A 54474-nucleotide genomic window follows, 5' to 3' on the forward strand; every position below is an offset into this window, starting at 1 on the left:
TTGCTGCTGGCTATACTGGATACCCGGGAGGGCATCCCGTTCCCGGCGTTCATCGAGGCTTTTGTCATGGAGTTTTTCTTCGAGCTGCTGCGCGAAGCGGGGATTCGTCTTCCCAAGCCGGTGGGCTCGGCGGTCAGTATCGTGGGAGCGCTCGTCATAGGGCAAGCGGCTATTCAGGCGCGGATAGCCTCTCCAATCATGGTTATTGTCGTAGCGGCGACCGGAATAGCTTCTTTCGCGATTCCGCAATACAATCTGGCTATCACTCTTCGTATCTTGCGGTTTCCGCTCATGATATGCGCAGCTACCTTGGGCGGGTTCGGTTTGATGATCGGCTTTTTGCTGACGCTGCTGCATCTGACTTGCCTGAGATCGCTTGGACAGCCCTATTTATCGGCGCTGGCGCCGATGGATATCTGGCAGCTGCGCGACGTATTCATCCGGTTCCCGCTTAAGTTTCTGTTCCGTTCGCCGCGCAACCGGCACGCTCATCAACGAGTTTCGAAATGGAAGCAAAGGAGTGACGCCCCATGAATGTTCCCCTGTCCAGGTCTATACGATTGCTGGCGGCGCTGCTGCCCGCCCTGGCGCTGTCCGGCTGCTGGAGCAAGCTTGAGCTGCCCGAGAGAGGTTTTGTCCAGGCGATTGCCATAGATCTGAGCGACACCGGAAGGATCGATTTAGTCACGCATTTATACAAGCCTGCCGGCGCCAATACGCTGGATCAGGCCGCTTCCAAATCGTCGTTCGTCAACATCCGGACCCAGGGCGCATCTGTATTTGACGCTGTTCGCGACATTACGATCCATCTGGGGCGCAAAGCGCAGTGGAGTCACATGAGGGCGATTGTGGTCGGCGAAGCCGCCGCGCAGAAAGCAGGCATGAGGACGCTCCTAGATTATTTCACGCGCGATCATGAGCCGAGAGGGACGATTACAGTACTGATTGCCAAAGGCTTGGCGCGCGATCTGCTTGACATCAAGCCTCTAATTGAAAACACTATGGGCCAGCAGCTCAGGGAGGTGGAGCGGACCGCTTTCGAATACACGGGGAAAACGGTCACCTCCAGGCTGCTGGACTTGAATATTCAGTTGAAAAGTGAAACGGGCATAGGGATGCTGCCCTATGTCTCGATCTCAGAGGAAAAGCCGAAAACGACGACGGTAGCCGGCCTTGCTTTGATTAAGGGAGACAGGCTGGAGCTGCCCGTCCTGTCGCCCTCCGAAACGGAGGGTTTGCTTCTGCTGAACAATAAGTACAGAAACGGCATCATAGACACGCCGTGTTCGGCCCGCCAGGAAGCCGCAGATGACCGGCTTGTGAAGGAAGCTTTTGAGATACGCCATGCCTTCTCTAAGATGGACATGGATATTCAGGGAGAAGAGATTAAGGTGAGCTACAAGATTAAACTGGAAGGCTCTGTCGGAGAGCTGCATTGTCAGCGGGTATCAAACATGGAGGAAGAAAGCGATTTTGAGCGGCGTGCAGCCAAATATACGCGGGATAGTCTGGCCAAGACCGTCGCTCAGCTGCAAAAGCGCAAAATTGACGCATTAGGGATAGGAACGGCGATTTCCAGAAAAAATCCGGCTTTGTGGAATCGATTGAAGGAGAACTGGGACCATCGATTTGCGGATATTCCGATTCAGATTGAGGTGCAGGTGAACGTGATTTCTACGGGTATGAATGCTTTCGCCCCGATGCCGGGATTAACGGCCGGTTCACGGCTAAGCCAAGCAGGGACTGCGGATGGCTGAGCGGATCATTGTCCTGCTGATCTGTGTGGCGATGCTGGCCTATTGCGATGTTCCCCAGCTCAAAAGAAGCGGGCTTCGGGAGAAGCTGCTGTACGGCGCTTGTTTCGTTTTCTTCGGCTACATGATGACAAGCTTTATCGCGGATGCGGGGTGGCCGACTCTCAATGAAGTGCTGAATTTACTTCTTAGAGAGCCCTCCAAGCAGATCGTGGCCTGGCTCCAATCCTAAACAGGACCCTAGTTTAAGCGGAAAGGCGGGAAATACGGTGAAGCACAATGAAGTCGTCAGCTCCGGGCAAGTTGCCTCCCTGTTTCTGGCTTTTATGACGGGCTCGTCCATTATTAACATTCCCGGCACGGTCGTTGGTCTCGCCCGGCAGGGGGCATGGATTTCCCTCCTGCTATCCAGCGCTTGCGGCGGACTTCTGCTCGCGTTTGTGCTGTTTCTTCACCGTCGACATCCCGCCAGAACCTGGATTGAAATGAGCCGGGAATCGCTTGGGGCGGTGGTGACGTTTATCGTGTGCCTGCCTTTTTTAGTCTATCTGTTTCTGATGATGACCTGGATAATTATCGATATCGGGGGCTTTTTTACCCTAACCATGATGCCGGAGACACCCGTGTATATATTCAATCTGCCGATTATCATCATAAGCGCCTTGACGGTGCGGGCCGGGATTGAGGTGATGTGCCGCATGTTCAAGCTGCTGCTTTATATCATGATTTTTTTTGCCGTCGCGGTATTGATCATGTCGCTCCCCAATTATCATCCCGAGTACCTGCTCCCCATTATACATACAGGCTGGAAGCCCATTTTGCATGGGGCGTATTATACCTTCGGCTTTCCTTATGCAGAGGTCGTTATTTTTTCCATGCTGCTGGTCTATCGGAGGAGGGGGGACAAGTCCAGGCTCGGCCTGCATATGGCGAGAGCTTATTTGATCAATGTGCTGCTGCTCATGACGGCGATCGTTTGCACCATTATGGCGTTCGGACCGGTTGCCGTCGATTTGAAATATTCCTTGTTTCAGATAGCGCGTCTTATCAGCATCGGGGACTTTATCGAAAGAGTCGAGTCCGTCATCGGCATCTCGCTGATTCTCGGTTCTTACATGAAAGCGACCATTGCGTTGTTTGTGCTGAATTTGGCGCTCAGCCAGATCGCTCGGCTGCGCAACGGCCGCATCCTGATCATGGTGATTGCGATGGCGAGCTTCGCCCTTACCTTGATCATGTTCAAGCATCAGGCCGATTTTGCGGAAAAGGTTTCGGAAGTATGGCCGCTGATCAACCTGTTCGGAGGTATCGCCCCGCTGTTCCTGCTTGTGGGCGCCGTGTATGTCAAGCGAATGATCACCAAGTGAGCAGCGTCTCTCCCGGGCACACTCCATCCTCTATGAGGAATCGGCTGAGAGGGGCTTAAGCGTATTTTCCAACCGCGTGCCGTGACGGACAAACCAAGCGAGGCTTGCGCCCGCGGAGCGGATCTGACGGATGACGGTATCGGCGCCGTCTATGCCGTCCCAATACCGGTACAGGAAATGCAGGAATACATCGACTCTCCGCAATTGAATTAGAAGAGGAAGCGCCTCCGCTTCGGCCCGAGAAAGCTTGGACACGCCGGCATAACCTCGGACGAAGGACTCCACCGCCGGCCATAGCGCATCGTCCTTTGGCTCGCCGTTAATCAGATCCGACAAGGCGACCGCCGCCTCCATCGCGCGCAGGTCTACCGTGACGAATTCAAAGTCTAGCACCGCAGTAATCGTCCCGTCCGCCCGCCCGAGCATATTCGTATGGTTCAAGTCGCCGTGAATCAGCTGATGGGGCAGCGTTTTCAACTGAGGAAGCTGTCTGCGGTAATTTGCAAGCCACGCTCCGATGCTTTGCAGCGCTTCCGTTTCTGTCGTGAACAGCTCCGGAGGCTCAGCGCAAAATCGCAGCGCCTCGCCGAGCGAATAAGCGGAGGAGGCCTGATCCAGCTCATAGTAGGGCGGGTAAGCGGGCGGCGCAGCCGCAACCGTCTTCTCCAGGGCTTGGGTCAGCCAAGCCGTCGTCTGTCCGAAGGAAAAAGGGCCTGATCGGGAGCGCAGGGAGGGCCGTTCTCCTTCGATATAGCGGAAGAGGACGGCGATTTTGCCGTCGCCGGTCAGTGCCCATGGCTCGCCGCTTCGGGCCGCGACGGGCACCGGAGTATGAAAGGGCAGCGCGAGCCCGCTAAGGCTCTTCAGCACGTCCAGCTCGAACTCGACTCTGGATGCGTCCCTATGGGTTTCGTACACGCGCAGCACATACCGCTCGCCGTCCGCTTCGGCCAGCCGTGTCGTATTATTCATCCCGCTTGGTCCGGCGTGCAGCGTATATGACGCGGCCGCGGGTAAAAAGGCCCGCAATGCTTCGGCAAGCTGATTATCATTTGTATGCATAAAATCTCCTTAAGGCTGGTATGGATTCCATCGTACCATAGAAGCATGGCAGATTTGAACTTTTCCCGGAAAAGCGATACATTGAAAACTGGGGTTTCCAAACAGCCGCAAAGGAGCGAATGAGATGCGTGATCCAAGACTTAAGCAGTTTGCTAAAAATTTGGTGAGATATTCCATTGATCTTCAACCCGGAGAAAATGTGCTGATCGAGATGATCGGACTGCGCGATCAGGAGTTGACCAGATGTCTGATCGAAGAGGTGTACGCCGCCGGGGGGCATCCGTTTCTCGAATTCCGTCATCCTGAAGTGACGCGCAGCCTCATGCTGGGAGGCACCCAAGAACTGTATACCCAGCTGGCTGAGCTCGAGCTGAACCGGATGAAGAAAATGCACGCGTATCTGGCAGTTCGCAGCGGCGACAACATTACGGAGACGTCCGATGTGCCGGCTGAGAAAATGAGCTTGTATACGAAGCTGTTCCAGCGCCCGGTAACGGACTGGCGGGTCAATCATACGAAATGGTGCATTATGCGTTATCCGAACCCGTCGATGGCCCAACTGGCCAATACGAGCACGGAGGCGTTTGAAGATTTTTATTTCCAGGTGTGCAATCTGGATTACAGCAAGATGTCGGCGGCGATGGACGCTCTCGTGGCCAGGATGGAGCGCACCAAGGAAGTTCGTCTGCTCGGTCCGGGGGCTACCGATCTGACTTTCTCCATCGAAGGCATACCGGCCATCAAGTGCGCCGGCAAAAACAACATCCCGGACGGAGAAGTATTCACGGCTCCGGTGAAGGATTCCGTGAACGGCATTATCGCTTATAACGCGCCGACGATTTATCAGGGCACGTCGTTCGAGAATATCACGCTCCGCTTCGAGAACGGCAAAATTGTGGAGGCGACAGGCAGCGACAGCGCTAAGCTGAACGACATTCTCGATACCGACGAAGGCGCCCGTTACATCGGGGAGTTCGCCATCGGCGTCAACCCGTATATTCAGAAGCCGATGAAAGATATTTTGTTCGACGAGAAAATTGACGGCAGCATCCACTTCACGCCCGGCAATGCGTATGAGGATGCGGATAACGGCAACCGCTCTTCGGTTCATTGGGACATGGTGCTGATCCAGCGGCCGGAATACGGCGGCGGCGAGATTTACTTCGACGGAGAATTGGTGCGCAAGGACGGGAGGTTCGTCGCAGCGGATCTGGAGCCGCTCAATCCCGAAAATTTGAAGTAGATGCGGGGCGCGTACAACGAGACGGGTTTCGTGCGTCAGGCAGCAGACCGACCGGCTGCAGAACCGGGGCAACCAGCATGCGGAGGCTGATGGAAACGGCGGCGGTTACTTGGGCAGGGGGAGCTTTATTTACGCTGCTGCATGTGCCGCTGGCCTGGATGCTCGGCCCGTTGACGGCGATTATGCTGTGGCAGGGAGTGGTCAAGCGGCCTGCGGCTTGGCCGGTCTCGCTGCGCAACGGAGGGCTGCTTATCCTCGGCTACGGCATGGGGTTATCCGTGACGGCGGAGAGCGCGCGCCAAATCGGCAGCCAGCTGCCGTCGATGCTGATCGCCACCGTGCTGACGGTGGCCTTCAGTCTGCTGACCGCGGTATGGATAGCGAAGGCGACGGGGATCAGCTATGCCAGCAGTCTGGTTGGCAGCATACCGGGCGGACTCTCGCAGATGGTCGTGCTTTGCGAGGAAATTCCCGGCGCCGACAAGACGGTGGTGACCTTCATGCAGACGATTCGGCTGCTGACCGTTATTTTTGTCGTGCCGTTTCTGGCCGTGCATGGGCTTGGAGAGCAGGGAGGGGCGCTCGATACGGCGACTGCGGCTGGTCAGACGGCATCGGCGGCTGCGTCAGCGGGCTGGGGAGACATCCCCTGGCTGAAGGCGCTGCTTGCGTTGGCTGCCGCTTCGGCGGCTGCCTGGGGCGCCTCCTTGCTGCGCATGCCGACGCCATGGTTTCTGGGCCCGATCCTGCTGATCGCGCTGCTGACGGTCAGCGGCTGGAATCCTCCGCAGCTGCCGCATATGGTCGGCCTTGCCGCCCAGTGGAGCCTTGGCGTATTTCTCGGGACGGGCATCCGTCTCCAGTCGCTTACCTCTTGGAAACGTCTGCTGCCATTTTCATTAGGCGGCGGCCTTGCCGTCGTCGCCTTCTGTTTGCTGCTCGCTTTCGGCTTCAGCCTGTTCCATCCGATCGGTCTGGGAACGGCCTTCCTGGCCGCCGCTCCCGGCGGGATGACGGAGATGGGGGTAACGGCGACTTTGATTCAGGCGGATGTATCGATGGTGGTGGCGTATCAGATGTTTCGGATCTTATTTGTGCTTTTCCTTGTTCCCTATCTGATCAGGTGGATATTCCACAGCCGCGGGGGCAATCGGGTGAGAAAGCCGAATTAACCCCATTGCATGCCAAAGCGAAAGCCCCATGACCGGGAGTGCATGACCGGTTACGGGGCTTTCGCTTGTTCAGACGTTGAGCAGCAGCAAGATGATCGAGGTCAGACTGAAGCAGGCATTGATCAAACAGAGGAATAACACGACCTGCTTGGGGTTCAGCCCGCTGCGCAGCAGCCGGTAATGGGCCTGCGTGGCATCGGCCTGATAGATCGGCGTCCCGTTGCGCAGCCGCCTCAGGACGACGAAAATATTATCGAAGATCGGCACGCCCAGCGCGAGGATCGGGATTGCGAGCGACAGCACGGTTGCTCCCTTGAAGGCGCCGTCCAAGGCGATGACAGCCAGCAGGAAGCCGAACAGGGTGGCCCCCGAATCGCCCATAAACACTTTGGCCGGCGGTTTGTTGTACCGGAGATAGGCGACGGCCGCTCCGACGAGAATGATAGCCATCATCGCCGAGTCGGATTGCCCCTTGGCCAGCGCGACGACAAACAAGGTAATGGCGGAGATGGCCGATAGTCCGCCCGCAAGGCCATCCATCCCGTCCATAAAATTAATGACGGTCGTAACTCCGAAAATCCAGGTGACGGTAAGCGCAAACTGAAGCCATACCGGCAGCAGCACATCCTGCCCCGTGAACGGGTTGTTGAAGCCGTAGAACACGATGCCGGACTTGTAGACGATGACCGCCGCGGAGAGCTGAACGATCAGCTTGGGCCAGGCCGCAAGCTCTTTGCCGCGGGTTTTGTACCAGTCATCGACAAGTCCCACGCCGAGAATGAGCAGCGAAGCGAACAGCAGCGAAGCGGAGCCGCTGCCCCGCCAAGCGATGAAACCGGCATACGCGACGGCGAATCCGGCAAAAATAGCGAGTCCGGCAGTAAGCGGTATAGGCTCCCGGTGTATTTTGCGTTCAATGTCGGGCTTGGGCTTGTCCACAAAATCGATACGGAAGGCCAGCTTGCGAAGCGGGGGAATCAACAGCAGCACAACGAGAAATGAAACCATAAAGGCGGCCAAATACAGAATAAGTATCCCCTCCAAATGCTGGGAGTTCAGTGACATTCTTCAGCAAGTATAGCATAATCGCGCGAAAAGGTTCCATGATATGACAGCATTATCAGGGTTGCGTCAGCGAGCGGGCGGTGGCGGACGCTTCTCCAACTTGGCGGTATCCGCAGGCTGTTACTTGGGGCGGGAGGAGTTGGAGATTTTTTTCAGGAGAAAGGAGCCGATCTCCGAGGCCAAAATAATGAGCGAAAGAGCGGCAAGCGCATAAGGCAATATAAGCGGAATCGCCCGGATGTCCCAGATATGGGTCAGGCGGAGAAATAAAGGGTATAAAAGCATCAGGATAAGAAACGCAGCAAGTTTCATAGGAACCTCCGCAAAGAATGACAGGCTGGGAGAGGCCGCAAGGCCGGCTCTAGTGGTCATTGTACCATGATTGGACAGGCTGGAGAAGCGGGGATGTCGGAAGGGTGAATGCTGGGAATAATATGGATAAATATAACAATAAACAATTAATTCCGATGGATTTTAAAAGGTTTTTCTGAAGGGAAATGAAATAATTTATTTGAACAAGAGTTTATTATTTATTGACGAATAGGGGCGTCCATACTATTATTACAGTATTGCTTTAAAGCAGCTTTACGTCACAACTGTATGGGGGGTCAGCAACAATGAAGAAATCATCGACGCTTTTATCTCTGCTTATTGCCGTCCCGCTCGTGCTTGCCGCCTGCGGTACGAAGCCGACGGAGTCAACGGGAGGCTCTACGGGTGGAAGCGCTCCCGCTGGAGACAAAAAGGTCGTCAAGGTCGGCATCTCGCAGATCGTGGAGCATCCGTCCCTTAACGCTACGCGCGAAGGCTTCCTGGCTGCATTGAAGGATGGGGGCTACATCGACAAGGACACGATGCAGCTCGATTATCAGAATGCCCAAGGCGACTCTACGACTAACCTGACGATCGGTCAGAAGTTTGCCGCCGATAAGAAGGATCTGGTGTTCGCGATTGCGACGCCTTCCGCACAAGCCGTTGTGCAGAACGTGAAGGACACGCCCGTTCTGTTCGGCGCCGTAACCGATCCGGTCAGCGCCAAGCTGGTAGCGCAGCTGGACAAGCCGGGCGGCAACGTTACCGGAGCCGCGGACACGCATCCGGACGCCACTCCGAAGCTGATGGATTTCATCGCATCCGAGTTTCCGAAGGTGAAGACCGTAGGGGTGGTCGTGAACGAAGGCGAGCCGAATGCCGCTTTCATGGTGAAGACGGCTGAGACAGCGCTTGCCAAGCACAATATCAAGGTCGTGAAAGCTTCCGTATCGAACGCATCCGAAGTGAAGCAGGCGGCGGAATCGCTTGTCGGCCGGGCTGACGCGATTTTCATCACGCTTGACAATACGGTAGTGAGCGCGGTCGAATCGATTATCAAGGTAGCCAACGATAAGAAAATTCCGTTTTTCTCCAGTGACCGGGATACCGTCGAGAAGGGCGCTGTCGCTACCTTCGGCTTCAAATACTATGACCATGGTTATCAAGCCGGCAAGATGGCCGTTGAGATTCTCAAAGGCGCCAAGCCGGGCGATATGAAGGTTACGTATCCGGACAAGCTCGACCTGATCATGAATGCCGACGCCGCCAAGGCGCAAGGCGTGGAGATCACGGAGTCGATGAAGAGCAAAATGCAAGATAAGAACAACCTGCTGAACGGCGCTAAATAAGCTTACATTTACCTCTGCAGCCGAGGTAATCATCGAAGCGGGGGTGGCCTCTCTTGTATGCAAAGAGATGCTGCTCCCGCTTCTTTTACGATAGGGGGATAACATAATGGGTTCCGCTTTATTGGGTTCCGTGGAACTGGGCTTGCTGTATGCGATTATGGCGCTGGGCGTTTATTTGACGTTCCGGATTCTTGATTTTCCGGATTTGACGGTTGACGGCAGCTTCACTACCGGAGCCGCGATCGCCGCTGTGATGATTGCGGCCGGACAATCGCCGCTGCTGGCCAGCTTGGCCGCTTTTGCCGGCGGACTTGTCGCAGGGGCCTGCACCGGTCTGCTGCACACGAAGGGCAAGATCAATGCCCTGCTGTCGGGCATTCTGATGATGATCGCGCTGTACACGATTAACCTGCGGATTATGGGCAAGTCCAACATCCCGCTGCTTGGCGTCGACACGCTGCTGACGGATGTCAATGTCCTGCTGGTTATGCCGGTCGTCGTCGCCTTGATCAAAATTGCGCTCGACTGGTTCCTTCGCACGGACCTCGGTCTGGCGCTCCGGGCGACGGGCGACAATCCGCGCATGATCCGCAGCTTCGGCGTCAATACGGACAATACGATCATCGTCGGCGTCAGCTTGTCCAACGGGCTGGTCGCTTTGTCGGGCGCGCTCGTCGCTCAATATTCGGCTTTTACCGATATTACGATGGGGATCGGGATGATCGTTATCGGGTTGGCTTCGGTCATTATCGGTGAGGCGCTGTTCGGCGCGCGCACGGTAGTCCGCGCTACGCTGGCCGTCGTGCTGGGAGCGATCGTCTATCGCTTGATCGTTGCCATAGCGCTGCGGGTCGGACTGGAGCCGACGGATATGAAGCTGATGACGGCATTGATCGTGATCATTGCATTAACGCTGCCGCTCGTTCGCAAGTCGCTGCGGCAGAAGGCGCTAATGCGCCGGAGAGCTGAAGAGCTGCGGGCACGCGGTTCCCGGCCGCCACAGGAGGTGAAACGCTGATGCTGCGGATCGAGCAAGTTACCAAGCTGTTTAATCCGGGCACGCCTGATGAGAAGGTCGCGTTGTCCGGCATCAATCTTCATCTGAAGGATGGCGATTTTGTCACCGTCATCGGCAGCAACGGGGCAGGCAAATCGACGCTGATGAATATCGTCTCGGGCGTCATGCCGCCTGATCTGGGCCGTGTCTGGATCGACGGCAAGCAGGTGGACGGGCTGGCGGAGTTCCGCCGCAGCGCATGGATCGGACGCGTCTTCCAGGACCCGATGGCCGGTACAGCGCCGACGATGACGATTCAGGAAAATCTGGCGATGGCCTACAAGCGCGGGCAGCGCAGAGGGCTGTCGATCGGGGTTACCGTCGCCAAGCGCAAATGGTACCGCGAGCAGCTGAGCCGCCTCGGCATCGGCCTGGAGGATCGGCTGAACGCCAAGGTCGGCCTGCTGTCCGGCGGGGAGCGCCAGGCGCTGAGCCTGCTGATGGCGACCTTCACCCAGCCGCGGATTTTGCTGCTGGACGAGCATACGGCCGCGCTTGACCCGTCTCGTGCTGAGCTGATTACGAAGCTGACCGAGAAGATCGTCTCCGAGCTGAAGCTGACGACGCTGATGGTCACACATAATATGGAGCAGGCGATCCGGCTGGGCAACCGGCTGATCATGATGGACAAGGGCGGCATTATCCTGGAGGTTTCGGAGCAGGACAAGAAGGGGCTGACGGTGGAAGGACTGCTCCAGCAGTTCGAGCAGATTCGCGGCTCGAAATTCGCCGACGACCGGGTTGTGCTAGGGTAATCGAGCCGGAAAACCGGCTGTGAAGAAAAACCGATAAGGACCTGACAGGCAGCATGACGATAAGCTGCTTGTCAGGTCCTTATTTGATATGCTGCGGACTGCGAGAAGCAAGCGCACGCGCAGCTCCCGCATTTACAAAATGACTTCGCGGCCCGTTTCCGCCGATTTGTAGATGGCCGACAAAATTTTGATCATATCGACGCCATGCTCAGGCAAAATAATCGGCTCCGCCCGTTTCTGGACCACATCGATAAAATGCTTCAAATGCTCGCCGTGAGCGGAAGGCGGGGTTCCCTTGAACACCGGAGCCATATTTGTCAGCTGTCCGGCCGACTCCGAGAAGATCTGCAGCTCTCCCTTCTTCAGGCTGAAGCCGGCTTTCGTTCCCCGGATCTCGATGAAGGTCATTTCTTCGCCGACATTGGAAGCCCAGCTGAATTCAATCTGCAGCGTAGCGCCATTCTCGAAGCGGATAAAGCCTGTCGCCAGATCCTCTACGTCGAAGGTGCCGTCGGCTTTTTTCTCCCCGAAGCTGCTGTGTACGGAATCGGCAATTTCATTGTTGGCAAATTTGGTGTAGGTGGCTCCGGATACGGACACCGGCTTCGGATTGCCCATCAGCCACATCGTCAGGTCAATATAATGGACCCCCAGATCGATCAATGGGCCGCCGCCCGACAGCTCCTTCGTCGTGAACCAGCCTCCCTTGCCCGGAATTCCCCGGCGGCGCAGCCAGCCGCAGCGTCCCGTGTACATCTCGCCCATATGGCCTTCCTCGATAAAGCGCTTCAGATATTGGGACGAAGGGTTGAACCGGTTGTTGCGCATCGTCATCAGCACTTTGCCGCTTGCCTTCGCTGCGTCGGCCATTTTCTGCGCTTCCTCGGGATTAACCGCGTCGGGCTTCTCGCAGAAAACATGCTTGCCGGCCTGCAGAGCGGCGATGGAGATTTCGGAATGGAACAGGTTGGAGGTGCAAATATCGACTGCGTCGATGTCATCCCGCTTCAACAGCTCGCGGTAATCCGTATAGAAGGAAGAAATGCCGTATTCGGCGGCTACAGCCTCCGCGCGTTCCGGATTGATGTCGCAGACGGCGACCAGCTCTACCTCCGGATGCTCCAGCAAAGTTTTCACATGTGCGGCACGGAATATATTCCCGGCGCCGACGATTCCCATTCTTATCACTTGACTCATTCGTACACCTCTCCAATCGTAAGTATGAATGGCAGTTCTGCCGCTTGCGCAGCTTAAACTTGGGCAATCAGCCGGGTCAAATTCGCCAAGCTGGTCTGTACGCTCTCCAGCGGATCGCCGTCGCATTGATCCTGCTCCACGACATACCACTCCACGCCGCTTTGCTCGCCCCACCGGAGGATGGGAAGAAAGTCGATGCTTCCGGTCCCGATCTCGGCAAACGTTTCCCGCTCATCCTTCGTCATATCTTTAAGATGCACGATCGGCATCCGGTTTTCGTAAGGTTCAATAAAGCTCATAATATCGCGCCCGCCTCTTTTCAGCCAATACACATCCAGCTCGGCCAGCACCAGACTGCCGGCCTGCGGCTCGAGTATGTATTCAAGCGCGCTGCGGTCATCCACTTGAACGTCGAATTCGAACGCATGATTGTGGTAGCTGATGCGCAAGCCGCGTTCCTTCACGGCTTCCGCCGCGCGTTGAAGCGTCTCCCGGACCTCGCGGTAGCCTTCCTCCGTACGCAGCTCAACCGGAATCGAAGGACATATAAGGTCCTTAGTCCGGAACCATTCCGCTTCCTGCGCCAGCAGCTCCAGCTCGTCGACGATCCGCGCATAGCTTACATGCAATCCGGCTGTCTGCAGTCCCAGCTCCCGGATGAGCCGGGCAAGCTCCTGCGGATCATGATCATGATAACCGGCCATCTGCACGCCGGCCCAGCCCATTTCTTTGAGACGCCGCAGCGTCGCGGGAAAATCCTGCTTGCAGGCTTCGCGCAACGTATACAACTGTACGGCCAATTTGCTTTGCAAGTTGTTCCACTCCCGGCATAATCGATTTTTGGCAGGCCCGCCGCTTTTCATTATACATCTGCGCCCCCGGGAAGTCCTTTACGTCTCTTCCGATTCTCTTATCCTATCTTATTGCGGAAGCGCTTGCCGATCATGCCGATGCCGGGGAAATCCCTTTACACAATAGCCGTATTCCCCTACAATGAGCATTAATCCATCCCATTTCAGGTGATTGTTCATGCAGGTTATAACTGCGGGCTTTTCCAAACATACCAGGCCCTTTTATTCTCCCAAAAGAATGCTGCGGCAGTATTATTTGCTGCGTTTGCAGACGGAAGGATTTTGCCAAACCCGGATCAACGGAACGGTGTATGACGTCGCCCCCGGCGATCTTCTGCTCTGTAAGCCTCAGGACAGCTATGAGCTGATGATCAAGCTGGAGGAGGATCATGCGCATCCGAGCGCCGATTACTACCTCAGTCTGGAACAGGGAGAGGATTGGCTTCAGCAGTGGTGGGAGGAGTACGAGTCGATCGTGAAGCTGAACGTAGGCATCGACGAGATGCTGATCTCCATCTGGAAGCTGCTCGTCCAAGAAAAAAGGCGGGTCAAGGACTCGGATGCGGAAGTTCTGAACTATATGGCCCGTTCTCTGTTGCTGCATATGAAGCGTTTGATCGCCGGCGGGGACAGCGCAAACGTATATGAGCGGTCCATCTCCAACCGGATCAAGACGTTCATTGAGAAAAATGCGACCGAACCGATCACGCTGCGCGATGCTGCGGCATCCGTCGGGCTGAGCGTGTCGCGGGCGTCCCAATTGTTCAAAGAAACCTTCGACCAGTCCATCATGGACTACGCGATTGAGGTGCGGCTGTCGCTGGCCAAGGAGCGGATGCTGATCGGCGGCTCGACCTTGCAGGAGATCGCTTATTTTTGTGGATTTGCCAACTACACTCATTTCAACCGGCTGTTTCACTCCCGCTACCGGATGTCGCCCAGCGACTACAGGAAGCAGCTGCGGCCTCTCGATTAGCTTGCTTCGGCTATACTGATTAGGACTTCTCAAGAGGGGCATAAATGGTAACCGGAAAAACGTACAAATGTGTCTGGCTGGTGATCGTAAGCAGGAGAGATGGACGGAAAAACGTATAAATGTGCCTGGCTCGCGGCCAACAGTAGCGGGAATGAACGGAAAATCGTACAAATGTGCCTGACTGGCGGTCAACAGTAGCGGGAATGTATGGAAAATCGCACAAATGTGCCTGGCTCGCGGCCAATAGTAGCGGGAATGTATGGAAAAACGTACAAATGTGCCTGACTGGCGGTCAAAAGCAGGGGAGATGTACGGAAAATCGTGTAAACGCACCCGACTGACAAGCAATGGAATAGCGTTTGCGCGAAAAATCGTTAATGCTCAGCTCTCTCCCCAAAGGGGCGCTTAAGCAGCAGCTGTCCGACAAACAAACAGCACTCCGAAACCACAGCGCGCCTCGCTGCCAGTTCCGGAGTTTTTGCCGCTTCGGGAGTCCGATGATCAAAAGGCCGGACAGCCGAACGGGGAGTTGAAACAGCGAGTGGAAGCCCCGACCGGCCGCAGACCGCGCGTTACCGGACCTCTAGCGCGACGCCACGCAGGCAAAAGCCGCCCGGCGGACCGGACGGCTTGCGAATAAAGGCTATACGACGCTTGGGATGACCTTGATCTCCCGGTCAATTCGAGATAGGAAAGTATAGTTGGGATTGAAGGTAAAAATCCGCTTCATCCGATAATGAAGCAGCACGACCGCAGTCAAAGCCTCATTCAAGGAAAACTTGTAGTCGGGATAATCCAGCAGCAAGCGCTTGGATTCGTACTCCAGCTCCGACCCTCCGGGGATGATCGTCAGGATGCCCTGCTGCATGGCCTTGTCGACCGTGTTCAGGAAGGTTTGGGCATCGGTATAATCAAAATGATTGCGCAGCCACTGATGTGTCTCGAATACGACGTAATTGGTCGTGGCGAGCGGCCGGTCCAGATCGTTCAGGTCGTAGAACAAGGACCGGGCCTTCAAATAGTAAGGGTCCTCGGGATTCATAAACGCCATCCAGGCGGACTGCTCCAGGAAGACGGCCTGGCCCAGAAAATCATGCTCATGCGAATTCATCTTCTTCCACCTCCGTCTTGCGTTCCTCGCGTGCATGCCAGCTGTCGGAGCGGTCGCGAGTATCCCGCTGTTCGAACTTCTCTCTCCGTCCGGTCAGCCCGTCCAGGGCGAGCAGCGGATTTTTCTCGAGCTGCATGGCGCTGGCTTGATGGAGGCGCTCGCCGGCTCTGACGGCGAACTGCTGTTCCAGGATGTAATGGACGACGGAAGCGATCGTCGTGTTTTGCGCTTCGGCAAGCTGGCGGCATTTTTCGTAATATTCCGGCTCCAGCTCGACCATGGTGTGCTCCGTGCCTCCTTCTTCATTCAAGATCAGCGAAGAGGCGGCGCTTTTCCATTTTTTAAATTGGGATTGGACAAAATCTTTGGAATTATTCATGGTTTGGTTCACCTTCCACCGCTTGGATTTGAGGCTGTCATTCGGTTAGGACCTTATAGGGATTCGTCGGGAAACGTCGATTTCGGTCGCGTTGCGACGGCAAACTTCCACTATAATGTGCAACCATTCGCCGCGATTCGGTATATGTCGACGCTTACCCTGTTACCCCATTAATTAAACAACGAAACGGCTGTCAAATTCAAGCTTGCCGCTTGCCACCCGCCCGATTCGGGAAGGAAGTCCTAAAGTTGACAGAGCCTGCCGGATCGGTCAAGATAAAATGACAAGCTAAAATGTTAAGATGAAGCAAGACTCTCCGGCCGGCAAGGCGGCAGAGTCCGTATGCGAGCGACAAGGGGAGCGGATCATGAGACAAGTGCTGCGTGGCGGGGTTGTCTTCTACAGAAAATTCATATCGCCGCTGAAGCCGCCGACCTGCCGCTTCTATCCGACCTGCTCCGACTATGCGCTGCAAGCGCTCGATAAATATGGAGCCGGCAAGGGATCCTGGCTGGCTGTCAAGCGGATCTGCAAATGTCATCCCTTCCATCCGGGGGGAATTGACCATGTTCCTTGACATTCTTGACAGGCGGGAAGAATTTCGCTATATTTGGCTTAATGTCCCATGAACGGATAAGTACTTCGAGGGAAGCCATACAGAGAGCCGGGGTAGCTGCGAACCGGCGGGCGGAAATCGGATGAAGATGGTCCCGGAGGATATGAGGGTGAGCTGCGCGCGGAGCGGGTAAGCCTTCATCGCATTCCAGCGTTACGGGAAGGTCATGATGACCGCTGAGCCTTGTCGGGCTGCGGCGCGCCGGATAGTAGTCAGCGCGTGCCCGGACAGGGGAAGTTGGGTGGTACCACGCGAGCGATGCTCCCGTCCCAAGAGGACAGGGGCTTTTTTGTGTTTTCCAAGCCAGGCCGATCGAGCCGACTCCGAGGAGGTTGTTATTTTATGTCCGCCAATGAGCTAACCAAACCGAGCTTTTACATCACAACTCCGATCTATTACCCGAGCGACAAGCTGCATATCGGCCACGCCTATTCGACCGTAGCGGGCGACGTGCTGGCCCGCTACAAGCGGCTTCGCGGCTTCGACGTCCGCTACTTGACGGGGACGGACGAGCACGGCCAGAAAATCGAACGCAAGGCACAGGAGGCCGGACAAACGCCGCAGCAATTCGTCGACGGCATCGTGGCCGGAATCAAGGAGCTGTGGAGCAAGCTGGACATCTCGTACGATGATTTCATCCGTACGACAGAGCCGCGCCATAAGCAGGCGGTAGAGAAAATATTCGCGCAGCTGCTGGAGCAGGACGATATTTATCTCGGGCATTACGAGGGTTGGTACTGTACGCCGTGCGAGTCCTTCTTCCTGGAGAACAAGCTCGTAGACGGCAATTGTCCGGACTGCGGCCGCCCCGTGGAGTGGGTGAAGGAAGAAAGCTACTTCTTCCGGCTGAGCAAATATGCGGACCGCCTCGTCGAGTTCTACGAGCAGCAGCCGGACTTCATCCAGCCGGAATCGCGCCGCAACGAGATGATCAACAACTTCATCAAGCCGGGGCTGGAGGACTTGGCCGTGTCGCGGACGACGTTTGACTGGGGAATTCGCGTGCCGGGCAATCCGAAGCATGTGATCTACGTCTGGATCGACGCGCTGTCCAATTATATTACCGCGCTCGGCTACGGCAGCGACGACGATACGGCCTTCCGGAAGTATTGGCCGGCGGACGTCCATCTGATGAGCAAAGAAATTGTCCGCTTCCATACGATCATCTGGCCTTGCATGCTGATGGCGCTTGACCTTCCTTTGCCGAAGAAGGTGTTCAGCCACGGCTGGCTGCTGATGAAGGATGGGAAAATGTCCAAGTCCAAGGGCAATGTCGTAGATCCGGTCACGCTGATCGACCGTTACGGCCTGGACGCGCTGCGCTATTATCTGATGCGCGAGGTGCCTTTCGGCTCGGACGGAACGTTTACGCCGGAAAGCTTTGTCGAGCGGGTTAACTTTGACCTGGCCAACGATCTGGGCAATCTGCTGAGCCGCACCGTCGTGATGATCGACAAATATTTCGGCGGGGTCGTGCAGCCGTATGCGGCCGGCGCAACCGAATTCGACGCAAGTCTGCTGGAGACGCTGGAAAGCTCGGTGGCCAAAGTCGAGGAGTCGATGGAGAAGCTGGAGTTTTCCGTGGCGCTGGCGTCGATCTGGCAGCTGGTGAGCCGGACGAATAAGTACATCGACGAAACTCAGCCATGGTCGCTTGTGAAGGACGAAGAGAAGCGGCCTGTGCTTGGGTCCGTCCTGTATATGCTCGCCGAGTCGCTGCGCATCACCTCCGTACTGCTGCAGCCGTTCATGACAGGCACGCCTCGCGCGATGTGGGCACAGCTCGGCATCGAGGAGGGAGAGCTTACGGCCTGGGACACGGTCCGCAGCTTCGGCACGCTGCCTGCGGGTACGCGCGTTGTCAAGGGCGAGGTGATGTTCCCGCGGCTGGAGGCGGAGAAGGAGATTGCTTATATCGCCGCCTCTATGGGAGGCTCGGCGCAGGGAGCGGATACCGCCGCCGCAGCTTCGGCGGGAACAAGCGCTGCTGAGGCTGCAGGCCAGTCCTCCGCGGCTGATTCCTCCGCAGCCTCCGAGGAGCATGCGCCGGAAATTTCTATCGACGACTTCTTCAAGGTCGAGCTCCGCGTTGCCCAAGTGATCGCAGCCGAGCCGGTGAAAAAAGCCGACAAGCTGCTGAAGCTGCAGCTAGATCTGGGCTTCGAGCAGCGCCAGGTTGTTTCCGGCATTGCCAAGTTTTATACGCCTGAGCAGATGGTCGGACGCAAGGTGATCTGCGTAACCAATCTGAAGCCTGTCAAGCTGCGGGGCGAGCTGTCCCAAGGCATGATCTTGGCGGCTTCCCAGGGAGATCAGCTGACGCTGGCTACGGTGGCCGAGGATCTGCCCAACGGCTCTATCGTCAAATAGGCTCGCAACTCGCAAGCCGAGCCGAGCTGAGCTGGAGCCTGTCAAGCAGGCGGTTTTGCCTTTATACACTCGCAAGCTGCGCACGTCATTCGATATGAGCCGCAGCATGCGGGTGTATTTTCTTTTTCGTAAAACCTACTTTTAACATTGACAAGGCGCAGCCAGGGATATATAATCAGCGTTGTTAATGAAAATGATTACGATTTACATGGTGGAGGGAATACCGGATGCTGCGATTTTTTTCTAAAGGACGATTTTTATTAAGTGCTATATCGATAGCGGCGCTGGTGATGGCGCTGTCGGCTTGCGGTCAATCGAAGGCTACGCTGGCCGAAGGGAAAGTAAATGTGGTGACGAGCTTTTATCCCTTGTACGATTTCGCCTCCGCGATCGGCGGAGAGCATGTGAATGTGATCAATCTCGTTCCTACCGGCGTCGAGCCGCATGACTGGTCGCCCAAGAGCCGCGATATTCAGAACATAACGAATGCCGAGCTGTTTGTATACTTGGGCGCAGGCTTCGAGGGCTGGGTGCATGATACGCTGGACAGCATGAAGAGCGACGCCAAGGTTCAAGTCGTGGAAGCAAGCCGGGGCATAACGCTGATCGAAGCCGGCGAGGACGATCATGAGCACGAGGAACACGGGGAAGAAAAGAAGGATGGGCACGGCGATGAGAAGGAAGCCAAGGAAGGGCATGATCATGACCATGATCACGGGTCGCATGATCCGCATGTATGGCTGTCTCCGCTGAACGCCAAGCAGATGGCGCTGACGATCAAGGACGCTCTTGTCCAGGCGGATGCCGCGCACAAAGCCGAGTTCGAGGCCAACTACGCCAAGCTGGCAGGCAAGCTGGATGCGCTGCACAACCGATATAAAACCGAGCTGGCCGCCACGTCGAAAAAAGAAATCGTCGTCACGCATCAGTCGTTCGGATATTTGGCCAAGGAATACGGCTTGACGCAGAAGGCGATTATGGGCATGTCGCCGGACGCCGAACCGACGTCCAAGGAGATGAAAAGCATCCTTCAATTCATCAAGGATAATCAAGTCAACTATATTTTCTTCGAAGAGCTGGTCTCCGATAAGCTGGCCGCCACGATCGCCAAGGATGCCGGCGCGCAGACGCTGGTGCTTAGTCCGATCGAAGGGTTGACGGAGGAGCAGTTGGCCAAAGGCGACAATTATGTGTCTTTGATGGAGAACAATTTGAATAATTTATTAAAAGCGTTAAAATAGATAGGACACCTTATATATGAGGAGCCTTGCTAATGGAATTGAACGCTCATTCCGGATGTCATCAGCAGATCGTTACGATCGATGACGTCTTTTTTTCTTATGAGAACAAAACAGTCATCAACGGCTTAAGCTTCTCTGTGCTGGAGCGGGATTTCGTCGGCATCGTCGGCTCCAACGGAGCGGGCAAAACGACGCTGCTCAAGATGATCGTCGGCTTGCTCAAGCCGACCCGCGGCGAGATCCGCATGTTCGGACAGCCGCTCTCATCGTTCCGCGACTGGGAGCGGATCGGCTACGTGCCCCAGAAAAATGCGCTTAATCCGCTGTTTCCCGCGACGGTGCGGGAGGTGGTGACCTCCGGGCTCTACAACAAAAAGACGCTGCTTCGCCGGTTGACCGCCGCGCAGCGGAGCAAGGCGGACGATGCGCTGTACGCGATGCGCATCGAGGATTTGGCCGACCGCCGGATCGGGCAGCTGTCGGGCGGCCAGCAGCAGCGCGTATTTCTGGCGCGCGCGCTCGTGAACAATCCGGAGCTGCTCATTCTGGACGAGCCCACGGTCGGGATCGACAGCGAGACGCAGGCGGGATTTTTCCGGATGATCCGGCATATGCATGAACATCATCATATCGCGTTTATGATGGTATCGCATGACCTGGACATGGTGCGTTCGTACCTGGGACCCGAGCCTGAGCAGCGCAGCGGCGGACTTGGCTTCTACGTCAAGCACACCCATGCCCCGGAAAATTGCCGGGAGACGGATTTGTCGCACTCCATGCGGCAGCTGCGGGAGACGGCCGAGGTTATGCTGTAACGGCGTGCTGTAAAAGGGCAGCTGCAGATGCCGATGCGGCAGGAAGCCGTAAGTTTGGGCTAGGGTTAGCGGACAGGCTTGCCGTGCAAGACGACAGTTTGAGTTTTAGTTTGGGAGAGAAACGACTTGGATATTGTACATGAATATTTTTTTCAGCGGGCTTTGATCGGAGGGCTGCTGATCGGCTTGACGGCGCCGCTGATGGGCGTATTTCTGGTGCTCCGTCGTCTGTCGATGATCGGAGACACGCTGGCCCATGTATCGATTGCAGGGGTGGCGCTCGGCTTCCTGATCAATGTGTATCCGATCGGAGTCGGACTGCTGTTCGCGCTGATCGCTTCCTTCGCCATCGAACGGCTGCGCAAGGCGTACAAAACATATGCCGAGCTGTCGATCGCCATTATTATGTCCGGGGGCGTAGCGCTGGCGACGCTGCTGTTTACACTGGGCAGAGGGTTCAATATCAATGTGATGAGTTATTTTTTCGGCAGCATCTATACGCTGGACAGCATGGACCTGTGGGTCGTAGGCGTTGTAGCCGTAATCGTCGCGGCTTTCGTTGCGGTCAACTACAAGGAGATGTTTCTGCTGTTCTTCGACGAGGATGCAGCCGGCGTAAGCGGTCTGCCGCTGCGTTTCTACAATATTATGATTACAATGCTGACCGCGCTAGTAATCAGCGTCTCGATCAAGATTGTCGGAGCGCTGCTCGTCTCGTCGCTGCTGACGATTCCCGTAGCCTGCAGCTTATTGATTGCGCGCAGCTTCAAGCGCTCGATCTTCTGGTCCATCCTGTTCTCGGAGCTGGCCGTGGTGCTTGGCTTGTTTTCGGCAGGCATATGGGATTTGGCTCCGGGAGCTACCGTCGTGCTGGTGCTGATCGCCATGCTCATCGTGATTATGTTCGCCAAGAGAGGGCTCCGTTCCTGATGGGGGCGGAGCACAGAGAGAGGGAGGGGAAAGCATGGAGCTGAACATATGGATCGCGCTGTGGGCGGGATTGATATCCTTTATCTCCCCATGCGTGCTTCCGCTGTATCCATCGTTTTTGTCCTACATAACCGGAGTTTCCGTAGGCAAGCTGAAGGACGGGCAGAACTCCAAGGAAATCCGCTTCAAGCTGGTTACGCATACGCTCTGCTTTATTCTCGGATTCAGCATTATTTTCTACAGCCTGGGGCTCGGTGCGAATGCGCTCGCCTCCGTTTTCTTCGATAACCGGGAGCTGCTGCGCCAGCTGTCCGCCATCTTTATCTTCGTCATGGGCTTGTTCCTGCTGGGCATCTTCCGTCCGCAGTGGCTGATGAGGGAGCATAAGCTGCAGATCAAAGCCCGGCCTGCCGGTTATCTCGGTTCTTTGCTGATTGGCATCGGCTTTGCCGCGGGCTGGTCTCCGTGCATCGGACCTATCCTGTCTGCGATGCTGGTGCTGGCTGCCAGCGAACCGAATTCCTGGCTTCCGCTCATTACGGCGTATTCGTTTGGCTTCGCCATTCCGTTTTTCGTGCTCGCCTTTTTCATCGGATCGACGAAGTGGATCTTGAAGTATTCCTCTGCGATGATGAAGGTGGGCGGGGGCGTTATGCTCGTAATCGCCGTCTTGCTGTATACGGATCAGATGACCCGGATCACGATCTGGCTGCAGAGCATCACACCCGCCTGGATAGGCTAGCGGCTCGTATGGATGCGGAGCGATTAAACCATAGGAGGAGAGACGTGATCCATCCTGAAATAGCTAGTCGACGATTGCTTCATCAGCGTATTTCTTACGGGAGGTTTGACAAGCCCGAACAGGTGGTGCGCCATCTTGGCGCGATGCAGGCGCAGGACTATCATCAAGTGCTATGGGCTATTGGCGTTCGTATGCAGCACGCGGTTATTGGGGATATCGAGCAAAGTATAGCGCATCGGCAAATCGTGCTGACTTGGCCGATGCGCGGGACGATTCATTGCGTGCCCCCTGAGGACGTGAGGTGGATGCTGAAGCTGCTTTCTCCGCGAATTTTGGCAAAGGATAAGCGAAGGCTGGAGCAACTGGAATTGACCACCGATATGATTGAACGCTGCAAACAACTGGCAATCGACGCTTTGCAGGGGGGAAGGCGGATGACGCGCCCCGATCTTATGCAAGTATTCGAGGAAGCGGGGATCAGCACAACCGGTCAGCGAGGTTATCATCTGCTGTGGCATATCGCGCAAGCGGGCCTTATCTGTATGGGCCCAAGAGAAGGCAAACAGCAAACCTTCGTATTGCTGGACGAGTGGGTGCCGCTGGCCAAGGAAATACCGCCGGAAGAAGCGCTGGCGCTGCTCACGGAACGATATTTTCGCGGTCATGGCCCTGCCACGGTCCAAGACTTGGCGTGGTGGACCGGACTTACGCTCACGGATGCGAGAAAGGGCGTCGAAGCTGCCCGAAACCGATTGATATCGGAAACGATTGCCGGCCGCGTATATTGGCGGGCATCCGCTGAACAATCAGGAGATGCTGTCGTTCAATCAGGCGCCTATTTGCTCCCTGGTTTCGATGAGTATTTTCTCGGTTATCAGGACCGCACCGCTGTGGTAAGCGCCGAACATGCCCGATTCATCGTTCCCGGCAACAATGGGGTATTCATGCCCATTATCGTCGTAGACGGACAGGTGGCGGGTATCTGGAAGCGTAGCATTACTTCCAAAGGCATCGATATAATCATGCATTTATTTTATGCGAATCCAGGCCGAAGGGATGAGCTGATGAATGCTGCCGCGAAGTATGGCGAATTTATGGGGCTGCCGCTGACCTCGACGGATATTCAGGTAATGGACTTATAAAATCTCCCACCCGGTCTGACGACCGGAGACATGGAGCCGCTGCAAATGAGAGCCGGCCGGGAACGCCCGCGGCGCTCCACTGCCTTGGATCAAAGTGAAGCCGGCTCATTCCTCAAGTAAAATACTCGATCTTGGCCTGCGGAAAGCTGTCAAAGATGCGCTCGGTAATAAATTCCCGCAGCGCCTGGGCCTGCTCGTCGGGATATACATATTTGCCTTGCCCGTAGCGGCCCCATTTGTACTTCCGCTTGGCTTCATCCATCTCCAGCTTCGACTTGGGATAACGCTGCTCGATGATTCTTTTCGCCGTCTTGGTGAACCGGTGCTGGATCAGCTCGAAGGTCAGATCGGAGGTCGCTTCAGGAGGAAGCGCCTCTTTTAATTTGCTCAGCAGAGCCGCATACCCGTCTTCCCAGCCGTCATGCCAGATGATAGGGGCGATGATGAAGCCAAGCGGATAGCCGGCTTTCGCCACTTGGCCGGCCGCGGTGATCCTCTCCTGGAAGCTGGACGTCGCAGGCTCGAAATGCTTGATGACATAGTCGGCATTGACGCTGAACCTGAAGCGGGTATGACCGTTATGCTTCGCATCCAGCAGCGGCTCCACATGATGAAACTTCGTAACAAAGCGCAGACGGCCCAGCGGCTGCTTCCCCATGAACTCGATATATTCCTTTAATGATCCGGAAATATGCTCGAGACCGACCGGGTCCGACGTGCAGGCTGCCTCGAACCTGGTAATCTCGGGGGCCCGCTCGTCCAGATAGGCTTGCGCCTGCGCTAAAATATCATCGGTATTGACATACACGCGCACATAAGGCTTGGCCCCCAGCGTCGTTTGCAGGTAGCAATAATGGCAATGCGCCATGCAGCCGGTAGCGATCGGGATCGCATATTCCGCCGACGGCTTGGACGTGTCGAACTTCAACGTTTTGCGTATGCCGACGACCAATGTCCGCTTGGCGATGCGGTATTTCTCCAGGTCGGTTTCCCCGGGGAGATTCGTAATCCGGTTATGGGAGGAGGTCATGCGGATTGGCAAGCCTTCGCGCAGCGCCCATTCGTGGATTCGCTGTCCCTTGGGATACTCCAGCGCGCTTGGCTCAAAGTATACGAGCTCAGGCACGAACACTTGCGTTTGCCTTACGGGCGGCGGCAGCAATTCGGTTGTCATAATGAACCTCCCTTGGCTTCTCTATACGGTGGGCTTGCTTTACGCCGGAAGGCTGTGATATAGTTAGTAACGCTTATCCGGACCTCCTTAGCTTGCTGCGGCAGCGGGAATTCCACACATGGGAATTCGCTTAAGGCGTGACGGATCTGCACGAACCAGATTTCCGTTATTGGATTACAGGAGGATACTAGATGGCTACGCCGAGTATGGAAGATTATTTGGAGAAAATTTACAAATTGATCGACGAGAAAGGCTATGCGCGCGTATCCGACATTGCCGAAGGGCTGGAAGTGCATCCGTCATCGGTTACGAAGATGATCCAGAAGCTCGATAAGGACAATTATTTGATCTATGAGAAATACCGCGGGCTAATCTTGACGTCCAAAGGGCAGAAGGTCGGCAAACGGCTCGTTGACCGTCATCAGCTGCTGGAGCAATTTCTGACGACGATCGGCGTGGCGGAAGAAAATATTTACAAGGATGTTGAAGGCATCGAGCATCACCTCAGTACGGACTCGATCACCTGCATTGAAACGCTGGTCGAATATTTCAGGCGGGATCCTTCGCGCGGCGAAGATCTGTTGAAGCTGAAGACCGAGCTTGAAACCGAATAGATAATAGACTTAGAGCCTTGATCCGGCATGTTGCGGGTCAAGGCTTTTTTTGCTGCGGGCAGTCATTATGCTTCCGGCTTTGTCATAGGGACAACCCGATTCCTCATACATTACATCACGGTAAAGCAAAGCGTCGCTCGGCTAATGGGGAAGAGGGGATGCGGATGAAGATCAACGCCGTGTTTCAAGGCGGAGGGGTAAAGGGAATTGCGCTGGCCGGCGCCGTGTCGGCTGTGGAGAAGCTGGGCTATAAGTTCCATCAGGTGGCCGGCACGTCATCGGGAGCTATCGTCGCTTCGCTGGTGGCCGCCGGATACAAGGCCGATGAGCTGCGGGAGATTATTGAAGGAACACCGTTTAATTCCTTTCTGCAGCGGGCGCCGATCTTTAATACCAAAGTCGTCGGACCGCTCGCCCGGCTGTTTATCAAGAAGGGCTTGTATTCCGGCGAAGCGCTGGAGCATTGGGTGCACAAGCTGCTGCTGGCCAAAGGAATCAGGACCTTCGGCGACCTGAAGCCGGAACAGCTGCGGATTATCGCTTCGGATATATCGGGCAGAAAGCTTCTGGTGCTTCCCGACGATATCGAGCAGTACGGGATCGAGCCGAAGCGGCTGCTTGTCGCCAAAGCCGTGCGGATGAGCACGAGCATCCCGTATTTTTTCGATCCGGTTATTATCCGCAAGCGAAAGCCTGTCCGGACCAAAGGGGCCAGCTTCGCGGACCAATTCGTATATATTGTGGACGGGGGGCTGCTCAGCAACTTCCCGCTGTGGCTGTTCGACAATCCGGATCCCGGCAGTGTGGATTCGCTGCTCCCGACAATCGGCTTCCAATTGGTCGGAAGGGGCTCGGCTAAGCCGAATTCGGTGTACGGACCGCTTTCGATGTTCAAGGCCTTATTTTCTACGATGCTGGATGCCCACGACGATTATTACATTCAGGAGAATAACAGATTCCGTACGGTCAAGATTCCGACTCACGGGATCGGCATTACCGACTTTGACTTGACGGCGGAGCAGAGCGTTGAACTATTCGAGTCGGGCAAGCAGGCGGCCAATAAGTTTTTCAACAAATGGCAGATCGACGAATACAAGGAGCATTATTATACCCAAGTATGCCGTACGCCTCCTCCTGGAGCGGCCAAACGGATAAGTCAGGCCAATCCGTCCTTGAAAAAAACGACCTGAATCCAGAAGCGTCCGGCCACTCCTATGCAGGTTGCCGCTTCGCAAATGAAAAAGGACCTCATTCCTGCCGGGGATGAGGTCCTTTTGTCCGAGCCGCGGAAAGCCAGCTTCAGGAAAGTCTAATGGTACTTGGGCGGTTCGTCCTGCTTGTCCTTGCTGCCCGGAATGACCCGGAAGTTGGCGTTCTTGCGCTTGCCCTTGGCGAAGCGGCCGCTCGGAGGCTTGCGGCTCTGCCGGTTCCATGTGTTCGGCGGGAACTTGTACAGCAGGAATATGGCGCCGAAGACGAGCAGAGGCACGAGGAAGGCCCGCGGGCTCGTAAACAGGCTGGCAAGCACGCCGATGGCAATCAGACCGAAAATAATATAGGCTATCGTGTTGCTCCGGTTTCTCATATAGCAGCTCCTCCTTTGGCCTAATTTAAGCTTATCCCATCTGGCGGTCGATTTCACGCATCCGGTTGAAGGAAGCGATTGACACCTCAACTTGCGAATCATCCGGTTCCTTGGTCGTGAGCAGCTGCAGCCAGAGCCCCGGGTACCCCAGATAACGCAGAACCGGAACTTCCCGGAGCGAGTTGGTGAAGCGCAGAGCTTCATAGGAAACGCCGATGACGAGCGGAAGCAGCACGATCCGCTGCACGATGCGCTCGACAAACGAGTTATATTCGAAGAACGAATAAATCACGACGCCGATCAGGACAGTGAATACAATAAAGCTGCTGCCGCAGCGGTAATGGAGCGTATTGAACTTCTGCACGTTCTCGACCGTAAGCTCCACGCCGGCTTCATAAGCGCTGATGACTTTGTGCTCGGCGCCATGATACTGGAACAGGCGTTTGATCATCGGAGTAAGGGAAATAAAATAAATATAACCGACGAGCAGGATGATCTTGATCAAGCCTTCGATCAGATTATGACCGATCCGATTTTCGAACATGCGGCTAAAGAGCGCGTGCTCTATGGCGGTGGGAACAAGGGTAAAGACGAATTTGCCGAATAAAAAGGACAGCACCCCTATAAACGCTACGCCCAAAATCATCGATATCCGGCTGCCGGCCGATTCTTTTTTCTCTTCCTTGACCTCGCCTTCCTCTTCGGCGAAAACCTCGGCAGCGAAGTTCAGATGCTGCGCTCCCTTGGCGCTCGATTCCACGATGCCTACGATGCCGCGGACAAAGGGGATTTTCTTGAGCGTCTGGACCCAGGGAATCTCTTTCTTTGGCACTTCCAAATATTGAATCGTCTGGTCTTTGCGGCGCACAGCCGTCACATGAACCGTTTTTCCTGCGAACATAACCCCTTCGATAACGGCTTGCCCGCCATAAACCGCTTGCTGCTGACTATTTGACAACCGATACACCTTCTTTGACTTCATCTTAGGCCATACTTAATTATTGTAACGAATCGCAGCCTATATTGCCACTTGTTTATGGGATGAAGTTTTGCACATACTATGCAGGAATCGCAATCACATCCAAGATGAAGAAGGAGCTGTCTGAGCATGCGGCGGAGCTTGAATCGACCTGTGAGGACCGGGAAATGGTCATTTGCGTTCTACATCGGTTTTTTCGCAGGGCTCTTATGGGGCGGACTAAAAAGTGTCGAGTACTACTTTCACTTCACCTCGCTTACGCCCGGCTTTCTGCTGGAGCCGTTTTTCCTCCATGAGTTTCTCGTATCTCCCGCCGGCTTCTGGGTAGGATGGGGGGCGTTTACGCTGTTCTCAATCCTAGCTTCCCTGCTCTATGCGCTGCTCATGGCCAAGGCGAAGGGACCATGGTTCGGGCTCGGCTACGGAGTCGTTTGGTGGGGAGTTATCTTTTTGCTGATCGGACCGATCACGGGGATGACCAAGTGGATTGCCTATATGGATCTGAATACGATTGTGACGGAGCTTTGCTTATTTGTGCTGTGGGGACTGTTCATCGGCTATTCGATCAGCTTTGAATTCACCGACGAGCGCAGCCGAGAGCCGCAGGAGCGGAACAAGGACGGTTCGCCCGAACCTGCTTAGGGGCCGTCCAGCGGAGAGCGCCGGGCCAAAAAAAAGTTCTCAAACCGGGGAAACATATGGTAAAATGGCTAAGCGTATGCTTGGGTCACGGTTAGGAGGACATATCGAATGAAAGAAATATTGCTGCTGAACGGGCCGAACCTGAATATGCTGGGCGTTCGCGAACCCGGCGTGTATGGGACGCTTACGCTGCAGGCGATCGTGGACCGGCTCAACAGGCTGGCTGAAAGTCTCGGAGTCGGTCTGGAGAGCTTCCAGTCCAATCATGAAGGCGAGCTCATCGATAAAATTCATAGCGCCTATGGCTCCAAGCACGGCATACTGATCAACCCCGGGGCGTTCACTCATTACAGCTACGCGCTCCGCGATGCGATCAGCACGGTAGCTCTGCCTGCCGTAGAGGTACATATCTCGAATATTCACCAGCGGGAGGCATTCCGTCATGTATCGGTCATTGCGCCGGTTGCGATCGGGCAAATTGCCGGCTTCGGCGCTGACAGCTACGAGCTCGGCCTGCAAGCGTTAGTACACTATATAAACCGTTCGGAGGGATAACGATGCAAAGCGAGCGAATAAACCGGCTCCGTGCGCTGATGGAGCAGCAGGGACTCGAGGCGCTGCTGATCACGAATGCAACGAACAGGCTTTATATGACCGGATTCACCGGATCGGCGGGTTATGTCTTGTTTACGCCGAAACGGTCCATCCTGCTGACGGATTTCCGGTACATGACGCAAGCGCCTCAGCAGGCTTCCGGCTACGAGGTTATCGAGCATGGGGCAAGCCCGATGGAGACGGTTCGCGCGATAGCGGAGGCCGAGGGGGCCACCAGGCTCGGCTTCGAGCAGCAGGATGTATCCTACGGCGCATATCTGTCCTACGGGCAAACCTTGGGCGGTGGGATTCAGCTGGTTCCTGCGGATAAGCTGGTGGAGAACCTTCGCATGCTCAAGGATGAGTCCGAGATCGCGGTCATCCAGGAGGCTGCGGATCTGGCGGATCGCACGTTCCATCATATCGTCGGTCTGCTGAAGCCCGGGGCGGCCGAACGCGACATCGCGCTGGAGATCGAGCTGTATGTCCGCCGAAACGGCGCGGCTTCCACCTCGTTTGAAACGATCGTAGCTTCGGGGGAGCGTTCCGCTCTGCCTCACGGCAAGGCCAGCGACCGGATCATCGGCACGGATGAATTTGTCAAATTGGACTTCGGCGCGTATTATAAAGGATATTGCTCCGATATTACGCGTACGGTCGTATTAGGCAAGCCGACGGACAAGCATCGCGAGATTTACGCGATCGTGCTGGAGGCACAGCTCGAGGCGCTGGCGCGTATCCGGCCGGGCATGACCGGGAAGGAAGCGGATGCGGTCGCCCGCGACGTGATCAAACGCCACGGGTACGGCGATTATTTCGGCCACGGCTTGGGACACGGCCTCGGGATGGAAGTGCATGAAGCGCCGCGGCTGTCCGTCACCGGAGATATAGTGCTGGAGCCCGGCATGGTCGTTACCGTAGAGCCCGGCATTTATTTACCCGGCTTTGGCGGCGTACGGATTGAGGATGATATCGTCATCACGGAGAACGGCAATCGCAGGTTGACGCAATCAAGCAAAGACTTGATTGTGATTCCATAAGGGTTACATCTCAGGGAGGTTTTTTACAAGTGATCTCAGTTAACGATTTCAAGACAGGTTTGACCATTGAAGTAGAGCATGATTTGTTTACAGTTATTGACTTTCAGCACGTTAAGCCTGGCAAGGGCGCGGCTTTCGTCCGCTCCAAGCTGAAAAATCTGCGCAACGGCAACACGGTCGAGCGCACCTTCCGCGCCGGCGAGAACGTCAGCCGCGCCCATATCGAGAACCGTCAGATGCAATATCTGTATGCCAGCGGCAAAGAGCATACGTTCATGGATACCGAGACGTTCGATCAGATCACGCTGGATGAGAAGCAAATCGAGTGGGAGCTGAATTTCCTTAAGGAGAACATGAACATCAACATCATGAGCTACCAGGGAGAAATTCTCGGGATCAACCTGCCTAACAGCGTGGAGCTGAAGGTTGTGGAGACCGAGCCTGGCATCAAGGGCAATACGGCGCAAGGCGCGACGAAAAATGCCAAGGTCGAAACCGGTCTGAACGTACAAGTGCCACTGTTCATCAATGAAGGCGATGTACTGCTGATCGATACCCGCGAAGGCGACTATATCTCCCGGGCCTAGTGTAACCTACCTACAGAATGAGAGAACAAGCCGCATCCTACCGGGTGCGGCTTGTTGTCGTACGCAAGGAGAATCGTATGGAAAAACTACTGATAAAGGGCGCGGTCTACAGCTTTCTTCTCGCTCTGCTTGCCGGACTGGTCCTATTCCCGGACCCGGCGGCAGTGAAAAGCGGCTGGAGCGGAGCCCTACGGGTGTGGAGCTATTCGGAATATATTATGAGATTGATCAGGTTCGCGTCTCTCATTTGCCTGATTACCCTTGCGGTGCTATGGCTCAAGAACCGCTTCGTATGGACCGGGCAAAAAACAGGTTTCGGCGAATTCATGCGAGGCGTTGTCATCTCTTTTGTGATCGTCCTGCTCGCGATACTCGCGTTTTCCTTCATCATCTCAACGTTTTTATAAGTCAGGACCGCTCTTTGGCCTGCTCGGGCTTACGCTCTCCCCGCAGTCTTTTAAACAGCTTATAGATAGATTTCGACTCTTTGGTGAGCAGGGGACCGAGTACGGCCAGCAGAAGCACATAAAGCACGGCGAACGATTGCACGGAAGGCATCAGTCCGCCGGCCTTGCCGATATTGGCCATAATAATCGAAAATTCGCCGCGGCACACAAGCGTAAAGCCAACGTTCAGCGAAGCTTGCGGCGATACGCCGGCCAATCGCCCGGCCATGGCTCCGGACAAATAATTGCAGATCAAGGTAAGAATGACGGCAACGACCGCCATACCGACGGCTCCCCCTAGGGCGGAAGGATCGATCGTAAGCCCGAAGCCGAAGAAGAAGATCGCCCCGAAAAAATCACGGAAGGGCAGCACATAATGCTCAATCCGTTTCACATGACTCGACTCGCCAAGCACAAGGCCGATCATGAGCGCACCGATGGCTTCGGCCACATGGAGCTTCTCCGAGAAGCCCGCCACCAAAAACAACAGCGTCATCACGCTGAGCAAAAACAGCTCGGAGGATGGGACAAGCAAGGCTTTGTCGAAATACTTGACCAGCTTCCTCCCGATAACAAGGAACAGCAGAATAAACAATAAGGCGGATAAGGAAACAAGCAGCACTGCACCGACCGATGCCGCTCCGCTAAGCACAAGGCCGGAGAGGATCGAGATGTGTATGGCAATGAACAGATCGTCGAACATGATCATGCCCATAATGATTTCTGTCTCGGGATTGGCGGTCCGCTTCAGGTCCACCAGCACCTTCGCTACGATAGCAGTCGAAGAGCTCGTCATGATCCCGCAGACGACGAGCGTTTCCTTCAGGGGCAGCTCCATCATCCAACCGAGCAGCAGGCCCGAGATGAAATTTAAGGCGACATAGAAAAGACCGCCGATTACGATGGATTTGCCCGATTTCATCAGGCGCTTGACGGAAAATTCAAGTCCCAGATAAAACAGCAGAAATAAAATGCCGAGCCGTCCCATGAACTCGATGACGGACGAGCTTTCGATAAATCGCAGATCGATGATCCAGAAGTGCGGAGCATGCGGACCGACCGCCATCCCGATGAGGATATAGAACGGTATGACGGAGAAGCGCAGCTTGTTGGAAATAAAACCGACCGTCGTAATAAGCGCGAGCGCCAGCCCGACCTCGAATATGATCATATCCATAGGCTAACCGCTCCCGGAAGCCAGCAGTTGCTTCAGCGCCTTTAACTGAGTCCGGTCGCCGGCTACGACGGCAGTAGCGCGGGAGGTGAAGCTGTAGTCGGGACCGGGGTTGATGCAGGCCGGTCCTTTGTTCTCCATCATAGCGATAATCGTTGCTCCCGTCCGGCTGCGGATATCCAGTTCGCCGATAGGCAAGCCAATGCAGTGGAAGTGAGGCTCGATGCGAATCCATTCGATGACCAGATCGTCAAATGCCATCTCCAGATTCTCAAGCGCTTTAGGCTTGTAGGTGAGTCCGGCCAATATGCCTGACAGCAGCCGCGACTCCTCGTCATCGAGCGAGAGCGTTGAGTAAATTTCATCCGGATCATCCGGGTTCATATGGTACAGCTCGCGCCTGCCGTCATTGTGGACAACGACGACCAGCTTATCGCCGCCTCCGGTTTCGAGACTGTATTTCCTGCCGATGCCCGGCAGATCCGTTTCTCTAAGATCCAAGAAGCTCATCCCCTTTCCATACGATTGCGGGTTCGTCGGCAGGATGGATCAGGTCGATGCGGACGTGAAACGTTTCAAGATTGGTTTCTACAGGGAGGATGTCTCCCGCCTTCCCGAGCAGAAGCTTTTCGACAACAGGGGACAGGAAAGAGATCTGGTATTGTTCCGGATCGGATTCATCCGGGAAAACGATAGTGAAGGTATCGGAGATGCCGTCCTCCAGATAGGTGACGGTCACGCGGCTCCCTATGAGCACGATAGCCGGCCAAGCTTCGTCGGGCGATGCCAGCAGCCGTTCCAAGGTATGCGTGTAGGAGGAAAGAAGCTTGCCCATCTGGGTTCGCTTGTTTCCAAAGTCGGGGAAATAAGCGTCGAGAAAGCGATTCCTCTCGTCGCCAAGCAAAATAACCTGCCGCACGTACTGCTCCCGCAATGAGCGAAACGATGGACTAAGGCTCATAGTAGATATCACCTCCTATGTGCCGCACCCGCACTGTGATCAAGCTAAGCCTGCATGTTTTCATGACAGCTTCCTCCTTTTGAAATAGGTTCAAGCCTGCGTTTGAACGAACAGACCTCTGCGGAACAGAGGTCTTGTGTCTATTGTAACAAATCTGGATTAGAAGTCCAGCCTCCTGATTCTTATATAGCTTTATTCGGCGGCGTATGGGAGGAGATGACAAATAAAGCCGGATGGTTTAAGGTAGAGTTACACCACTTTCGGCTTGGGGGAGGAGGGATGGCTGCGGTCATTCCTGCGCATCTAGTGCGTGACGGAGCAATCCTGGAACCGCCAAGCATTTGCTGCAAGGGAGGCGACATGAGAACTTTTACCTGGAAGCCGTATCCGGCGGTAGCCGTACTGCTCGCTCTTACTGTTTTTTGTGCAGGCACCAGCTTATATTTAAGGTATCGGACCGGAACGATCGTGTACAATTCCCTGATCTGGGATATTTTTCTCGGCTGGGTGCCGTTGATGCTGTCGCTTATCGTGTTGGAATGGGCACGCCGCAAGCGGTCATGGAGCAGCCGAATTATCCTGCTCACTGCCGGGCCTGCATGGTTTTTCTTCCTTCCCAACGCTTCGTATCTGGTTACTGAGCTGATCCATGCATTCCGATACTTCAAGCCCAATCCGTTTACGACCTTCTGGCTGCACACGGATTTCTGGCTCAGTCTGATCTCTATCTTCTCCACCGGCCTGTTGGGGCTGCTGCTGTTCTCCTTATCGCTCTACATCGTCCACGAACTGGTCAGCGAGAGCGTCGGCCGGCTGTACGGCTGGCTGGGAGCCGGCTTCACGATCGCCGTCAGCAGCGTCGGCATCTATATCGGGCGATTTATCCGCTGGAACAGCTGGGATGTGCTTTACGAGCCCCAGGCGATCATCTCGGATATGCTGCAGATCGTTACCGACGAAAGATCAGGGAAGTTTATGCTTGCCTTTACGCTGCTGGTCTTCGTCGTTCAGGCGCTGATGTACATATTTTTTCATACTGTCGTTGCCCTCGGCAAAGGCAGCAGCAATCGTTTATCCTAGCGGAGAAGGGGAAGAGGATATGATATTGGAGGTTGCCATATTACAGATCAAGCCGGGGATGGCGAGCGAATTCGAGTCAAGCTTTCGCAAAGCCTCAAGCATTATTTCCTCGATGAGGGGATATATCGAACATGAGCTTCAGAAATGCGTAGAGACCGATAACAAGTACATCCTGCTCGTCCGCTGGGAGACGCTGAAGGATCACACGGTCGGCTTTCGCGGTTCTGCGGACTATCAGCAGTGGAAGGAGCTGCTGCATCATTTCTATGATCCGTTCCCGGAGGTCGAGCATTATATCAAGATTAACCTGGGTCAGGAGCCGCTGTAGCGGGATGGTTGCCAACGGGCTTATGAAGGACGAAGAGCCGGAGTCAGGCAGCGATTTACAGCATTTGCCATAAACAGCGATGAGGACAGGGCGCGTGGAAGGACGTTTTTGGGAAAACCGTATCGGCCGGCAGGCCGTACGGTTTTTTGCGTTTTCAGCGAGTCGAGGAGAAAGGAAGAGAAGAGCAAAAAGAAATTGACAATGATAATCATTATCATTTATTATCAAACTAGTGCTGCTGCTTTTTCTGGAAGCAACCGGCCCATCGACTGGCCAGCCGATGATACAAAAGGGAAGCAAGCATCCCGAAATGTGGAGGGTACCATGAGTTCTGTAATTATTGTATTTGCCAGTATGACCGGCAACACGGAGGAGATGGCCGAGCTGATCGCCGAGGGCGTAAGGTCGGCCGGGATCGAGCCCGTGCTGAAGTCAGCGATGGATACGAGCGCCGCCGAACTGGAAAAGTATGACGGCGTGGTTCTGGGCGCCTACACATGGGGCGACGGCGATCTGCCGGATGAAATGCTCGATTTCTATGACGAGATGGATGACATTCAGCTGGAAGGCCGCAAGGCAGCCGTCTTCGGGTCGGGAGATTCCTCATACCGGGATTTCTGCGGGGCCGTCGATACGCTTGCCGAGAAGCTCAAGGAGACCGGCGCCGAGCTCGTGCTTGAGGCGGTTAAGGTCGAGCTTAACCCAACGAGCGAGGAAAAGGAGCAGTGCCGCAGACTGGGGAGCGCGCTGGCTGCATTATTGGCTTGAGGGTTGCCGCTGAACGGTCCGGGATAAGGGGTTAGCGGAAGCAGCCGGCTTGGGGTTCTTCCTCCGGTGCCTGACCCGTTTACATAAGCGCTGCGGATAAACGATGACCCGGTTGACTGGCCGGGTCATTTTTGTTGTCTGTGCAAACGGCTTCCGGCATACACTAGAAGCACGAGCGAGCCGAGGTGAGCGAACATGAAAATTGCGATAGTGATATGCCCGGAGGCGAGGCATGCGCAGGACCCGGGAAGGCGGAGCCTGCAAGGGCCGGGGCTGACGCCCCGAGGAAGGAAGCAGGCTGCTGAGCTGGCTGAGCGGATGCCGCTGGAGGATTCGGATGCGATCGTCGCCGGGCCCTTTTTGCGGATGCTGCAGGCGAGCAGACTGTGGGCGGGAAACAGCGGAGCGTCCCGGTTTGTCCACCCGCTGGCAGGAACCCGCCAGTACCCGTTCCGATTCGATTTGGCGATGCAGCCCCATGAGCGTCCTCTGGAGCTGGCGGAGGTGGTCGGCCAATTCGGCGAATGGCTGCCGGTTCCGGGGCTGCCGGAGCATCTGTGGTTCCAGGGGGTTCATACGATGCCGCCGCTGCTGTTTGCCCAGCAAGCGGCGCGGTTCGTCAGCTGGTGCCGGACGCTTCAGAAATCCCGCGTTGTGATCGTCACGGATGAGGGCATGCGCGATACGCTGGCGGACGTTTTGGCCCATGAACAAGATTTCGACAATTGTCTATTTCTATGAACGCGGCCGTTATGGTATAATTCAACCTTAGTTATGCAAAAGTTTGTGTAGGGAGTGAGCAGCTTGGCTCTGATAGTAATGAAATTTGGCGGAAGCTCGGTGGGCGACGCCGAACGGATGAAGCGGGTTGCCGGCCGGGTTGTCGAGCGGCACCGCGAAGGTCATCAATGTGTGGTCGTCGTGTCCGCGATGGGCGATACGACGGACGACTTGATCGATCTGACGAAGCAGATCGGCGTGACGGCTCCGCCGGCCCGCGAGATGGATATGCTGCTGTCGACCGGCGAGCAGGTATCCGTTGCATTATTGGCGATGACGATACATACGTTGGGAGAATCGGCCGTGTCCTTCACGGGCTGGCAGGCAGGCATATTCACGGAAGCGGTGCATGCGAAGGCGAGGATTACCGATATCCAGCCTGCCCGCGTGCGGCAAGCGCTCGATGACCGCAAGATCGTCATTGTCGCAGGCTTCCAGGGGATGACCGCGGAAGGCGAGATTACGACGCTCGGACGCGGCGGCTCCGATACGACGGCCGTAGCGCTGGCAGCAGCCATCGAAGCCGATGTTTGCGAAATTTTCACCGATGTGGAAGGCGTCTACTCGACCGATCCCCGGATCGTCAAGTGCGCGCGCAAGCTGAATGAAATTTCGTATGACGAGATGCTGGAGCTGGCCAATTTGGGCGCAGCCGTGCTGCATCCGCGCGCGGTGGAATACGCCAAAAATTACAAGGTGCAGCTGGTGGTCAGATCCAGCTTCAATTATAACGAAGGCACGAATGTGAAGGAGGAAGCAGCGATGGAGCAAGGGATCGTAGTTCGCGGGATCGCCTACGACAAGAACGTAGCCCGCATCAGCATTTTGGGTGTAGAGGAGAAGCCGGGTCAGCTGGCCAAAGTATTTACGGCGCTGGCCAAGGAGCAGATCGATGTGGATATCATCGTTCAAAGCGGTGTAACGAACGTATCTGCCGATTTCTCTTTCACCGTATCGCTGAACGATCTGGATAAAGCGCTGCAGACGCTGGAGAGCATCCGCAATACCGTAGGCTACCGGGAGATCACGTCGGAGAACAACCTGGTGAAGGTATCGATCGTCGGCGCCGGCATGGTCAGCACGCCCGGAGTTGCCGCCAAAATGTTCGAGACGATCTCCGATCTGGGCATCAGCATCTTGATGGTCAGCACCTCCGAGATCAAAACGTCCTGCGTCATTGAAAATGAAGGCCGCCTGAACGAGGTTGTCCAGGCGCTTCACACCGCTTATGGGCTCGACACCGATTCGACCGTATTCGTCGGCGGACCTGCCGACCGCCGTTAATCAGCGGAGCTTGTCGAACAATAGCGTAAAAACCTTCAATAAGAAGGCGGTAATCCCGGCGGCCATCAACGGTCCGACCGGGATTCCTTTTAAGAAAATGATGCCGATGATAGAGCCGATGACCAGGCCGACGATCATCTGCGGGTCTATCTTCAGCAGCTCAAGTCCTTTGCCGTTCATATAAGTGGCGATAGCGCCGCCCAGCAAGGCAAGGACGCCGGGCCATGTAGTGAACATCGAAGTAACGTCCTTGATCGAAATTTTCTCGCTGGCGAACGGCACCAGCACCCCCATCGTCAAAAACAGCAGCCCCAGCTCCAGTCCCCGGCGTTCGATAGTTGGCAAATACCTCTCCAAACTGATCAGTTTGATGACCAGAAGCACACAGGCGGCCGTCGTAATAATATGCGAGCGGCCAATCAGTCCGATAATAATCAGCGCGACGAGCAAAATATCTCCGTTCATTGTGCAGGGCCCCTTGTCCATAGCGTCTCATGCTTTCCATTGTATGAACAAGCGGCCGAATTAGAACCATTTAAAGGGGGAGCGACATCCCCGCCTCCAGCCGGCCATTGCGTACGATAGGCGCTTGCTCCAGCACATTGACCTGGGAACAGTAGGCCACATCCTCACGGAATCCGATCCGGCTAAGCCGCTTGCCTCCCGCTCCGGACAACAGCGCAGCCTCCAGATCGCCGCCGGCTTGACGGTACAGGTGCAGCATGGCAAGACCGAAGTCGTCAACCGTGATCTGGCCGCTGCCGGAGCCATCCGACCGTTCCTTTGCTTTCAGACTCAGCATCTCCTCCACCAGCAGGCCGGCGCATAGGCCGTCCTCCAGCGCGAACATATCCTGCGCCCCGGCGCACAGAATGACGATATCTTCCCCCAAGCCGATCGCTCTGCGTGCGCATGCCCGGGCGTTGAGCAGGCTGCCGATCACAATATGCCCCGCCTTGGACGCCTTCTGTATAGCTCTGGTGCCATTGGTCGTCGTCAGGATAACCGTCTTTCCCTCCACGCGTTCCGGCGTATACTCCAAGGGAGAATTGCCGATGTCGAAGCCGGGGATTTTTTTGCAAAATCTTTCGCCGCCCAGCAATTCCCCCGGTCGCTGCAGACTTCGCGCCTGGTTCACCGTCTCTACGGGAATAAGCTGGACGCAGCCCGCGTCGATGGCCTTCAAGATCGTCGAGGTGGCACGCAGCACATCGATGACGACCACAGTCTTTTGCTGCAAATCCTCTCCGCGGGCTTCATTGACGCTGGAAATGACTTGAATATGCATGTTTGCTATTCCCCCCTTCGGATGCCGTTCCGCTTCCTCATATCTGATAAAACCATACGGGCGAAGCTGCGCTTGCGGCCGGCCGCTGCGGCACGCTCGCGGTAAAGGGGACATCGCGCTTCGTCAGCGCCAGCGTATCGGAACGCAGTCCGCGGCGAAGCGCCTCCAGGGAGACGACATCCGCCGGGGCGATATTGCCGAGATGAATGCCGGCTCCAAGCCGCTTCAGCAGATGGACCTGCTGCTCCTTATGAGGCGCCTCCCAGAGCAGCAGTTCGGGACTCGGAACCTGGGCGAGTACAAGCTCGAGCTCTTCGTCCTTGCAGCTGCCGTCCTCCGCATAGATGCCTACGCCTTTGCCGGATTCCCGGCCTTCTATCGTGACCAGTTCGGCGCCGAGCTCCGAATCGATCACAACCGTTTCGATCAGCTCCTCCAGCTCGATCGTCGAGCCCCAGCCTTTCTTTCCGTATTCGGTAATGACGGTCAAGCCCGCATCGACGCCCCTGCGGATCAGCTCGCTGCGCAGACTGCGGGGAACCTCGATCGTGCCGTCGGATATTTCGATGCCGGTGAATCCCAAATAAGCCAGCATATCCATATAATGGTCAACGCTTTGCTGGACGATGGCAACCTCGAGAAAGGTGCCTCCCGGGTACACGATAACATCATGAGCGGCGGCCATCTCGATTTTTTTGCGCAGCAGGGCTGTGTCATACAGCGGAGAGGTACCGAAGCCGATCTTCAGCATATCCATATGGGAGCTTGCGGTTTGCAGCAGATCCTCCAGCGCATGGAGCCCCAGACCTTTGTCGATCACCATCGTTTTGCCGGTCGTACGCGGTTTGCCCGTTCGCTGCCCTGATGGATCACCTAGCTGAGGGTGCCAATGCAGCGGTGTTGAAACCTCCATTACTTATCGCCTCGCTGTATCTGGAAATTGGGAAAATCATGGATCATCCTATGCATTCGCGGATAGGGATGTGCCTGCATAGCCTAAATGAAGACGAGCCTGCATACAGTGGTAAGGGAATGACCGTTAGGCCGAGGGGAGGGAAAAGAATGCTGTCGATGATTCATAAAGTCGTGCTCGGGATGGCGGCGCTGCGCGTCATGTCCGGCTGTATCGAAATTTTTGCGGCAGTGCTTATGCTGCGCTTCAATCAGATCGAGAAGGCGCTGCTGGTCAACTCGGGGCTTGCGCTGGTCGGACCGCTTGTACTGCTGGCCACAACGACGCTGGGGTTGGTCGGGCTTGCAGACAAGCTGTCCTGGGGGAAAATGCTTTGGGTGCTCGCCGGCGTCAGCTGCATCTTTATCGGAATCTTAAAAAAATAAAGCTGTCATAGAATCAAGCCCATAGTCATACACATGATTGTAAAAGATGGACAGCTTGCCTTCAGGCTTCCTGAGGATTCCGTCAGAGCGTAGGGAGGAGTAAAGGATGCAATCGCTGCTCAATTATTTTGCCGATCCGTTGAAATCGATTCTAGCAGCTCTATCAACTCGGCTGACGCATCCCCTGCAGGAGATTCGGATTCGCGAGGGACGGCCGCTCGAAGCCTCGTGGGGGGGCGGCTACGGCTTCATCTCAGGGGAAGGCGCCTGGTCCCGGTCGCCGGAGGGGGCGTACCGCCCGACGCGGCAGGACTGCGCCGCTCTGCTGGAGCTGCTGACCCAGCATTCCATGTATACGTTCGAGGAGGAGCTGAAGCGGGGGTTCCTGACTATACAGGGCGGACACCGGGTCGGGCTCGCCGGGCGAACGGTGATCGAGCAGGGGAAGGTCAAGTATATCAAGGAAGTCAGCGGCTTCAACATCCGCATCGCCAGAGAGTGGAAGCAGGCGGGGAAAGCGGTATTGCCCCATCTGCTCGATCCCCGGCACGGGAATTTGCTTCGCACGCTGGTCGTCTCGCCGCCGCAGCTCGGGAAGACGACCCTGATCCGCGATCTCGCCCGGCTGCTGAGCGGCGGAGATGAAGCTGCGGGACGCCGAGCATTCAAGGTCGGGATCGTGGACGAGCGCTCGGAGATCGCAGCTGCCGTCCGGGGCGTGCCGGGCTTCGACCTCGGCCCCCGGACCGATGTGCTGGACGGCTGTCCCAAAGCCGAAGGGATGATGATGATGATCCGCTCCATGTCGCCCGAAGTGCTCGTCGCCGATGAGATCGGACGCGCCGAGGATGCCGCCGCCCTGCATGAGGCGCTGCATGCCGGCATCAGCGTGATCGCCACGGCCCATGGCCGGGACGTGGAGGATATTAGGAGACGGCCGATCTTGAAGGAGCTGCTGCAGGACGGCGTATTCGAGCGCTTCGTCGTGCTATCTCCGGCAGGACAGGCAGCCTGCGGGGGGCTGGCGGCCTGCGGTCCCCAGACGGCCGTCTTCGACGGCAGCGGACGGCGGCTCGATGAGCGGCTGGCGCTCCGGGGAGGGGCGAGCTTATGAGCGCGCTTCGCCGGTCCGGCCTCATCCGCAGAGGAACGCCGCCATGATCAAGCTGCTCGGCGCGGGCATGATCTTGCTGGCCGGCACGCTGCTCGGGATGTACCAAGCCTCGCAGCTGGCCAAGCGTCCCAGGCAGATCGGAGATGTGATCAGGCTGCTCCAGCGGCTGGAGACGGAGATCGTGTACGGCTTTACGCCGCTGCCCGCCGCCCTTCGGACGACCGGACAGTCCAGCTCCACCGAGGCGGGAGCCTTGTTCGTCCGCACAGGAGAGCAGCTGGCAAGCTCCGGCGGCCGGCCGGTGCAGCTGATTTGGCAGGAGACGGTCACTTCTCTCTGGAAGGATTTGTCCATGAAGCAGGGGGAGAAGGAAGTGCTGCTGCAGTTCGGAGCTACGCTCGGACTGACGGACAGGGACGATCAGGTCAAGCATGTGCGGCTGGCGATCAATCAGCTCCAGAGCGAAGAAGAGGGAGCGCGCGACGAACAGAGGCGGTATGAGCGAATGTGGAAAAGTCTCGGTCTGCTGGTAGGGGCGCTGATCGTCGTATTGATGTACTAGCCCGGACAGTCTTGGCCAAAGGGTCTAAGGATGGGGTGCCTCTCATGAATGTGGATGTGAATGCGATATTCCAGATCGCCGGCATCGGCATCATTATCGCGATGATACACACTGTGCTGAAGCAGATGGGCAAGGAAGACATGGCCCATTGGGTCACGCTGATCGGATTTGTCGTCGTCCTCTTTATGGTGGTCCGTCTGCTCGACAGTCTGTTTCAGGAAATTAAAACGATCTTTCTCTTCCAATAAAGAAATAAAGATATTAGGAATGACGGAGCAAGGAAGTCAAGGAAGGCCAACTTCAAGTGCAAGGCGGGTGCGGCCCATGGAGATCATTCAGGTCGTTGGGCTCGGGCTCATCACGACAGTGCTGGTACTGATCATCAAAGAGCAGAAGCCGATGTTCGCCTTCCTGCTGACGGCGTTTACCGGCATTGTCATCTTCCTGTTCCTGATCGGCAAAATATCGGCGGTCATTCAGGTGCTGGAGGACTTGGCGGCCAAAGCGGACATCCATGTGATTTTCTTTAAAACGATATTGAAAATAATCGGCATCGCCTATATAGCCGAGTTCGGCGCCCAGATCGTCCGGGATGCCGGTCAAGAGTCGGTGGCGGCCAAGATCGAGCTGGCCGGCAAAATATTGATTATGGTGATGGCTATTCCCATCGTATCCGTCATTATCGAAACGGTTATCAAGCTGCTGCCCGCTTAAGAAGGACAGGCGGACGGGGCCCGGGTGCGGCTTGTGCCATACGGCAAGCCCGGAAGCTGAACCAGGAGATGAAGCACATGTTCCGCCTAAAGCAACGCAAACCGACATTCGCTTCGCTGCTGCCGGCGCTGCGACATCGTCTGGCCCGGGGGGAGCTCCCCGCGATCAGGCTCAAGGAAAGACATGAATGGCATGGCATGGAGCGCTGGCTGATCGCTGCCGCGCTGGCAGCCGTATTTATTCTCAACGGCGATGCGGGGGTTGGCTGCCTGCATGGTACAGGCTGCGGCAGCATCGCCGAGGCGTCGACGCCCGCTGAGGAGCTGGTCCGCCAGCAGGCGGAGCGGCTGCCCCTGGATCAGGTGGAGCAGTTCTGGAGCAGCCTGATGAAGCAATACGGCGGCTACTTTCCGGACAGCAAGGCCCCGACCTTTATGGAGCTGCTGCAGGGAGCCAAAAACTTCAGTATCGGCGGGTTGTTCTCCGGTCTGTTCAAGTACTTCTTCCACGAGCTGATCTATAACGGCAAGCTGCTCGTGTCCATCGTCGTGCTGACGGTGTTCAGCATGCTGCTGGAGACGCTGCAAAGCTCGTTCGAGAAAAATGCCGTCAGCAAAATCGCCTACTCCATCTCCTTCCTGGTCCTGATGATCATCGCGGTGAACAGCTTCAATGTGGCAATCGGCTACGCCAAGTCGGCGATAACCGATATGATCCACTTCATGATCGCCGTCGTGCCGCTGCTGCTGACGCTGCTCGCCTCGATGGGCAACGCGGTGTCGGTCACGGTGCTTCATCCGCTTATCGTCTTCATGGTTCACGCAGTCGGAACGGCGGTTCATCTGTTCGTCTTCCCGCTGCTGTTCTTCTCGGCGGTGCTGCATATCGTCAGCGGCCTGTCGGACAAATACAAAGTGACGCAGCTGGCGAATCTGCTCCGCACGGTCAGTCTAGCTTGCCTGGGCATCTTCATCACTGTCTTCCTCGGCGTGATCTCCGTTCAGGGGGCGACCGGCGCAGTGGCGGACGGCGTTACGATCCGAACGGCCAAGTATATCGCCGGCAACTTCGTTCCGGTCGTCGGCCGGCTGTTCTCCGACGCGTCGGAGACGGTCATCGGGGCGTCGCTGCTCGTGAAAAATGCGGTCGGCCTGTCCGGCGTCGTAGTCATCCTCATGCTGTGCGCATTTCCGGCGCTGAAAATAATGGCGTTAGCCTTCATATATAATATCTCGGCGGCGGTCATGCAGCCGCTCGGCGATAACCCGATGATCACTTGCCTCGAGACGATCGGCAAAAGCATGATCTACGTCTTCGCCGCGCTCGCCGTAGTCGGACTGATGTTTTTTCTGGCCATTACGATCATGATCGCAGCGGGCAATGTCTCGGTTATGATGCGTTAGCGCTGCGGCTTCGCGGAGGGAGGGGCGGTTCTGGAATTTTTGAGCCAATGGCTGAAATCGGTTGTGCTCGTCATTCTGATCGCAACCTTCGTCGATCTGCTGCTGCCGAACCGCTCGATGCAGCGCTATGTCAAAACGGTGATGAGCCTGTTCCTGCTGATGACGCTCCTGCAGCCGCTGCTTGCGCTGCTGCGCACGGACTCGGCCATCGAGGAGAAGCTTGCCGCCGCGCTGCTGGAGCCGCAAGCCGTCCGGGCAGGCGGCCAGATGGCAACGCTGGAGTCCGTTCGCTCGCAAGGGCAGGCGCTGCAGGAGCGGCAGCGGGAGGAAGCAAACCGGCTGGTGCGCTCCCAGGCCGCCGAGCTGATCAAGCGGCAGGTCGAGCGGCAGGCCCCGGTGGGCGTGCAAAGCGTGCTTGTCGAGACCGAGCCGGACGGGCAGGGACAGCCGGTGATCCGCAAGGTCATCCTTGCGATCGAGGAGACTGCGCCTCAGCCCGCGCCGCCCATAAATCAGCAGCCGGCCGCGATGGAGGCGATCAAGCCGATGGAGCCGATCGCTCCTCCGGCGGATGTGCGCATCGGACAAGGGACAGCGAGTGCGCCGCAGAGCTACAAGGCGCGTCAGCCGGAGCGCTTGTCCGGGGAACAGCAGCAGCTTAAGACGCAGATTACGCGGATGCTGGAGCAGGAATGGCAGCTGCAGCCGGAGCAGGTTGAGCTGACGATAGAGCCGGCTCGAGGGAGGTGAAGTGATGGAGGAGAATTCGAAGAATAAATGGCTTCGCTGGATCGGCGGCGGACCGGGGGGACCGAAGCGGATTCAGACATTCCGCTGGCTGCTTCTGCTAGGGCTGACGGGAGTCGCGCTCATTATATTGAACTCCTTCATCACGGTGAAGGATATCGACCCTGCGGGTTCGGGCCGCGCGTCCCCGGGCGAGCAGACCAGCGCCGTCTTCGGCTCCGCCAGCCGGGAGCAGACGAGCTTCCGCGAGTACGAGGAAGCTTACCAGAACAAGCTGCGCGAGATGCTGACCCAGATCGTGGGCGTGGGCGAAGTCGAGGTGCTCGTTACGATCGAGTCGACCGAGGAGATCCAGACGGAGCGCAATACGAAGGAGTCCCAGCAAGTAACCAGCGAAAAGGATCAGCATGGAGCCACCCGGCATATTACCGATATAACCCGCAGCGGAGATGTGGTGGTTTATGAAACCGGGGGAAACGGAAAGCAGCCGCTCATCGTCAAGACGATTAAGCCGAAAATCAGGGGGGTCCTGGTTGTCGCCAAGGGGGCGGAAAACTTGACTGTCAAGAAGATGATGATCGAAGCGGTCGAGAGGGGACTGGACGTGCCGGCGCACCGGATATCCATCCTTCCCCGCAAGCAATAGACGCCGGATGCGGCGCCGCAACAAACCTATAACCGTATACGAGGAGGAATTATCGATGAATTCCAAAAAACAAACCATTTGGCTGGTTTCCATGCTGAGCTTGATGGTCGTGCTCTCCGCCTACTACCTGTTCACTGAGGATGTCAAGGAACTTGATGTAGCAACCTCCGCTACCGGGCTAAATACCCGCGAGATCGTCGTCAACACGGGCCAGCTCGATTCGGCCGGCCCGGTTGCTCCGGAAGCCCAAGCCGTATCCGGCAAAGCTGCCGCCGGCTCCGCTAACGGCCAAACGACAACGCCTCCGGCAGCCGCGCCTTCGTCGTCCGATGCCAAAGCGGGCGGCCAGACGGACGGCAAGGCCAGCAGCACGAAAACCGATACGCCATCCTCGGCCGGCACAAGCGGAGCCAAGGCTGACGACAAAGCGGCTCAGCCTGTGTCGAAACCGGAAGCAGCCGGTTCGACGGAAGACGCCAAGGTTCTGCAAACGATGCAAACGACAGCCAAAGCGACAAGCGGCTCGGACTATTTCATCTCCCTGCAGCTGAAGCGCAATGAGGAGCTGGCGAAGCAGGTGGAGGGCCTGATGGCAATCGCCACCGATCTGAAAAAAACGAAAGAAGAGGCGGCCAAGGCGCAGGAAGAAATCGCCAGGCTGCAGGATATGCATGATAAAGTGACCAGCCTTGAAGAAGGTTTGATGAAGGACTTCCCGCAGGTCGTCGTTACGCAAGATGCGGCCAAATGGAAGGTGACGGTTCAAGCGAACAAGCTGGAGCGGAGCCAGGCGCTCAGCATCGTCGACAAGGCGATGGCAGAGCTGGGGCTGAATCCCGATCAGATCAAGGTGGAGATGAAGCCGTAAGCGGACAGACGGCAGTCCCCGCGGTTGTCCGTCTGGCGGCGGGAATTCACCGGGTTTCTGCGAGGAAAGGTTAGGAGGGGGAAAGCCTGCGAGCAGCGGGCTTTTTTCCGCTGCGGGGCTTGGCCGCCGCATCCGGGAGCGCAGCAGGGGCTGGGCATGGCTGCAAGAAACTCTTCCCTTCAAACTAGATTGTGATATAATAACAACGTCAGAAAGCCCAAAGGAGTGGATTTCCTGTGTTTAAACTGAGTGAAATCAAAGAATTGGTCAAGCTTGTGGATCAAAGCTCTTTGCAGGAACTTGAGATTGAAAGTGAAGGCGCGCGCCTTTTCATCCGTAAACCGAATAAAACCGAACAGGTGGTGCTCGCAGCGCCCAGCCCGCAGCAGCTTGCCCCTGCGGTCACGCATATTCCTGCTTCCGGGCCGGCTGTACAAGCTCCCCCGGCGCAGACGCCGGCTGCTGCCGCTCCTGCCGCCGATGCGGGATTACATACGATCGTCTCACCGATGGTAGGCACCTTCTATGCGGCGCCGTCGCCGGGAGCGGCAGCGTTCGTCTCCAAGGGCAGCGATGTCAAGGAGAAAACCGTCGTCTGCATCATTGAAGCGATGAAGCTTATGAACGAGATCGAAGCCGAGGTCAAGGGCGAGATCGTCCAAGTGCTGGCGGAGAACGGTCAGCTCGTCGAGTACGGACAGCCGTTGTTCCTGGTGAAGCCGGAGTAAGTAGGAGGAGAGAATCGTTGAAGTTTCATAAAATATTGATCGCCAACCGCGGCGAGATCGCGGTGCGCATCATCCGTGCCTGCCGGGAGCTCGGCATCAGCTCGGTAGCGGTGTATTCGGAAGCCGACCGCGATTCGCTGCATGTTCGCCTGGCGGACGAGGCCTATTGCATCGGGCCTACCTTGTCCAAGGACAGCTACCTGAATTATACGAACATCATGAGCGTGGCTACGCTGACGGAAACGGACGCCATTCATCCGGGATACGGCTTTCTGGCGGAGAACGCCGACTTCGCCGAAATTTGCGAGAGCTGCAATATTACATTTATCGGTCCTTCGCCCGAAGCCATCAGCAAGATGGGGGATAAGGCGGTCGCCAAGCAGACGATGAAGGAAGCGGGCGTACCCGTCATTCCGGGCTCCGACGGACTGGTGGAGACGATGGACGAGGCGATTCGCCTGGGCCGCGAAATCGGTTATCCGATTATTATCAAGGCGACGGCGGGCGGAGGAGGCAAAGGCATTCGCATTGCCGACGACGAGGACATGCTCGTGCAACAGATCACGACCGCCCAGCAGGAGGCGCAGAAGGCTTTCGGCAACGCCGGCGTTTATCTGGAGAAGTACTTGACCGGCATGAAGCATGTTGAAATTCAGGTGCTGGCGGACAAGCATGGCAATGTCGTACATCTGGGCGAACGCGATTGTTCCGTACAGCGGCGCAGGCAGAAGCTGGTGGAGGAAGCGCCGTGTCCGGTGCTGACGCCCGAAATTCGTCAGCGGATGGGCGACGCGGCAGTCAGAGCCGCACAGGCAGTCAACTATTCAGGCGCGGGTACGCTGGAATTTTTGCTCGGGCAAGACGGCCAGTTCTATTTCATGGAGATGAATACACGGATTCAGGTGGAGCATCCGGTTACCGAGATGATCACCGGGGTCGATATCATAAAGGAAATGATCCGCGTGGCGGAAGGAGAGCCGCTGTCCTTCACGCAAGAGGATGTCGTGATCAACGGCTGGGCGATCGAATGCCGCATCAATGCCGAAGATCCGGAGCGGGGTTTTATGCCGTCCGCCGGCCATATCAAATTTTATTTGCCTCCGGGCGGATTCGGAGTGCGGGTTGACAGCGCCGCTTATCCGGGCTATACGATATCCCCGCATTACGACTCGATGATCGCCAAGCTCATCGTGTGGGGAGTCGACCGGGACGATGCGGTCCAGCGGATGAAACGCGCGCTCGCCGAATTTTCTGTTGAAGGCATACATACGACGATACCTTTCCATTTGAAGCTGCTGGAGCACAAGAAGTTTCTGGCCGGAGATTTCGATATCAAGTTTCTGGAAGAGCATGATGTCAATGATCCGGAATCGTAGAGGTTCCGAACCTTCACGTTCACTTCGTTGTCATATTTTTGGCCCGGTGGTATAGTATACAGTATAGACAAGGTTTGGGCTGATGCCAGAACCAGTCGTCAATTTCGGGCAAAGAATCGGACTATCAACCTGAGCGCTCTGCTTTCCAAGTGAACGAGGCCATTTTGCTACGCAAAAAATATGAAGGAGGACCTTCCATGAGCTTACTTGCTGCCGATTACGAGAAAACCGACATGGGTACGATCCAGATTGCGCCTGAGGTCATAGAAATTATCGCCGGCATGGCTACCATCGAGGTGCCGGGCGTCGCGGGAATGAGCGGCGGCTTTGCCGGCGGGATCGCCGAGCTGCTGGGACGCAAGAACTTGTCCAAAGGCGTGAAGGTTGAAGTTGGCCAACGCGAGGCGGCCATCGACGTTTCCGTCGTCATCGAGTTTGGAACGAGAATCCCGGAGGTCGCGAGCGCCGTTCAGCAGAACGTGAAGCAGGCGATCGAGTCGATGACGGGACTCAGCGTGATCCAGGTGAATGTGCACATTCACGATGTCATTTTCAAAGGTGCGGAGAAGCCGCCGGAAGAGCCGGAGACGATCTCGCAGCGCGTGAAATAAACCGATCATAGTCAGGTTGAACCCCCTTACGCTCACGTCTGGGGGTTCCTCCATATTGCGGAAGGAGCCCAAACACGTGGTCAAAGTACTCGATAAATTTCTGCTGTTTCTTCTCAGCCTTATCGTGATTATTGTCGCTATTGTCGCCCTATTTGCCGCGTTTGGGTGGATTTCGCTGGGCAGCACGCAGCAGTTCGCCGAGCATGTCTACCGGGATTTCGACTATGCGATTCCGTTCATTGCGACGGCGGCCGTCACCGCATTGCTGGCTCTGCGCTTCCTCTACATATCGGTGCGGCGGGGGAAAGCTTCCATTCCTTCGATCGACCAGCGTACGGAGTTCGGCGATATTCGAATTTCGCTGGATACGGTGGAGAATCTGTCGCTCAAGGCTGCTTCCCGCTCCCGGGGGGTACGCGATCTGCGGGCTCGGGTCAAGGTGAATCAAGCGGGGCTTGAAATCGTCATTCGTGCGATCGTTGACGGAGAAACTCCGATTCCCGGCCTGACGGAAGAGATGCAGGCGAACGTGAAGAGCCATATTCAGGACATCACCGGCATTCCCGTGGCGTTCGTATCCGTCTTTATTGCGAACATTCAGCAATCCGCTCCGACGTTCAAGAGCCGCGTAGAGTAGGAAGGAGTGCCTGGGCATGTGGAGGTCTATGTGGGACCAACTGATGGAGAAGCACCGAAGGGCAACGTTATGCACCCTCGCTGCGTGCGTGCTGGGCATCATTTATTTGTTCTTTGGCTTGTTTCATATGTTAATCTTTGGCTTGATCGTATATACTGGTTATTATATAGGGAATAAGCTTGACCGGAACGAGCCGGTATTTCCCGCAGAAGACGTTTGGCGCCGGCTAATGGACAAATGGAGATTGTTCCGCTAAAATCCTTGGGAGACGCCCAAGGATTTTTTTGTACGGATTTGAACCAACAGGAGGATTTACAATCAATGAGACGAAGACTGGCGAGGGAGCTTGCTCTGCAAAGCTTGTACCAGATGGGAATGAACGAAGTCACGACGACCGATGCGGTCGATCATGTTGTGGAGGAGGCCAGAGGTGAGGATGAGGCGCAGCTGACGCGTGCGAAGGACCAGATTTCCGAGCTGGACGTCAAGGAATTGGTCGAAGGCACGCTGCGCCACAGATCGCAGATCGATCATTTGCTGGTCGATTATTTGAAGGGCTGGCAGATGGACAGGCTCTCCAAGGTGGATCGCGAAATTTTGCGGCTGGCCACCTATGAGATGATCTACTGCGACGATGTGCCGCCGAAGGTTGTCGTCAACGAAGCGATCGAGATGTCGAAAAATTTCGGGACGGAAGAATCCGGCAAATTCGTTAACGGAGTGCTCGGCAAAATGATTCGCGACCTCGAAACTTTGCGCGGACAAGCTCCGCAGGAATAAGCTGCTGTTGCCGCGTGCCTATGCAAGCTGATGGAGAGAGAACCGCTAATCCGCAATTGTATCTACGAAAGGGGAACGTAAGCAAATGTCTGCACATGTCATCAACGGGAAGGAATTAGTCGGCGCCTACCGGGCCGAAATCAAGCAGCAGGTCGAACGGCTGGCCGGACAAGGAGTGAAGCCGGGCTTGGCTGTGGTGATCGTTGGGGATGATCCGGCGTCGCATGTGTATGTGCGCAACAAAAATCGCGCCTGCGAGGAAGCGGGCATCCACTCTGAGGTTTACAAGCTGGCCGCAGAGACGACGGAGGAGGAACTGCTCGCTCTGATCGCCAAGCTGAACGCGGACGAAGCGATTCACGGCATTCTTGTGCAATCTCCTTTGCCTGGACATATCAATGAAGAGCGGGTCGTTGAGGCAATTGCGGTCGAGAAGGACGTCGATTGCTTCCACCCGGTCAATGTCGGCAATCTGATGATCGGCAAGCCTGGTCCGGCGCCTTGTACGCCTGCGGGCGTGATCGAGATTTTGAAGAAGACCGGCGTTGAGATCGCCGGCAAGCATGCGGTGGTCATCGGTCGCAGCAACATCGTCGGCAAGCCGATGGCGGTGCTCTTGCTCAGGGAGAACGCGACAGTAACCGTCTGCCATTCGCGCACGAAGGATCTTGCGGCGGTCACGAGCCAGGCGGATATTCTGGTGGCGGCGATCGGCAAGCCGAAAGTCATCAAGCGGGAGCATGTGAAGCCCGGGGCCGTCGTTATTGACGTAGGCGTGAACCGGCTGGATACGGGCAAGCTGTCCGGAGATGTTGACTTCGACGATGTAGTGGATGCGGCATCCGTCATCACGCCGGTTCCGGGCGTAGTCGGACCGATGACAATTACGATCCTGCTGCGCAATACGCTGGAAGCTGCAGAGCGCGCTGCGGGTTTGCGCGCCTCTTCGTGAGCTTAGCCTATGAGCCAGAAGACGATACTTTCGATCAAGGAACTTAACCGGTTCATAAAGCTGAAGCTGGAGAGCGAGGACGCCCTTCAGAACGTGTGGGTGCGCGGCGAAATATCGAATTTTACCCATCATTCGAGCGGACATATGTATTTTACGTTAAAGGATGCGGACAGCCGGTTAAAAAGCATTATGTTCGCCTCCTATAACCAGCGGCTCGCGTTCATTCCGAAGGAAGGCACAAAGGTGCTGGCCTGCGGGAATATCTCCGTCTACGAGCGGGACGGGCAATACCAGTTCTATGCGACTCAGATGCAGCCGGACGGTATCGGCAGCTTGTACCTGGCCTTCGAGCAGCTGAAGAAAAAGCTGGAGAGCGAAGGCTTGTTCGCGCCGGAGCGGAAGAAGCCGATCCCGGCGTTTCCCCGCGGGATCGGCGTGGTCACGTCCCCGACGGGAGCGGCGGTCCGGGATATTATCATCACGCTGCAGCGGCGTTACCCTTCGGTGCCCGTGCTGCTCTTCCCGGTGCTGGTCCAAGGCAAGCAGGCGGCTCCCTCCATCGTGAAAGCGATCGAGGAAATGAATCGCTTGAACGAAGTCGACGTATTGATTGTAGGCAGGGGCGGCGGTTCGCTGGAAGAACTGTGGGCGTTTAATGAAGAAGCGGTAGCGCGGGCGATTCATCGCTCGCTGCTGCCGATCATATCGGCGGTAGGCCATGAGACGGACTTTACGATCGCCGACTTCGTAGCGGATCTGCGGGCTGCGACCCCTACGGCCGCGGCTGAGCTCGCCGTACCGCATCATATGGAGCTGTCCCAGCGTCTGGCTCACTTGAAGCAGCGCCTGTACGGAGGCTTGACCGCCAAGCTGGATCAGAGCCGGGAGCGCCTCAAGCGCTCCGAGCGGTCGCCTTATCTGACGAATCCGCGCAGGCAGCTGCTGCTGCAGCCGGCAGAACGTCTGGACCGGACTCGCGAGCAGCTGATCTACCGGCTGCGCGAGCGGCTGAACCGGTCGCAGGAGAAGCTGATGAGAAAGGAGCGCCAACTGGCGCAGCATAATCCGAAGGAGCAGATTCACTACTCCCGAAAGCGTCTTGAAGGAGCAAGCCGGCTGCTCAGACAGTCTATGCAGGCGGCGCTGAAGGGCAAACAGCGGGACTGGACGGCTTGGGTCCGCCAGCTTGACGCGCTCAGTCCGCTCAAGGTCATGCAGCGGGGCTACAGTCTTGTCTATGACGAGAAGGGAACGCAGCTTATCAAGTCCACCCGGCAAATTCAGCCGGGCGATGTGCTGAAGCTTCAACTGTCGGACGGGAAGGTCGATTGTCATGTCTGGTCTATGGAGGAGAATTCACAATGACGGAGCAAGAACAAACCACGCCAAGCTTCGAGCAGGCGATCGAGCAACTGGAGAGAATCGTCGCCAAGCTCGAAAGCGGAGATGTGCCCCTGGAGCAAGCGATCGAGCTGTTCCAGGACGGGATGAAGCTGTCCCAGCTGTGCGGACAGAAGCTGGAGCAGGTGGAGCGCAAGATCGAAGTACTGCTTGAACAGGAGGGCGGTCTTGTGAAGAAGCCGTTCCAGCCGGGTGAAGGAGATTTGAAATGAACGGCAGCTTAAGCATCTCAGATTACATCAAAGAGCAAGCCGCGCTAATCGAGCGCGAGCTGGAGCGCTCCGTTCCCTCCGAATGGAGCATGCCGGCCGCTCTGCGCGAGGCCATGCTGTATTCGCTGATGGCCGGCGGCAAGCGGTTGCGTCCCATTCTCGTGCTCGCTGCGGCCGAAGCGCTGGGCGGACGCGGAGAGGATGCGCTTCCGGTTGCGCTAGCCGTAGAGATGATTCATACGTACTCCCTTATTCATGACGATCTGCCGGCGATGGACAATGACGATTTCCGCCGCGGCAAGCCGACCAACCATAAAGTATTCGGCGAAGCGATGGCGATCCTGGCGGGCGATGCGCTGCTGACACACGCGTTCTATACGGTCGTTCAAGCAGCGCGCAAGCGGGGTGTGCCGGGCGACACCATCGCCGACATCGTCGAGGAGCTGGCGCGTTTGTCGGGCGCTCCGGGCATGGTGGGCGGCCAGGCGGCCGATATGCAGGGCGAGCAGGGCGTGACGAAGCTGGAGGAGCTTGAATACATTCACCTGCATAAGACAAGTGACCTGATTGTGTTCTCGTTGAAGGCCGGAGGCCGTATTGCGGGAGCGGATTCGGCGCAGCTGGCCGCGCTGGAGCGGTTCGGCACGTGCATCGGACTGGCCTTCCAGATTCAGGACGATATTCTCGATCTGGTCGGCGACGAAGTCAAGCTCGGCAAGCCGGTGCAGAGCGATGTCAAGCAGCAGAAGGTCACCTACCCGTATTTTATCGGGATGGACGCTTCCCAGGCGAAGGTGGAGGAGCTGACCCGGGAAGCCCGGCAGGCGGTCATCGGTGCGGGGTTTCCCGCTCCCGAGCGGTTGCTTGAGCTGGCCGATTACCTGATGAAGCGGGATCATTAGACCCGGGCATGATCAAGCGGTCAGCATCTGATTGACCGCTTGCGAACAAGACCGGCGTAGTTCCGTTTGAGCGGGCCGATTCGCCGTGATATAATGACTGGGTACATAGTACGGCAAACATCTTATTGCGGAAAGCGAGGGGAACAAGCATGCTGCTCGAACATATTCAACAGCCTGAGGATTTAAAGCGTCTGACGATCGAACAGCTCGAACCGTTGGCAGCCGAAATCCGCCAGTTTCTGGTCGAGAATCTGTCGGTGACCGGCGGCCACCTCGCGCCGAATCTTGGTGTTGTCGAATTAACGCTCGCACTGCATTACTTGTTTGATAGTCCCCAGGATAAATTCATATTCGATGTCGGACATCAATCTTATGTGCATAAAATATTGACAGGGCGTAAGGACAGATTCGGTACGCTCCGGAAACATAAAGGGCTATGCGGCTTCGTCAAGCGCTCGGAAAGCGAGCATGATGTGTGGGAAGCCGGCCATAGCAGCACATCGCTCTCGGCGGCGATGGGCATGGCGGTCGCCCGCGATCTGCAAGGCGGCTCGAACCGCGTGATCGCGATGATCGGCGACGGCGCTTTGACCGGAGGCATGGCGCTGGAAGCGCTCAATCATATCGGTCATGAGCAGCGCAAGCTGATGGTT

The 54474-nt window shown here is 56.3% G+C and carries 65 protein-coding genes (2 of these 65 only partly in view); 49 read left to right on the top strand and 16 right to left on the bottom strand.

The annotated features are described in order from the left end of the window. The 4 genes in view from BLR08_RS15640 to BLR08_RS15655 are tightly spaced (at most 37 nt apart) and all read left to right on the top strand, a layout consistent with a single transcriptional unit that may run on beyond the window. On the top strand, positions 1-534 hold the final stretch of the coding sequence (locus BLR08_RS15640; protein ID WP_083537241.1) for a spore germination protein. The gene continues 963 nt to the left of window position 1, outside the view; the window shows 534 of its 1497 coding nt (coding positions 964-1497); its start codon lies beyond the left edge, outside the window; it ends in the stop codon at positions 532-534. Beyond that, positions 531-1757 (top strand): Ger(x)C family spore germination protein, encoded by a 1227-nt coding sequence (locus BLR08_RS15645; RefSeq protein ID WP_072332124.1) that lies wholly within the window; start codon positions 531-533, stop codon positions 1755-1757. Before BLR08_RS15640 ends, BLR08_RS15645 begins: the two co-directional genes overlap by 4 nt. After that, positions 1750-1986, top strand: a complete 237-nt coding sequence (locus tag BLR08_RS15650) for a hypothetical protein (protein ID WP_072332121.1) — start codon at positions 1750-1752, stop codon at positions 1984-1986. The genes BLR08_RS15645 and BLR08_RS15650 overlap by 8 nt, the downstream gene beginning before the upstream one ends. 37 nt (positions 1987-2023) lie before the next feature. Further along, complete coding sequence (locus BLR08_RS15655) at positions 2024-3121, top strand: GerAB/ArcD/ProY family transporter (protein ID WP_072332118.1); 1098 nt, start codon at positions 2024-2026, stop codon at positions 3119-3121. A 30-nt stretch (positions 3122-3151) separates the two neighbouring features. Here the strand turns inward: BLR08_RS15655 and BLR08_RS15660 are convergent, their stop codons facing one another. Then, a complete protein-coding gene (locus BLR08_RS15660) occupies positions 3152-4183 on the bottom strand; it encodes a phosphotransferase (protein WP_072332115.1) in 1032 nt (343 codons plus the stop codon). Between the two features lie 124 nt (positions 4184-4307). On the opposite strand from BLR08_RS15660, the gene BLR08_RS15665 reads away from it, so the two are divergent. Then, the gene (locus BLR08_RS15665; protein ID WP_072332112.1) at positions 4308-5426 is read left to right on the top strand and encodes an aminopeptidase; all 1119 of its coding nucleotides are present in this window, start codon (positions 4308-4310) and stop codon (positions 5424-5426) included. A 77-nt stretch (positions 5427-5503) separates the two neighbouring features. After that, positions 5504-6598, top strand: a complete 1095-nt coding sequence (locus tag BLR08_RS15670) for an AbrB family transcriptional regulator (protein ID WP_072332109.1) — start codon at positions 5504-5506, stop codon at positions 6596-6598. Positions 6599-6667: 69 nt separating this feature from the next. Here BLR08_RS15670 and BLR08_RS15675 read toward each other — a convergent pair whose 3' ends face one another. Together BLR08_RS15675 and BLR08_RS15680 are read right to left on the bottom strand one after the other, a co-directional pair. After that, positions 6668-7663 (bottom strand): MraY family glycosyltransferase, encoded by a 996-nt coding sequence (locus tag BLR08_RS15675; RefSeq protein ID WP_072332106.1) that lies wholly within the window; start codon positions 7661-7663, stop codon positions 6668-6670. Positions 7664-7783: 120 nt separating this feature from the next. Beyond that, entirely contained in the window at positions 7784-7975 is a 192-nt protein-coding gene (locus tag BLR08_RS15680; protein ID WP_072332103.1) for a hypothetical protein, read from the bottom strand. A 305-nt stretch (positions 7976-8280) separates the two neighbouring features. Here BLR08_RS15680 and BLR08_RS15685 point away from each other — a divergent pair, with 305 nt between their 5' ends. From BLR08_RS15685 to BLR08_RS15695, 3 genes are all read left to right on the top strand, one after another. Continuing rightward, positions 8281-9324 (top strand): ABC transporter substrate-binding protein, encoded by a 1044-nt coding sequence (locus BLR08_RS15685; RefSeq protein WP_072332100.1) that lies wholly within the window; start codon positions 8281-8283, stop codon positions 9322-9324. Positions 9325-9430: 106 nt separating this feature from the next. Next, entirely contained in the window at positions 9431-10342 is a 912-nt protein-coding gene (locus tag BLR08_RS15690; protein WP_072332097.1) for an ABC transporter permease, read from the top strand. Next, positions 10342-11136: an ABC transporter ATP-binding protein gene (locus BLR08_RS15695; RefSeq protein ID WP_072332095.1), complete on the top strand. Its 795-nt coding sequence runs from the start codon at positions 10342-10344 to the stop codon at positions 11134-11136. The genes BLR08_RS15690 and BLR08_RS15695 overlap by 1 nt, the downstream gene beginning before the upstream one ends. A 132-nt stretch (positions 11137-11268) precedes the next feature. Here the strand turns inward: BLR08_RS15695 and BLR08_RS15700 are convergent, their stop codons facing one another. Further along, the gene (locus BLR08_RS15700; RefSeq protein WP_072332094.1) at positions 11269-12333 is read right to left on the bottom strand and encodes a Gfo/Idh/MocA family protein; all 1065 of its coding nucleotides are present in this window, start codon (positions 12331-12333) and stop codon (positions 11269-11271) included. Between the two features lie 53 nt (positions 12334-12386). Further along, the gene (locus BLR08_RS15705; protein WP_072332475.1) at positions 12387-13145 is read right to left on the bottom strand and encodes a sugar phosphate isomerase/epimerase family protein; all 759 of its coding nucleotides are present in this window, start codon (positions 13143-13145) and stop codon (positions 12387-12389) included. A 217-nt stretch (positions 13146-13362) separates the two neighbouring features. On the opposite strand from BLR08_RS15705, the gene BLR08_RS15710 reads away from it, so the two are divergent. Next, positions 13363-14160: a helix-turn-helix domain-containing protein gene (locus BLR08_RS15710; protein ID WP_072332092.1), complete on the top strand. Its 798-nt coding sequence runs from the start codon at positions 13363-13365 to the stop codon at positions 14158-14160. A gap of 643 nt (positions 14161-14803) precedes the next feature. Here the strand turns inward: BLR08_RS15710 and BLR08_RS15715 are convergent. Next, entirely contained in the window at positions 14804-15271 is a 468-nt protein-coding gene (locus BLR08_RS15715) for a type II toxin-antitoxin system VapC family toxin (RefSeq protein WP_072332089.1), read from the bottom strand. After that, a complete protein-coding gene (locus BLR08_RS15720; RefSeq protein ID WP_072332086.1) occupies positions 15258-15650 on the bottom strand; it encodes a hypothetical protein in 393 nt (130 codons plus the stop codon). Before BLR08_RS15720 ends, BLR08_RS15715 begins: the two co-directional genes overlap by 14 nt. Positions 15651-16017: 367 nt before the next feature. On the opposite strand from BLR08_RS15720, the gene yidD reads away from it, so the two are divergent. The 7 genes from yidD (at position 16018) to BLR08_RS15755 (ending at position 23506) form a co-directional block, all read left to right on the top strand. Then, a complete protein-coding gene (gene yidD / locus BLR08_RS15725; protein WP_218131576.1) occupies positions 16018-16227 on the top strand; it encodes a membrane protein insertion efficiency factor YidD in 210 nt (69 codons plus the stop codon). 381 nt (positions 16228-16608) lie between these two features. After that, entirely contained in the window at positions 16609-18636 is a 2028-nt protein-coding gene (gene metG, locus BLR08_RS15730) for a methionine--tRNA ligase (protein ID WP_072332081.1), read from the top strand. Between the two features lie 227 nt (positions 18637-18863). Beyond that, on the top strand, positions 18864-19877 hold the full coding sequence (locus tag BLR08_RS15735) for a metal ABC transporter substrate-binding protein (RefSeq protein WP_072332078.1): 1014 nt from the start codon (positions 18864-18866) through the stop codon (positions 19875-19877). Positions 19878-19909: 32 nt separating this feature from the next. Further along, the gene (locus tag BLR08_RS15740; RefSeq protein ID WP_072332075.1) at positions 19910-20692 is read left to right on the top strand and encodes a metal ABC transporter ATP-binding protein; all 783 of its coding nucleotides are present in this window, start codon (positions 19910-19912) and stop codon (positions 20690-20692) included. A 126-nt stretch (positions 20693-20818) separates the two neighbouring features. Beyond that, complete coding sequence (locus BLR08_RS15745; protein WP_072332072.1) at positions 20819-21622, top strand: metal ABC transporter permease; 804 nt, start codon at positions 20819-20821, stop codon at positions 21620-21622. A gap of 34 nt (positions 21623-21656) precedes the next feature. Next, entirely contained in the window at positions 21657-22364 is a 708-nt protein-coding gene (locus BLR08_RS15750) for a cytochrome c biogenesis CcdA family protein (protein WP_072332069.1), read from the top strand. A 44-nt stretch (positions 22365-22408) separates the two neighbouring features. Further along, the gene (locus tag BLR08_RS15755; RefSeq protein WP_218131577.1) at positions 22409-23506 is read left to right on the top strand and encodes a winged helix DNA-binding domain-containing protein; all 1098 of its coding nucleotides are present in this window, start codon (positions 22409-22411) and stop codon (positions 23504-23506) included. Between the two features lie 112 nt (positions 23507-23618). Here the strand turns inward: BLR08_RS15755 and splB are convergent, their stop codons facing one another. Then, positions 23619-24680: a spore photoproduct lyase gene (gene splB / locus BLR08_RS15760; RefSeq protein WP_072332063.1), complete on the bottom strand. Its 1062-nt coding sequence runs from the start codon at positions 24678-24680 to the stop codon at positions 23619-23621. A 191-nt stretch (positions 24681-24871) separates the two neighbouring features. Here splB and mntR point away from each other — a divergent pair, with 191 nt between their 5' ends. Both mntR and BLR08_RS15770 read left to right on the top strand, forming a co-directional pair. Next, entirely contained in the window at positions 24872-25294 is a 423-nt protein-coding gene (gene mntR, locus BLR08_RS15765; RefSeq protein ID WP_072332061.1) for a transcriptional regulator MntR, read from the top strand. Between the two features lie 164 nt (positions 25295-25458). After that, positions 25459-26484 (top strand): patatin-like phospholipase family protein, encoded by a 1026-nt coding sequence (locus BLR08_RS15770; RefSeq protein ID WP_072332058.1) that lies wholly within the window; start codon positions 25459-25461, stop codon positions 26482-26484. A 119-nt stretch (positions 26485-26603) separates the two neighbouring features. Here BLR08_RS15770 and BLR08_RS15775 read toward each other — a convergent pair whose 3' ends face one another. Both BLR08_RS15775 and BLR08_RS15780 read right to left on the bottom strand, forming a co-directional pair. Beyond that, positions 26604-26879 carry a PRA1 family protein gene (locus BLR08_RS15775; RefSeq protein ID WP_072332055.1) on the bottom strand — a complete coding sequence of 92 codons (276 nt, stop codon included), beginning with the start codon at positions 26877-26879 and terminating at the stop codon, positions 26604-26606. A 31-nt stretch (positions 26880-26910) separates the two neighbouring features. Then, a complete protein-coding gene (locus BLR08_RS15780; RefSeq protein WP_371117373.1) occupies positions 26911-27780 on the bottom strand; it encodes a DUF1385 domain-containing protein in 870 nt (289 codons plus the stop codon). Positions 27781-27987: 207 nt separating this feature from the next. Here BLR08_RS15780 and BLR08_RS15785 point away from each other — a divergent pair, with 207 nt between their 5' ends. From BLR08_RS15785 to BLR08_RS15805, 5 genes are all read left to right on the top strand, one after another. After that, positions 27988-28500 carry a YqhR family membrane protein gene (locus BLR08_RS15785; protein WP_072332049.1) on the top strand — a complete coding sequence of 171 codons (513 nt, stop codon included), beginning with the start codon at positions 27988-27990 and terminating at the stop codon, positions 28498-28500. A gap of 108 nt (positions 28501-28608) precedes the next feature. Further along, positions 28609-29055 carry a type II 3-dehydroquinate dehydratase gene (aroQ, locus tag BLR08_RS15790; RefSeq protein ID WP_072332046.1) on the top strand — a complete coding sequence of 149 codons (447 nt, stop codon included), beginning with the start codon at positions 28609-28611 and terminating at the stop codon, positions 29053-29055. A gap of 2 nt (positions 29056-29057) precedes the next feature. After that, positions 29058-30134 (top strand): M24 family metallopeptidase, encoded by a 1077-nt coding sequence (locus BLR08_RS15795; protein WP_072332043.1) that lies wholly within the window; start codon positions 29058-29060, stop codon positions 30132-30134. A 29-nt stretch (positions 30135-30163) separates the two neighbouring features. Next, complete coding sequence (efp, locus tag BLR08_RS15800; RefSeq protein ID WP_072332040.1) at positions 30164-30721, top strand: elongation factor P; 558 nt, start codon at positions 30164-30166, stop codon at positions 30719-30721. 77 nt (positions 30722-30798) lie between these two features. Beyond that, on the top strand, positions 30799-31128 hold the full coding sequence (locus BLR08_RS15805; protein ID WP_072332037.1) for a hypothetical protein: 330 nt from the start codon (positions 30799-30801) through the stop codon (positions 31126-31128). Position 31129: 1 nt separating this feature from the next. Here the strand turns inward: BLR08_RS15805 and BLR08_RS15810 are convergent, their stop codons facing one another. Genes BLR08_RS15810 through BLR08_RS15820 form a run of 3 tightly spaced genes read right to left on the bottom strand, consistent with a single transcriptional unit; the run spans position 31130 to position 33302 of the window. Next, entirely contained in the window at positions 31130-32344 is a 1215-nt protein-coding gene (locus tag BLR08_RS15810; RefSeq protein ID WP_072332034.1) for a cation:proton antiporter, read from the bottom strand. Between the two features lie 3 nt (positions 32345-32347). After that, on the bottom strand, positions 32348-32842 hold the full coding sequence (locus BLR08_RS15815) for a cation:proton antiporter regulatory subunit (protein WP_072332031.1): 495 nt from the start codon (positions 32840-32842) through the stop codon (positions 32348-32350). Then, positions 32832-33302, bottom strand: coding sequence for a GreA/GreB family elongation factor (locus tag BLR08_RS15820; protein WP_072332025.1), 471 nt, complete (start codon positions 33300-33302; stop codon positions 32832-32834). The genes BLR08_RS15815 and BLR08_RS15820 overlap by 11 nt, the downstream gene beginning before the upstream one ends. A 360-nt stretch (positions 33303-33662) precedes the next feature. On the opposite strand from BLR08_RS15820, the gene BLR08_RS15825 reads away from it, so the two are divergent. The 5 genes from BLR08_RS15825 to BLR08_RS15845 all read left to right on the top strand — a co-directional run bounded on the left by BLR08_RS15825 (position 33663) and on the right by BLR08_RS15845 (position 37542). Further along, positions 33663-34382, top strand: coding sequence for a DUF1361 domain-containing protein (locus tag BLR08_RS15825; protein WP_072332022.1), 720 nt, complete (start codon positions 33663-33665; stop codon positions 34380-34382). Positions 34383-34401: 19 nt separating this feature from the next. Then, complete coding sequence (locus BLR08_RS15830; protein WP_072332019.1) at positions 34402-34710, top strand: antibiotic biosynthesis monooxygenase family protein; 309 nt, start codon at positions 34402-34404, stop codon at positions 34708-34710. A gap of 324 nt (positions 34711-35034) precedes the next feature. Further along, a complete protein-coding gene (locus BLR08_RS15835; protein ID WP_072332472.1) occupies positions 35035-35478 on the top strand; it encodes a flavodoxin in 444 nt (147 codons plus the stop codon). 195 nt (positions 35479-35673) lie between these two features. Further along, positions 35674-36219 carry a histidine phosphatase family protein gene (locus BLR08_RS15840; protein ID WP_072332015.1) on the top strand — a complete coding sequence of 182 codons (546 nt, stop codon included), beginning with the start codon at positions 35674-35676 and terminating at the stop codon, positions 36217-36219. Positions 36220-36282: 63 nt separating this feature from the next. After that, positions 36283-37542: an aspartate kinase gene (locus BLR08_RS15845; RefSeq protein WP_072332012.1), complete on the top strand. Its 1260-nt coding sequence runs from the start codon at positions 36283-36285 to the stop codon at positions 37540-37542. Here BLR08_RS15845 and BLR08_RS15850 read toward each other — a convergent pair whose 3' ends face one another. The 3 genes from BLR08_RS15850 to BLR08_RS15860 all read right to left on the bottom strand — a co-directional run bounded on the left by BLR08_RS15850 (position 37543) and on the right by BLR08_RS15860 (position 39743). Then, positions 37543-38007: a DUF441 domain-containing protein gene (locus BLR08_RS15850; protein ID WP_072332009.1), complete on the bottom strand. Its 465-nt coding sequence runs from the start codon at positions 38005-38007 to the stop codon at positions 37543-37545. It lies immediately after the preceding gene. Between the two features lie 70 nt (positions 38008-38077). Beyond that, entirely contained in the window at positions 38078-38830 is a 753-nt protein-coding gene (locus BLR08_RS15855; RefSeq protein WP_072332002.1) for a 2-phosphosulfolactate phosphatase, read from the bottom strand. A 37-nt stretch (positions 38831-38867) separates the two neighbouring features. Then, a complete protein-coding gene (locus BLR08_RS15860; protein WP_083537238.1) occupies positions 38868-39743 on the bottom strand; it encodes a phosphosulfolactate synthase in 876 nt (291 codons plus the stop codon). Positions 39744-39901: 158 nt separating this feature from the next. Here BLR08_RS15860 and BLR08_RS15865 point away from each other — a divergent pair, with 158 nt between their 5' ends. The 20 genes from BLR08_RS15865 to dxs form a co-directional block, all read left to right on the top strand. After that, a complete protein-coding gene (locus BLR08_RS15865; RefSeq protein ID WP_072332469.1) occupies positions 39902-40168 on the top strand; it encodes a YqhV family protein in 267 nt (88 codons plus the stop codon). A gap of 106 nt (positions 40169-40274) precedes the next feature. After that, complete coding sequence (gene spoIIIAA / locus BLR08_RS15870) at positions 40275-41282, top strand: stage III sporulation protein AA (RefSeq protein ID WP_072331999.1); 1008 nt, start codon at positions 40275-40277, stop codon at positions 41280-41282. A 43-nt stretch (positions 41283-41325) separates the two neighbouring features. Next, positions 41326-41844: a stage III sporulation protein SpoIIIAB gene (gene spoIIIAB / locus BLR08_RS15875; RefSeq protein WP_072331996.1), complete on the top strand. Its 519-nt coding sequence runs from the start codon at positions 41326-41328 to the stop codon at positions 41842-41844. Positions 41845-41888: 44 nt separating this feature from the next. Continuing rightward, complete coding sequence (spoIIIAC, locus tag BLR08_RS15880) at positions 41889-42092, top strand: stage III sporulation protein AC (protein ID WP_072331993.1); 204 nt, start codon at positions 41889-41891, stop codon at positions 42090-42092. A 76-nt stretch (positions 42093-42168) separates the two neighbouring features. Beyond that, positions 42169-42558 (top strand): stage III sporulation protein AD, encoded by a 390-nt coding sequence (spoIIIAD, locus tag BLR08_RS15885; RefSeq protein WP_072331990.1) that lies wholly within the window; start codon positions 42169-42171, stop codon positions 42556-42558. 197 nt (positions 42559-42755) lie between these two features. Next, on the top strand, positions 42756-43961 hold the full coding sequence (gene spoIIIAE, locus BLR08_RS15890) for a stage III sporulation protein AE (protein ID WP_083537278.1): 1206 nt from the start codon (positions 42756-42758) through the stop codon (positions 43959-43961). Positions 43962-44000: 39 nt separating this feature from the next. Beyond that, positions 44001-44711: a stage III sporulation protein AF gene (gene spoIIIAF, locus BLR08_RS15895; protein ID WP_176835531.1), complete on the top strand. Its 711-nt coding sequence runs from the start codon at positions 44001-44003 to the stop codon at positions 44709-44711. Between the two features lie 4 nt (positions 44712-44715). Next, positions 44716-45354, top strand: a complete 639-nt coding sequence (gene spoIIIAG / locus BLR08_RS15900; RefSeq protein ID WP_072331984.1) for a stage III sporulation protein AG — start codon at positions 44716-44718, stop codon at positions 45352-45354. A gap of 55 nt (positions 45355-45409) precedes the next feature. Continuing rightward, a complete protein-coding gene (locus tag BLR08_RS15905) occupies positions 45410-46222 on the top strand; it encodes a SpoIIIAH-like family protein (RefSeq protein WP_072331981.1) in 813 nt (270 codons plus the stop codon). 236 nt (positions 46223-46458) lie between these two features. Further along, entirely contained in the window at positions 46459-46950 is a 492-nt protein-coding gene (gene accB / locus BLR08_RS15910; RefSeq protein ID WP_072331978.1) for an acetyl-CoA carboxylase biotin carboxyl carrier protein, read from the top strand. Between the two features lie 17 nt (positions 46951-46967). Then, a complete protein-coding gene (accC, locus tag BLR08_RS15915) occupies positions 46968-48326 on the top strand; it encodes an acetyl-CoA carboxylase biotin carboxylase subunit (protein ID WP_072331975.1) in 1359 nt (452 codons plus the stop codon). Between the two features lie 197 nt (positions 48327-48523). Then, positions 48524-48937, top strand: coding sequence for an Asp23/Gls24 family envelope stress response protein (locus tag BLR08_RS15920; protein ID WP_072331972.1), 414 nt, complete (start codon positions 48524-48526; stop codon positions 48935-48937). Positions 48938-49013: 76 nt separating this feature from the next. Continuing rightward, positions 49014-49574, top strand: coding sequence for an alkaline shock response membrane anchor protein AmaP (gene amaP, locus BLR08_RS15925; RefSeq protein ID WP_072331969.1), 561 nt, complete (start codon positions 49014-49016; stop codon positions 49572-49574). A 43-nt stretch (positions 49575-49617) separates the two neighbouring features. Then, positions 49618-49830, top strand: a complete 213-nt coding sequence (locus tag BLR08_RS15930; protein WP_256257682.1) for a DUF2273 domain-containing protein — start codon at positions 49618-49620, stop codon at positions 49828-49830. A gap of 65 nt (positions 49831-49895) precedes the next feature. Continuing rightward, positions 49896-50354, top strand: coding sequence for a transcription antitermination factor NusB (nusB, locus tag BLR08_RS15935; RefSeq protein ID WP_072331964.1), 459 nt, complete (start codon positions 49896-49898; stop codon positions 50352-50354). Positions 50355-50439: 85 nt separating this feature from the next. Further along, complete coding sequence (gene folD, locus BLR08_RS15940) at positions 50440-51306, top strand: bifunctional methylenetetrahydrofolate dehydrogenase/methenyltetrahydrofolate cyclohydrolase FolD (protein ID WP_072331961.1); 867 nt, start codon at positions 50440-50442, stop codon at positions 51304-51306. A 9-nt stretch (positions 51307-51315) separates the two neighbouring features. Then, entirely contained in the window at positions 51316-52671 is a 1356-nt protein-coding gene (gene xseA, locus BLR08_RS15945) for an exodeoxyribonuclease VII large subunit (protein WP_072331958.1), read from the top strand. Next, positions 52668-52919: an exodeoxyribonuclease VII small subunit gene (xseB, locus tag BLR08_RS15950; protein WP_072331955.1), complete on the top strand. Its 252-nt coding sequence runs from the start codon at positions 52668-52670 to the stop codon at positions 52917-52919. The genes xseA and xseB overlap by 4 nt, the downstream gene beginning before the upstream one ends. Continuing rightward, positions 52916-53821, top strand: a complete 906-nt coding sequence (locus BLR08_RS15955; RefSeq protein WP_072331953.1) for a polyprenyl synthetase family protein — start codon at positions 52916-52918, stop codon at positions 53819-53821. Before xseB ends, BLR08_RS15955 begins: the two co-directional genes overlap by 4 nt. Positions 53822-53970: 149 nt before the next feature. After that, positions 53971-54474 carry the 5' end (the start) of a 1-deoxy-D-xylulose-5-phosphate synthase gene (dxs, locus tag BLR08_RS15960; RefSeq protein ID WP_072331950.1) on the top strand. The gene runs 1383 nt beyond the window's last position, so the window shows 504 of its 1887 coding nt (coding positions 1-504); it begins with the start codon at positions 53971-53973; its stop codon lies off the right edge, out of view.

The organism is Paenibacillus sp. cl123 (assembly GCF_900101595.1).
GTDB lineage: Bacteria > Bacillota > Bacilli > Paenibacillales > NBRC-103111 > Paenibacillus_G.

What these genes read in the sequence shown, in the direction of transcription:
- BLR08_RS15645 (WP_072332124.1), top strand. Translation starts at nt 531, where the DNA reads ATGAATGTTCCCCTGTCCAGGTCTATACGATTGCTGGCGGCGCTGCTG.
- BLR08_RS15650 (WP_072332121.1), top strand. Translation starts at nt 1,750, where the DNA reads ATGGCTGAGCGGATCATTGTCCTGCTGATCTGTGTGGCGATGCTGGCC.
- BLR08_RS15660 (WP_072332115.1), bottom strand. Translation starts at nt 4,183, where the DNA reads ATGCATACAAATGATAATCAGCTTGCCGAAGCATTGCGGGCCTTTTTA.
- BLR08_RS15665 (WP_072332112.1), top strand. Translation starts at nt 4,308, where the DNA reads ATGCGTGATCCAAGACTTAAGCAGTTTGCTAAAAATTTGGTGAGATAT.
- BLR08_RS15670 (WP_072332109.1), top strand. Translation starts at nt 5,504, where the DNA reads ATGCGGAGGCTGATGGAAACGGCGGCGGTTACTTGGGCAGGGGGAGCT.
- BLR08_RS15675 (WP_072332106.1), bottom strand. Translation starts at nt 7,663, where the DNA reads ATGTCACTGAACTCCCAGCATTTGGAGGGGATACTTATTCTGTATTTG.
- BLR08_RS15680 (WP_072332103.1), bottom strand. Translation starts at nt 7,975, where the DNA reads ATGAAACTTGCTGCGTTTCTTATCCTGATGCTTTTATACCCTTTATTT.
- BLR08_RS15685 (WP_072332100.1), top strand. Translation starts at nt 8,281, where the DNA reads ATGAAGAAATCATCGACGCTTTTATCTCTGCTTATTGCCGTCCCGCTC.
- BLR08_RS15690 (WP_072332097.1), top strand. Translation starts at nt 9,431, where the DNA reads ATGGGTTCCGCTTTATTGGGTTCCGTGGAACTGGGCTTGCTGTATGCG.
- BLR08_RS15695 (WP_072332095.1), top strand. Translation starts at nt 10,342, where the DNA reads ATGCTGCGGATCGAGCAAGTTACCAAGCTGTTTAATCCGGGCACGCCT.
- BLR08_RS15700 (WP_072332094.1), bottom strand. Translation starts at nt 12,333, where the DNA reads ATGAGTCAAGTGATAAGAATGGGAATCGTCGGCGCCGGGAATATATTC.
- BLR08_RS15710 (WP_072332092.1), top strand. Translation starts at nt 13,363, where the DNA reads ATGCAGGTTATAACTGCGGGCTTTTCCAAACATACCAGGCCCTTTTAT.
- BLR08_RS15715 (WP_072332089.1), bottom strand. Translation starts at nt 15,271, where the DNA reads ATGAATTCGCATGAGCATGATTTTCTGGGCCAGGCCGTCTTCCTGGAG.
- BLR08_RS15720 (WP_072332086.1), bottom strand. Translation starts at nt 15,650, where the DNA reads ATGAATAATTCCAAAGATTTTGTCCAATCCCAATTTAAAAAATGGAAA.
- yidD (WP_218131576.1), top strand. Translation starts at nt 16,018, where the DNA reads ATGAGACAAGTGCTGCGTGGCGGGGTTGTCTTCTACAGAAAATTCATA.
- metG (WP_072332081.1), top strand. Translation starts at nt 16,609, where the DNA reads ATGTCCGCCAATGAGCTAACCAAACCGAGCTTTTACATCACAACTCCG.
- BLR08_RS15735 (WP_072332078.1), top strand. Translation starts at nt 18,864, where the DNA reads ATGCTGCGATTTTTTTCTAAAGGACGATTTTTATTAAGTGCTATATCG.
- BLR08_RS15740 (WP_072332075.1), top strand. Translation starts at nt 19,910, where the DNA reads ATGGAATTGAACGCTCATTCCGGATGTCATCAGCAGATCGTTACGATC.
- BLR08_RS15750 (WP_072332069.1), top strand. Translation starts at nt 21,657, where the DNA reads ATGGAGCTGAACATATGGATCGCGCTGTGGGCGGGATTGATATCCTTT.
- splB (WP_072332063.1), bottom strand. Translation starts at nt 24,680, where the DNA reads ATGACAACCGAATTGCTGCCGCCGCCCGTAAGGCAAACGCAAGTGTTC.
- mntR (WP_072332061.1), top strand. Translation starts at nt 24,872, where the DNA reads ATGGCTACGCCGAGTATGGAAGATTATTTGGAGAAAATTTACAAATTG.
- BLR08_RS15770 (WP_072332058.1), top strand. Translation starts at nt 25,459, where the DNA reads ATGAAGATCAACGCCGTGTTTCAAGGCGGAGGGGTAAAGGGAATTGCG.
- BLR08_RS15775 (WP_072332055.1), bottom strand. Translation starts at nt 26,879, where the DNA reads ATGAGAAACCGGAGCAACACGATAGCCTATATTATTTTCGGTCTGATT.
- BLR08_RS15780 (WP_371117373.1), bottom strand. Translation starts at nt 27,780, where the DNA reads ATGTTCGCAGGAAAAACGGTTCATGTGACGGCTGTGCGCCGCAAAGAC.
- BLR08_RS15785 (WP_072332049.1), top strand. Translation starts at nt 27,988, where the DNA reads ATGCGGCGGAGCTTGAATCGACCTGTGAGGACCGGGAAATGGTCATTT.
- aroQ (WP_072332046.1), top strand. Translation starts at nt 28,609, where the DNA reads ATGAAAGAAATATTGCTGCTGAACGGGCCGAACCTGAATATGCTGGGC.
- BLR08_RS15795 (WP_072332043.1), top strand. Translation starts at nt 29,058, where the DNA reads ATGCAAAGCGAGCGAATAAACCGGCTCCGTGCGCTGATGGAGCAGCAG.
- BLR08_RS15805 (WP_072332037.1), top strand. Translation starts at nt 30,799, where the DNA reads ATGGAAAAACTACTGATAAAGGGCGCGGTCTACAGCTTTCTTCTCGCT.
- BLR08_RS15810 (WP_072332034.1), bottom strand. Translation starts at nt 32,344, where the DNA reads ATGGATATGATCATATTCGAGGTCGGGCTGGCGCTCGCGCTTATTACG.
- BLR08_RS15820 (WP_072332025.1), bottom strand. Translation starts at nt 33,302, where the DNA reads ATGAGCCTTAGTCCATCGTTTCGCTCATTGCGGGAGCAGTACGTGCGG.
- BLR08_RS15825 (WP_072332022.1), top strand. Translation starts at nt 33,663, where the DNA reads ATGAGAACTTTTACCTGGAAGCCGTATCCGGCGGTAGCCGTACTGCTC.
- BLR08_RS15830 (WP_072332019.1), top strand. Translation starts at nt 34,402, where the DNA reads ATGATATTGGAGGTTGCCATATTACAGATCAAGCCGGGGATGGCGAGC.
- BLR08_RS15835 (WP_072332472.1), top strand. Translation starts at nt 35,035, where the DNA reads ATGAGTTCTGTAATTATTGTATTTGCCAGTATGACCGGCAACACGGAG.
- BLR08_RS15840 (WP_072332015.1), top strand. Translation starts at nt 35,674, where the DNA reads ATGAAAATTGCGATAGTGATATGCCCGGAGGCGAGGCATGCGCAGGAC.
- BLR08_RS15850 (WP_072332009.1), bottom strand. Translation starts at nt 38,007, where the DNA reads ATGAACGGAGATATTTTGCTCGTCGCGCTGATTATTATCGGACTGATT.
- BLR08_RS15855 (WP_072332002.1), bottom strand. Translation starts at nt 38,830, where the DNA reads ATGCATATTCAAGTCATTTCCAGCGTCAATGAAGCCCGCGGAGAGGAT.
- BLR08_RS15860 (WP_083537238.1), bottom strand. Translation starts at nt 39,743, where the DNA reads ATGGAGGTTTCAACACCGCTGCATTGGCACCCTCAGCTAGGTGATCCA.
- BLR08_RS15865 (WP_072332469.1), top strand. Translation starts at nt 39,902, where the DNA reads ATGATTCATAAAGTCGTGCTCGGGATGGCGGCGCTGCGCGTCATGTCC.
- spoIIIAA (WP_072331999.1), top strand. Translation starts at nt 40,275, where the DNA reads ATGCAATCGCTGCTCAATTATTTTGCCGATCCGTTGAAATCGATTCTA.
- spoIIIAB (WP_072331996.1), top strand. Translation starts at nt 41,326, where the DNA reads ATGATCAAGCTGCTCGGCGCGGGCATGATCTTGCTGGCCGGCACGCTG.
- spoIIIAC (WP_072331993.1), top strand. Translation starts at nt 41,889, where the DNA reads ATGAATGTGGATGTGAATGCGATATTCCAGATCGCCGGCATCGGCATC.
- spoIIIAD (WP_072331990.1), top strand. Translation starts at nt 42,169, where the DNA reads ATGGAGATCATTCAGGTCGTTGGGCTCGGGCTCATCACGACAGTGCTG.
- spoIIIAE (WP_083537278.1), top strand. Translation starts at nt 42,756, where the DNA reads ATGGAGCGCTGGCTGATCGCTGCCGCGCTGGCAGCCGTATTTATTCTC.
- spoIIIAG (WP_072331984.1), top strand. Translation starts at nt 44,716, where the DNA reads ATGGAGGAGAATTCGAAGAATAAATGGCTTCGCTGGATCGGCGGCGGA.
- BLR08_RS15905 (WP_072331981.1), top strand. Translation starts at nt 45,410, where the DNA reads ATGAATTCCAAAAAACAAACCATTTGGCTGGTTTCCATGCTGAGCTTG.
- BLR08_RS15920 (WP_072331972.1), top strand. Translation starts at nt 48,524, where the DNA reads ATGAGCTTACTTGCTGCCGATTACGAGAAAACCGACATGGGTACGATC.
- BLR08_RS15930 (WP_256257682.1), top strand. Translation starts at nt 49,618, where the DNA reads ATGGAGAAGCACCGAAGGGCAACGTTATGCACCCTCGCTGCGTGCGTG.
- nusB (WP_072331964.1), top strand. Translation starts at nt 49,896, where the DNA reads ATGAGACGAAGACTGGCGAGGGAGCTTGCTCTGCAAAGCTTGTACCAG.
- folD (WP_072331961.1), top strand. Translation starts at nt 50,440, where the DNA reads ATGTCTGCACATGTCATCAACGGGAAGGAATTAGTCGGCGCCTACCGG.
- xseA (WP_072331958.1), top strand. Translation starts at nt 51,316, where the DNA reads ATGAGCCAGAAGACGATACTTTCGATCAAGGAACTTAACCGGTTCATA.
- xseB (WP_072331955.1), top strand. Translation starts at nt 52,668, where the DNA reads ATGACGGAGCAAGAACAAACCACGCCAAGCTTCGAGCAGGCGATCGAG.
- BLR08_RS15955 (WP_072331953.1), top strand. Translation starts at nt 52,916, where the DNA reads ATGAACGGCAGCTTAAGCATCTCAGATTACATCAAAGAGCAAGCCGCG.